The organism is Aeromonas sp. MTB, from assembly GCF_056632455.1.
In genome coordinates this window covers 3855001-3911215 of the sequence record NZ_CP147026.1, presented here as the reverse complement: position 1 = coordinate 3911215, position 56215 = coordinate 3855001, and the positions used below count along the sequence as shown (strand labels likewise).

Annotated in this window: 52 protein-coding genes and 1 tRNA gene (2 of these 53 running past the window's edge); 29 read left to right on the top strand and 24 right to left on the bottom strand. The window is 59.2% G+C overall.

The genetic code is table 11. From position 1 onward, the window contains the following. Positions 1-611, bottom strand: partial view of an Nramp family divalent metal transporter gene (locus WBR25_RS17825; protein ID WP_005340487.1) — the 5' end (the start) only. Its footprint begins 613 nt before the window's first position; only the first 611 of its 1224 coding nucleotides appear in the window; the start codon lies at positions 609-611; its stop codon lies beyond the left edge, outside the window. A gap of 237 nt (positions 612-848) precedes the next feature. Between WBR25_RS17825 and rpsF the strand changes: the two genes are divergently transcribed. The 4 genes from rpsF (at position 849) to WBR25_RS17805 (ending at position 2837) form a co-directional block, all read left to right on the top strand. Beyond that, on the top strand, positions 849-1235 hold the full coding sequence (rpsF, locus tag WBR25_RS17820) for a 30S ribosomal protein S6 (RefSeq protein WP_005308887.1): 387 nt from the start codon (positions 849-851) through the stop codon (positions 1233-1235). 30 nt (positions 1236-1265) lie between these two features. Then, positions 1266-1496 (top strand): 30S ribosomal protein S18, encoded by a 231-nt coding sequence (rpsR, locus tag WBR25_RS17815; RefSeq protein WP_005308890.1) that lies wholly within the window; start codon positions 1266-1268, stop codon positions 1494-1496. 52 nt (positions 1497-1548) lie between these two features. After that, complete coding sequence (gene rplI, locus WBR25_RS17810; RefSeq protein WP_005340490.1) at positions 1549-1995, top strand: 50S ribosomal protein L9; 447 nt, start codon at positions 1549-1551, stop codon at positions 1993-1995. 101 nt (positions 1996-2096) lie between these two features. Continuing rightward, the gene (locus tag WBR25_RS17805) at positions 2097-2837 is read left to right on the top strand and encodes a ferredoxin--NADP reductase (RefSeq protein WP_479748804.1); all 741 of its coding nucleotides are present in this window, start codon (positions 2097-2099) and stop codon (positions 2835-2837) included. A gap of 48 nt (positions 2838-2885) precedes the next feature. Here WBR25_RS17805 and WBR25_RS17800 read toward each other — a convergent pair whose 3' ends face one another. Next, positions 2886-3236 carry a hypothetical protein gene (locus WBR25_RS17800; RefSeq protein ID WP_042053367.1) on the bottom strand — a complete coding sequence of 117 codons (351 nt, stop codon included), beginning with the start codon at positions 3234-3236 and terminating at the stop codon, positions 2886-2888. A gap of 19 nt (positions 3237-3255) precedes the next feature. After that, on the bottom strand, positions 3256-3552 hold the full coding sequence (locus WBR25_RS17795; RefSeq protein WP_202003097.1) for a hypothetical protein: 297 nt from the start codon (positions 3550-3552) through the stop codon (positions 3256-3258). Positions 3553-3807: 255 nt separating this feature from the next. Here WBR25_RS17795 and WBR25_RS17790 point away from each other — a divergent pair, with 255 nt between their 5' ends. Continuing rightward, the gene (locus WBR25_RS17790) at positions 3808-4818 is read left to right on the top strand and encodes a Preprotein translocase subunit SecY (RefSeq protein WP_479748801.1); all 1011 of its coding nucleotides are present in this window, start codon (positions 3808-3810) and stop codon (positions 4816-4818) included. A gap of 54 nt (positions 4819-4872) precedes the next feature. Here the strand turns inward: WBR25_RS17790 and WBR25_RS17785 are convergent, their stop codons facing one another. Next, positions 4873-5040 (bottom strand): hypothetical protein, encoded by a 168-nt coding sequence (locus tag WBR25_RS17785; RefSeq protein WP_005308905.1) that lies wholly within the window; start codon positions 5038-5040, stop codon positions 4873-4875. 56 nt (positions 5041-5096) lie between these two features. Here WBR25_RS17785 and WBR25_RS17780 point away from each other — a divergent pair, with 56 nt between their 5' ends. From WBR25_RS17780 to gshA, 4 genes are all read left to right on the top strand, one after another. After that, positions 5097-6074 (top strand): NADP-dependent oxidoreductase, encoded by a 978-nt coding sequence (locus tag WBR25_RS17780; RefSeq protein WP_479748799.1) that lies wholly within the window; start codon positions 5097-5099, stop codon positions 6072-6074. Further along, complete coding sequence (locus WBR25_RS17775) at positions 6071-6508, top strand: YqaA family protein (protein ID WP_005340498.1); 438 nt, start codon at positions 6071-6073, stop codon at positions 6506-6508. Before WBR25_RS17780 ends, WBR25_RS17775 begins: the two co-directional genes overlap by 4 nt. A gap of 27 nt (positions 6509-6535) precedes the next feature. After that, positions 6536-9349 carry a M16 family metallopeptidase gene (locus WBR25_RS17770; protein WP_479748797.1) on the top strand — a complete coding sequence of 938 codons (2814 nt, stop codon included), beginning with the start codon at positions 6536-6538 and terminating at the stop codon, positions 9347-9349. A 61-nt stretch (positions 9350-9410) separates the two neighbouring features. Beyond that, positions 9411-11009, top strand: coding sequence for a glutamate--cysteine ligase (gshA, locus tag WBR25_RS17765; protein WP_479748795.1), 1599 nt, complete (start codon positions 9411-9413; stop codon positions 11007-11009). 81 nt (positions 11010-11090) lie between these two features. Here the strand turns inward: gshA and WBR25_RS17760 are convergent, their stop codons facing one another. Further along, positions 11091-12881, bottom strand: a complete 1791-nt coding sequence (locus WBR25_RS17760; RefSeq protein WP_040067503.1) for an AMP-dependent synthetase/ligase — start codon at positions 12879-12881, stop codon at positions 11091-11093. 227 nt (positions 12882-13108) lie between these two features. Here WBR25_RS17760 and WBR25_RS17755 point away from each other — a divergent pair, with 227 nt between their 5' ends. Further along, the gene (locus WBR25_RS17755) at positions 13109-13612 is read left to right on the top strand and encodes a hypothetical protein (protein WP_479749917.1); all 504 of its coding nucleotides are present in this window, start codon (positions 13109-13111) and stop codon (positions 13610-13612) included. A gap of 38 nt (positions 13613-13650) precedes the next feature. Here the strand turns inward: WBR25_RS17755 and rimI are convergent, their stop codons facing one another. After that, on the bottom strand, positions 13651-14100 hold the full coding sequence (gene rimI, locus WBR25_RS17750) for a ribosomal protein S18-alanine N-acetyltransferase (RefSeq protein ID WP_479748793.1): 450 nt from the start codon (positions 14098-14100) through the stop codon (positions 13651-13653). A 109-nt stretch (positions 14101-14209) separates the two neighbouring features. After that, positions 14210-14644: a DNA polymerase III subunit psi gene (locus WBR25_RS17745; protein ID WP_479748791.1), complete on the bottom strand. Its 435-nt coding sequence runs from the start codon at positions 14642-14644 to the stop codon at positions 14210-14212. Between the two features lie 314 nt (positions 14645-14958). Between WBR25_RS17745 and WBR25_RS17740 the strand changes: the two genes are divergently transcribed. The 3 genes from WBR25_RS17740 to WBR25_RS17730 all read left to right on the top strand — a co-directional run bounded on the left by WBR25_RS17740 (position 14959) and on the right by WBR25_RS17730 (position 20110). Then, positions 14959-16572: an ATPase RavA domain-containing protein gene (locus WBR25_RS17740; RefSeq protein ID WP_479748789.1), complete on the top strand. Its 1614-nt coding sequence runs from the start codon at positions 14959-14961 to the stop codon at positions 16570-16572. A 9-nt stretch (positions 16573-16581) separates the two neighbouring features. Then, the gene (gene viaA, locus WBR25_RS17735) at positions 16582-18036 is read left to right on the top strand and encodes an ATPase RavA stimulator ViaA (RefSeq protein ID WP_100646767.1); all 1455 of its coding nucleotides are present in this window, start codon (positions 16582-16584) and stop codon (positions 18034-18036) included. A 226-nt stretch (positions 18037-18262) separates the two neighbouring features. Next, on the top strand, positions 18263-20110 hold the full coding sequence (locus WBR25_RS17730; RefSeq protein WP_479748788.1) for a tetratricopeptide repeat-containing diguanylate cyclase: 1848 nt from the start codon (positions 18263-18265) through the stop codon (positions 20108-20110). Positions 20111-20251: 141 nt separating this feature from the next. Here WBR25_RS17730 and WBR25_RS17725 read toward each other — a convergent pair whose 3' ends face one another. Then, the gene (locus WBR25_RS17725) at positions 20252-20974 is read right to left on the bottom strand and encodes an SDR family oxidoreductase (RefSeq protein WP_064338778.1); all 723 of its coding nucleotides are present in this window, start codon (positions 20972-20974) and stop codon (positions 20252-20254) included. Positions 20975-21403: 429 nt separating this feature from the next. Here WBR25_RS17725 and prfC point away from each other — a divergent pair, with 429 nt between their 5' ends. Then, entirely contained in the window at positions 21404-22993 is a 1590-nt protein-coding gene (prfC, locus tag WBR25_RS17720) for a peptide chain release factor 3 (protein ID WP_085942998.1), read from the top strand. Positions 22994-23242: 249 nt separating this feature from the next. Here the strand turns inward: prfC and WBR25_RS17715 are convergent, their stop codons facing one another. Together WBR25_RS17715 and mdtH are read right to left on the bottom strand one after the other, a co-directional pair. Then, a complete protein-coding gene (locus WBR25_RS17715; protein ID WP_479748786.1) occupies positions 23243-24154 on the bottom strand; it encodes a bifunctional helix-turn-helix transcriptional regulator/GNAT family N-acetyltransferase in 912 nt (303 codons plus the stop codon). Between the two features lie 139 nt (positions 24155-24293). Then, complete coding sequence (gene mdtH / locus WBR25_RS17710; protein WP_005340523.1) at positions 24294-25490, bottom strand: multidrug efflux MFS transporter MdtH; 1197 nt, start codon at positions 25488-25490, stop codon at positions 24294-24296. A 92-nt stretch (positions 25491-25582) separates the two neighbouring features. On the opposite strand from mdtH, the gene WBR25_RS17705 reads away from it, so the two are divergent. Beyond that, the gene (locus WBR25_RS17705) at positions 25583-26476 is read left to right on the top strand and encodes a LysR family transcriptional regulator (protein WP_479748784.1); all 894 of its coding nucleotides are present in this window, start codon (positions 25583-25585) and stop codon (positions 26474-26476) included. A gap of 32 nt (positions 26477-26508) precedes the next feature. On the opposite strand, the gene WBR25_RS17700 is transcribed toward WBR25_RS17705, so the two are convergent. After that, a complete protein-coding gene (locus tag WBR25_RS17700) occupies positions 26509-28284 on the bottom strand; it encodes a M4 family metallopeptidase (RefSeq protein WP_479748782.1) in 1776 nt (591 codons plus the stop codon). A gap of 346 nt (positions 28285-28630) precedes the next feature. Between WBR25_RS17700 and WBR25_RS17695 the strand changes: the two genes are divergently transcribed. Both WBR25_RS17695 and rimJ read left to right on the top strand, forming a co-directional pair. Further along, a complete protein-coding gene (locus tag WBR25_RS17695) occupies positions 28631-29185 on the top strand; it encodes a GNAT family N-acetyltransferase (protein WP_479748780.1) in 555 nt (184 codons plus the stop codon). Then, positions 29185-29736 (top strand): ribosomal protein S5-alanine N-acetyltransferase, encoded by a 552-nt coding sequence (gene rimJ / locus WBR25_RS17690; RefSeq protein ID WP_479748778.1) that lies wholly within the window; start codon positions 29185-29187, stop codon positions 29734-29736. The genes WBR25_RS17695 and rimJ overlap by 1 nt, the downstream gene beginning before the upstream one ends. 62 nt (positions 29737-29798) lie before the next feature. On the opposite strand, the gene WBR25_RS17685 is transcribed toward rimJ, so the two are convergent. The 3 genes from WBR25_RS17685 to WBR25_RS17675 all read right to left on the bottom strand — a co-directional run bounded on the left by WBR25_RS17685 (position 29799) and on the right by WBR25_RS17675 (position 32705). Next, positions 29799-30047, bottom strand: a complete 249-nt coding sequence (locus WBR25_RS17685) for a hypothetical protein (RefSeq protein ID WP_005340533.1) — start codon at positions 30045-30047, stop codon at positions 29799-29801. A gap of 309 nt (positions 30048-30356) precedes the next feature. Further along, positions 30357-31406 carry an oxidoreductase gene (locus tag WBR25_RS17680; protein ID WP_479748776.1) on the bottom strand — a complete coding sequence of 350 codons (1050 nt, stop codon included), beginning with the start codon at positions 31404-31406 and terminating at the stop codon, positions 30357-30359. 135 nt (positions 31407-31541) lie between these two features. Further along, positions 31542-32705: a multidrug effflux MFS transporter gene (locus WBR25_RS17675; RefSeq protein WP_162506388.1), complete on the bottom strand. Its 1164-nt coding sequence runs from the start codon at positions 32703-32705 to the stop codon at positions 31542-31544. Between the two features lie 238 nt (positions 32706-32943). On the opposite strand from WBR25_RS17675, the gene rdgB reads away from it, so the two are divergent. Both rdgB and hemW read left to right on the top strand, forming a co-directional pair. Then, a complete protein-coding gene (rdgB, locus tag WBR25_RS17670; protein WP_005340539.1) occupies positions 32944-33540 on the top strand; it encodes an RdgB/HAM1 family non-canonical purine NTP pyrophosphatase in 597 nt (198 codons plus the stop codon). A gap of 90 nt (positions 33541-33630) precedes the next feature. Next, complete coding sequence (hemW, locus tag WBR25_RS17665; RefSeq protein WP_323926141.1) at positions 33631-34776, top strand: radical SAM family heme chaperone HemW; 1146 nt, start codon at positions 33631-33633, stop codon at positions 34774-34776. A gap of 116 nt (positions 34777-34892) precedes the next feature. On the opposite strand, the gene WBR25_RS17660 is transcribed toward hemW, so the two are convergent. After that, entirely contained in the window at positions 34893-35132 is a 240-nt protein-coding gene (locus WBR25_RS17660) for an alternative ribosome-rescue factor A (RefSeq protein WP_150390271.1), read from the bottom strand. A 214-nt stretch (positions 35133-35346) separates the two neighbouring features. Beyond that, the gene (zntR, locus tag WBR25_RS17655; RefSeq protein ID WP_043825867.1) at positions 35347-35802 is read right to left on the bottom strand and encodes a Zn(2+)-responsive transcriptional regulator; all 456 of its coding nucleotides are present in this window, start codon (positions 35800-35802) and stop codon (positions 35347-35349) included. A 415-nt stretch (positions 35803-36217) separates the two neighbouring features. Between zntR and purH the strand changes: the two genes are divergently transcribed. The 4 genes from purH (at position 36218) to WBR25_RS17635 (ending at position 40401) form a co-directional block, all read left to right on the top strand. Further along, positions 36218-37810, top strand: a complete 1593-nt coding sequence (gene purH, locus WBR25_RS17650; protein WP_479748773.1) for a bifunctional phosphoribosylaminoimidazolecarboxamide formyltransferase/IMP cyclohydrolase — start codon at positions 36218-36220, stop codon at positions 37808-37810. 114 nt (positions 37811-37924) lie between these two features. Beyond that, positions 37925-39211: a phosphoribosylamine--glycine ligase gene (gene purD / locus WBR25_RS17645; RefSeq protein ID WP_479748771.1), complete on the top strand. Its 1287-nt coding sequence runs from the start codon at positions 37925-37927 to the stop codon at positions 39209-39211. Between the two features lie 277 nt (positions 39212-39488). Continuing rightward, positions 39489-39863 (top strand): cytochrome b562, encoded by a 375-nt coding sequence (locus WBR25_RS17640; RefSeq protein WP_005349056.1) that lies wholly within the window; start codon positions 39489-39491, stop codon positions 39861-39863. Beyond that, positions 39844-40401, top strand: coding sequence for a cytochrome b/b6 domain-containing protein (locus WBR25_RS17635; RefSeq protein WP_479748769.1), 558 nt, complete (start codon positions 39844-39846; stop codon positions 40399-40401). Before WBR25_RS17640 ends, WBR25_RS17635 begins: the two co-directional genes overlap by 20 nt. A gap of 164 nt (positions 40402-40565) precedes the next feature. On the opposite strand, the gene WBR25_RS17630 is transcribed toward WBR25_RS17635, so the two are convergent. From WBR25_RS17630 to rpsU, 5 genes are all read right to left on the bottom strand, one after another. Beyond that, positions 40566-40642, bottom strand: a tRNA-Ile gene (locus WBR25_RS17630). A gap of 187 nt (positions 40643-40829) precedes the next feature. Then, entirely contained in the window at positions 40830-42725 is a 1896-nt protein-coding gene (gene rpoD / locus WBR25_RS17625; RefSeq protein WP_263718854.1) for an RNA polymerase sigma factor RpoD, read from the bottom strand. Positions 42726-42908: 183 nt separating this feature from the next. Then, entirely contained in the window at positions 42909-44696 is a 1788-nt protein-coding gene (gene dnaG, locus WBR25_RS17620; protein ID WP_479748768.1) for a DNA primase, read from the bottom strand. Between the two features lie 88 nt (positions 44697-44784). Continuing rightward, the gene (locus tag WBR25_RS17615) at positions 44785-45228 is read right to left on the bottom strand and encodes a GatB/YqeY domain-containing protein (protein WP_479748766.1); all 444 of its coding nucleotides are present in this window, start codon (positions 45226-45228) and stop codon (positions 44785-44787) included. 15 nt (positions 45229-45243) lie between these two features. Then, positions 45244-45459 carry a 30S ribosomal protein S21 gene (gene rpsU / locus WBR25_RS17610; protein WP_005309452.1) on the bottom strand — a complete coding sequence of 72 codons (216 nt, stop codon included), beginning with the start codon at positions 45457-45459 and terminating at the stop codon, positions 45244-45246. A 179-nt stretch (positions 45460-45638) separates the two neighbouring features. On the opposite strand from rpsU, the gene tsaD reads away from it, so the two are divergent. Beyond that, positions 45639-46652: a tRNA (adenosine(37)-N6)-threonylcarbamoyltransferase complex transferase subunit TsaD gene (gene tsaD, locus WBR25_RS17605; RefSeq protein ID WP_005349085.1), complete on the top strand. Its 1014-nt coding sequence runs from the start codon at positions 45639-45641 to the stop codon at positions 46650-46652. 247 nt (positions 46653-46899) lie between these two features. On the opposite strand, the gene WBR25_RS17600 is transcribed toward tsaD, so the two are convergent. Both WBR25_RS17600 and aspA read right to left on the bottom strand, forming a co-directional pair. Continuing rightward, positions 46900-48219, bottom strand: coding sequence for an anaerobic C4-dicarboxylate transporter (locus tag WBR25_RS17600; RefSeq protein WP_042052808.1), 1320 nt, complete (start codon positions 48217-48219; stop codon positions 46900-46902). A gap of 125 nt (positions 48220-48344) precedes the next feature. Further along, positions 48345-49787 (bottom strand): aspartate ammonia-lyase, encoded by a 1443-nt coding sequence (gene aspA, locus WBR25_RS17595; protein WP_005340569.1) that lies wholly within the window; start codon positions 49785-49787, stop codon positions 48345-48347. Between the two features lie 442 nt (positions 49788-50229). On the opposite strand from aspA, the gene WBR25_RS17590 reads away from it, so the two are divergent. After that, entirely contained in the window at positions 50230-50706 is a 477-nt protein-coding gene (locus tag WBR25_RS17590; RefSeq protein WP_005340570.1) for an FxsA family protein, read from the top strand. Positions 50707-50740: 34 nt separating this feature from the next. On the opposite strand, the gene WBR25_RS17585 is transcribed toward WBR25_RS17590, so the two are convergent. After that, on the bottom strand, positions 50741-52075 hold the full coding sequence (locus WBR25_RS17585; RefSeq protein WP_235655430.1) for an MATE family efflux transporter: 1335 nt from the start codon (positions 52073-52075) through the stop codon (positions 50741-50743). Between the two features lie 260 nt (positions 52076-52335). Between WBR25_RS17585 and WBR25_RS17580 the strand changes: the two genes are divergently transcribed. The 4 genes from WBR25_RS17580 to WBR25_RS17565 form a co-directional block, all read left to right on the top strand. Next, a complete protein-coding gene (locus tag WBR25_RS17580; protein ID WP_005340573.1) occupies positions 52336-52629 on the top strand; it encodes a co-chaperone GroES in 294 nt (97 codons plus the stop codon). A 42-nt stretch (positions 52630-52671) separates the two neighbouring features. Continuing rightward, complete coding sequence (gene groL / locus WBR25_RS17575) at positions 52672-54306, top strand: chaperonin GroEL (protein ID WP_005340575.1); 1635 nt, start codon at positions 52672-52674, stop codon at positions 54304-54306. 101 nt (positions 54307-54407) lie between these two features. Beyond that, entirely contained in the window at positions 54408-54908 is a 501-nt protein-coding gene (locus WBR25_RS17570) for a putative pterin-binding protein (protein ID WP_019444953.1), read from the top strand. 23 nt (positions 54909-54931) lie between these two features. Next, a protein-coding gene (locus WBR25_RS17565; protein WP_064337296.1) for a putative bifunctional diguanylate cyclase/phosphodiesterase crosses the window boundary here: on the top strand, positions 54932-56215 show its 5' portion. It continues 648 nt past the right edge of the window; 1284 of the gene's 1932 nt are visible here — the first part of the coding sequence; it begins with the start codon at positions 54932-54934; the stop codon falls past the right edge of the window.

Below are 56215 nucleotides of genomic sequence, written 5' to 3'. Positions count from 1 at the left end.
GTAGCACCGAGCACACCGGCGGCCAGATAGACGGCATCGCTGTTGGGCAGACCGGGGAAGAGGGCGCCCTCCAGCAGGCTGGGCAGATGGGGGCGGGAGAAGATCAGCTCGACGATGTAGGCCGCCGCGACAAACAGCAACAGGCCACCGACCACGAACTCCAGCGGTTTCTGGCCGCGGGATTGCAACATCAGGATCCCCCAGGTCACCACGGCGGTGATGCAGGCCCCTTCAAGCAAGGTCACGCCAAGCAGCAGCTTGAAGCCGACTGCGGCGCCGATAAATTCGGCGAGGTCGGTGGCCATGGCGATGATCTCTGCCTGCACCCAGTAGGCCCAGACCGCCGGTTTTGGCAGTCGGTCGCGGATGTGCTCCGCCAGATTCTTGCCGGTGACGATGCCGAGTTTGGCCGAGAGGGTCTGCACCAGCATGGCCATCAAGTTTGCCCATACCACTACCCAGAGCAGTTGGTAGCCAAAGGTAGAGCCCGCCTGAATATTGGTGGCGAAGTTGCCCGGGTCGATATAGCCGATGGCGGCGATAAAGGCAGGCCCGAGCAGGGTTAGCTTGAATTTGCGGGCTGGAATCGTAGTCGTCAGTGCGGGTTGCATGGCATCACCCTCCATAAGGATATGGAGAGAGAATAGATCTAAGTGATAATCATTATCAATTGTTGTTTCTGATGATTTCCATCGGGAAAAACATTTAAGGCGGTCAGTTGCAGTGAGGGATGTGATTTCGTACAATATGCCGCCCTAGAAAAGCAGCGACTAAACACCTTTATGTTCCTTGCCTCCGAGGTCTGGCTGCACCTGGGCGGAGGCTGAATTAATCCGTAAGGAGCTAAAATGCGTCATTACGAAATCGTCTTCATGGTTCATCCGGACCAGAGCGAGCAAGTTCCCGGCATGATCGAGCGTTACACCGGCGCCATCACCACCTCCGGTGGTACCATTCATCGCCTGGAAGATTGGGGCCGCCGTCAGCTGGCTTACCCGATCGACAAACTGCACAAAGCCCACTACGTTCTGATGAACGTAGAAGCAGAGCAAGCCGTTATCGATGAGCTGGAAACCAACTTCCGCTTCAACGATGCCGTTATCCGCAACATGATCATGCGCACCAAGCACGCCGTGACTGAAGTTTCTCCGATGGCCAAGGCCAAAGAAGAGCGCTTCACCCGTCGTGACGACGAGCGCCGCGAAGAAGCTACTGAAGCTGCTTCCGAAGAGTAATTCTGGATCACTGACTAGAGGATAAAGGCCATGGCACGTTATTTCCGTCGTCGTAAGTTCTGCCGCTTCACCGCCGAGAACGTTACCGAGATCGACTACAAAGATATCGTTACTCTGAAAAACTACATCACTGAATCTGGCAAGATCGTACCGAGCCGTATCACCGGTACCCGCGCCAAGTATCAGCGTCAGCTGGCACGCGCCATCAAGCGTGCTCGTTACCTGGCTCTGCTGCCGTACACCGATCTGCACAACAAGTAAGAATCGGCCCGGCACTTAAGCCTAACTCAACGAAATTTATAGAGGAAAGGTAATGCAAGTTATCCTGCTCGACAAAATCGCCAAACTGGGCGGTCTGGGTGACCAAGTTTCCGTGAAATCTGGTTATGCCCGTAACTACCTGATCCCGCAAGGCAAAGCTGTTATGGCCACCAAGGCCAACATCGAAGCTTTCGGTGCTCGTCGCGCTGAGCTGGAAGCCAAACTGGCTGCCAACAAAGCTGCTGCTGAAGAGCGTGCTGCCAAGCTGGCCGAACTGGCTACCGTGGTTATCGCTTCCAAGTCTGGCGACGAAGGCAAGCTGTTCGGTTCCATCGGTACCCGTGACGTGGCTGAAGCCATCACTGCTGCCGGCGTAGCCGTTGCCAAGAGCGAAGTCCGCATGGGCAACGTTCTGCGTAACACCGGTGACTACGAAGTTGCTGTTCAGCTGCACGCTGACGTTAAAGCAACCGTACAGATCCAGGTTGTTGCCCTGTAATAGCGATTCGCTGTTGCAGAGAAAACCCGCGCACTTGCGCGGGTTTTTTATTTTCCGGCCCGGGGGTAGAGTGAAGCTCTGTTCCACTGGAGGAGATCCCTATGGCTTGGGTCGAAGGTCGCGTCATCGAACGCATCGAATGGACACCCACCCTGTTCTCCCTGCGGGTAGCGGCCGAGCTGGCCCCCTACAAGGCAGGCCAATTCACCAAGCTGGCCCTCGAGCAGGGCGATCGCCGCATTCAGCGCGCCTACTCTTTCGTCAATCCCCCCTCTGCGCCATACCACGAGTTCTATCTGGTCGAGATCCCGAGCGGTGAGCTGACTCCCTCGCTCGGCTCGCTGCAAGCAGGCGATACCCTGCTGGTGCAATCCCAGGCGACCGGCTTTCTGACGCTGGATGAGGTGCCCGCCGGGCGCGATCTCTGGCTGCTCTCGACCGGCACAGCCATCGGCCCCTTCCTCTCCATGCTGGCCGAGGGTGAGGCGTTCAACCGTTTCGAGAATTTGGTGCTGGTGCATGGGGTACGTAAAGGCGAGGAGCTGAGCTATCAGGATTTGATCGCCAGCTTTGCCGAGCAATATGGCGAGCGCTTTCGCTATGTCCCCTTTGTCAGCCGCGAGCCCTGGCCCGATGCAATGGCAGGGCGGATCCCGGTAGCGATTGCCAGCGGCCAGTTGCAGCAGCGGGTAGGGTTGGAGTTCTTACCCGAGCTGAGTCAGGTGCTGATCTGTGGCAATCCGGAGATGGTGAAAGAGACCCAGCAGACCTTGCTGGCGCTGGGGTTGGCCAAGAATCTGAGGCGTGCGCCGGGCAATATCAGTGCGGAGAATTATTGGTAAACAATCAGCACAGGGGCGCCAAGCCCCTGTTGCATCAGGAGAGGGCGTTCAGTTCTTCTTGCCGTTACCCTTGTTTTTATCCTTCTGTTTGTCGTGACCTTGCCCGGGGTTATTGCCGCTGTGGATGCTGCGGTTGTAGTGATCCCGGTACTTGCCATCCATCTTGTCGCAGTTGAGTTTGATCCGGCTGTCGCCAATGCCAAGATCCAGACAGTTGTCCTGCCACCAGTCGTACTCTTTGTCATCCCAGTCGAGATTGATCTTGATGTCATCACCGGAGATCTTGATGCCATCGCTATTTTTGCTTGGCGGTGCCGCAACCGCGATGCCGTGCGCCATGAGCAGGGAAAGCAGCAGGGCGCCGCGCCGGATAACGGGGTTGTGTTTAGCTTGGGTCATCGCAAGGGTACTCCTGTTGTTACTGGTCGCTCTGCGAGTTGGCAGGGACCTGGTTGGTTTTCGGTGGCTGGTTGCGATTCTCTTCATCTTCCAGATTGAATTTGACCGCCTTGCAGTCGACGGAGGAGGTCTCCCCGATATCCAGAGTGAGGCAGTCGTTCTGGGTCCAGCCAAACTGCTTGTCATCCCAGTCCAGATTGAATTTAAGCTCATCGACGGAGAATTCGGAGCCACTGCTCTCTTGATATTGCTGTGTCGCTGCGGCGTTGCCGGTAACCAGAAGAAGGGAGAGTAGCAAAGTGGTCTTACTGTTCATGATGGCCTCGGATAATTGCAACGGTGGATGAGTGTACAGACCGGAGCTGAACCCGGGCGGAACTGTTCCCCATCTCACTACATGATCAAGTCAGGGAGGGATTGTATCGCTTTTCTGCTGCCGATTTGTCCGTTTTGGTCGCACTCTGGGCAGCTGGTTGCCAATCTGAAGGAATTCAGTCATTTGCCCTTCTCTGGGCGAGTCTGGCGACTATAATCGGCAGCCAACTTTTCCTGCACAGCACACCCCTTCATCATGACCACACAGGACTCCTCTACATTGCGCTACCCCAAGGGGTGGTTTGCTCTGACGACGGTATACAGTTTCACCGGGTTGGCCATTCTGGCTTCCATTATCTTCTCCCTGCTGCTGTTCCTCTCCATCGATGACAACCCGCTGATGAAGTGGCTGTTCGGCGGCTTGGCCATCATCTTCGAACTGGGCAAGTTTTACGTCTGGTACGAGTACGGCGAGCGCAAGGCGCGTCGGGATTTGAGTGGTGCTGTCTGGTCGCTGCTGTTTTACAGCGTGCTGGCGGCCATCTCCATCGGCGGCAGTATTGGTGGCATCAACAGCGCCACCAACACGGTACTGAGCCAGCAGGCGCGCCACGAACGGGAACTGGCCCGTTTCGACGAGCAGATCGCCAGCATCGAGCGGCAGATCCAGCTCAACGAGGAGGCTGCCCGCAAATATATCGAGCTGGAGCGCATCTCTAGCGGCGTCTCCTCGTTGCAGCACGCCAATACCAAGCTGCGCTTGCAGCAGGATGAGCTGCGTCAGCAGCGCGATGCCAAGCCGGTCAACGAACAATCCTCCATGTTGGGGCTGATGAGCAGTCTGGCGGACGGGGTGGGGATGAGCATCAGTCAGGTACAGTTTCTGCTGGTTTGCTTCCTCTCGGTGCTACTCGACGTGTTCGGTGCCTTTTTCGTCAGCCTGATCGGCGAGGAGAACCGCTTTCGCCGGATGTGGCGCTGGCAGCAGGAGCAAGCTCGCAGAGAGGCGCAGGAGGCGTTGGCGATGGCAGCCCAGCCCGAGCCCATGCTGCCGCCCGAGCCCGCCCCCGAGGTGCTGGCGCAGGTGCGCGGTGCGCTGGTGAGCGGTGAGCTCAAGTGCAGCAAACGCTCGGTGGCACAGGCTTTGTCACTCTCGCTGGAGGAGGTGGATCGGGTGTTCCACCATCTGCTGTCGCAAGGGGTGCTGGGGCAGGGGAGCAATCGCCACTACTACCTCAATCCGGCGCTGGAGCAGCAACCCGGATAGTGAGAAGGCCACCGAAACTCGGTGGCCTTTTTCGTTATCGAGTGGCTGTGGCACTCAGTGAGTCAGCACCATCATCAGGCTGAGGAAGGCGGCCAGTCCGCCACCGATGCCGATGATCCAGTAAAACCCCTTGGCCCCCTGTTTGAGCGGGATGCGGAAGTAGAGCAGAAATGCCCACCACCCCAGTGCCAGCAACAGAGGAATAAGAAACATTCGAGCCATGGTGTCCTCGCTGTTATTCTGTTGACCCTTGATCAATCAACAGGATGGATTGTGCAATGACGCAACTACAGATTACCGCATTCGGTGACCCCTCGGTACTCAAGCTCAACCCTTCCCTCGATAAGGTGCCAGCCGATGGCGAAGTGCGGGTACGCATCTGCTTTGCGGGGGTCAATCCCATCGATGCCAAAACCCGCGCCGGTCTTGGCTGGGCGGCGGCCCAGAACAAGGACAAGTTGCCCTGGACTCCGGGTTATGACATCTCCGGCGTGGTGGAGAAGGTAGGCCCCGGTGTGACCTCGCTGGTCGAGGGGGATCGAGTGTGCGGTATGGTTGGGTTTCCCCTCACTGCCGGTGGCTACGGGGAGTCTGTGGTGGCAAGCGAGAGCGAGCTGGTCAAGCTCGACGGGGTGAGCCTTCAGCAGGGGGCGGCGCTGCCGCTGGCCGGTCTCACCGCCTGGCAGGGGCTGCTTGAGCACGGCGGCCTCCAGAGCGGTCAGCGGGTCTTGATCCTCGCCGGGGCCGGTGGGGTCGGCCATCTTGCGGTGCAGTTTGCCAGCGCCTATGGCGCCGAGGTGGTGGCTACCGCCAGCCCCGACAACCATGGCTTCCTGCATGCTCTGGGGGCGCGCTGGATGGTGGATTACCACGACGCGAACTGGCCTGCACGGGTGGTGACAGAGGCCGGCCAGATCGATCTGGTTCTGGATCTGGTGGGCGGTGAGAGCGGCAAGGCGGCGTTGGCCTGTGTCAAGCCGGGTGGCCGTCTGGTGACGGTGCCCACCATTACCGCCCAGCAGATCAAGGATGCAGGGGCTGCGGCGGGTATCGAGGTGGTCGGCATGCTGGTTCACCCTGACCAGAAGCAGCTGGGTCAGATGTTGATGCTGCTGCGTCAGGGGGAGGTGAAGGTCACCCTCGCCGGTGAATTCCCCCTTGCCGAGGGGGCGCTGGCCCATCAGGCCATCGAAGGGGGCCATGTGCGCGGCAAGCTGCTGCTGCGGATGCCTGCGGCCGATGGCCTGCCCGGATGAATGGCATTACCGAGATGGGGCTGGGGTGGCTCTTTTTAAGCGCCTTCACCTCCGCCACCCTGCTGCCCGGCAGCTCCGAAGTGCTGCTGGGGGCCATGGCGGCCAAGGGGGAGTGGAGCATGGCGAGCCTGCTGCTGTGGGCGACGCTGGGCAATACCCTCGGCTCCATGACCACCTGGTGGCTCGGCTGGCTCGCCACCTTCAAGAAAAAACCGGAAGATTTTCAAGGCCGTGGGGAACAAAAAGCCTTAGGCTGGCTCAAACAACATGGTCACTGGTGTCTGCTGCTTGCCTGGACGCCGGTGGTCGGTGATGGTCTCTGTCTGTTGGCCGGTTGGCTGCGCCTCTCCTTCTGGCGCTCTCTCATTCTGATCGGGCTCGGCAAATTGTTCCGTTATGCCCTGGTTTTTCTGCTGGCCAGTCACATTTTCTAGCCTGTTTTTGTCACTCACGAGGTTACCGTGAACAAAGTCATACCTTTAACGATTCTGCTGGGCTTCACCCTGCCGGTGCTGGCGGCACCGACCCTGATTGCCGAACAGGGCAAGGAGGAGGGCAAGCTCGCCATCCCCTACCAGATGTACAAGCTGGACAACGGCCTGACCGTGATCCTGGCCCCCGACCGCTCAGATCCGCTGGTGCACCTCGATGTGACCTATCACGTCGGTTCATCCCGCGAGACGGTCGGCAAGTCCGGTTTTGCCCACTTCTTCGAGCACATGATGTTCCAGGGCTCGAAACACGTCGGTGATCAGGAGCATATGCGGATCATCAACGAGGCCGGTGGTGATATGAATGGCACCACCAACAAGGACCGCACCAACTACTACGAGACTGTGCCTGCCAACCAGCTGGAAAAAGTGCTCTGGCTGGAGGCGGATCGGATGGGCTTCCTGCTCGATGCGGTGAGCCAGAAGAAGTTCGAGATCCAGCGCGCCACCGTCAAGAACGAGCGGGCCCAGCGGGTCGATAACCAGCCGTACGGGCTGGTGAGCGAGAAGGTGGGGGAGACGCTCTATCCGCGCACTCACCCATACTCCTGGCAGCCTATCGGTTACGTGGAAGATCTCGACCGGGTCGATGTGAACGACCTCAAGCAGTTCTTCCTGCGCTGGTATGGCCCCAACAACGCCACCTTGACTCTGGGCGGCGACTTTGACAGCAAGCAGGCCCTCGAGTGGATCGAGAAGTACTTCGGCGCCATCCCGCGCGGCCCGGACGTGGCCGAGCCGACGCCAAAGCCGGTGACTCTGCCCGAGACCCGCTACGTGACGCTGCAGGACAAGGTGCACCTGCCGCTGCTCTATATCAGCTATCCCACTGTCTCCCTTGGCGATCCGCAGGAGCCTGCGCTCGACATGTTTGCCGACGTGCTGGGCGGCTCCGCCAGCTCCATGCTCTACCAGTCGCTGGTTAAAACCGGCAAGGCGATCGATGTGGGGGCGTCCCACTACTGCGAAGAGCTGGCCTGTACCCTGACCGTCTACGCCTATCCCAACCCGTCACAGGATGGCAGCCTCAAGACCCTCAAGGGGGCGGTGGACAAGGTGATCGGCGAGTTCGCCCAGCGCGGCCTCAAGCCGGAAGATCTGGAGAAGGCGATCGCCAAGTATCGCGCCTCTGCCATTTGGGGTCTGGATAGCGTCTCCGGCAAGGTGAGCCAGCTCGCCATGGGTCAGGTGTTTGCCCAGGATCCCAACTATGTGTTCAAGACTCTCGATGCCATCGGCAAGGTGACACCTGAGCAGGTGAAGGCCGCCTACGACAAGTTCATCGCAGGCAAGCCGGCGGTGGTGCTGAGCGTGGTGCCCAAGGGCAAGACCGAGTGGCAGGTTGCCACCCCGAACTTTACCCCCGCCAAGCGCGAGCTGCCGGATTACAGCAAGCATGACGAAGCGCTGGCCGAACGACCGGTAAAAGACAATTTCGATCGCAGCGTGCAGCCCAAGGCGAGCGAGGCGGTGAGCGTCAAGGTGCCTGCCATCTGGCACGGCAAGCTCGACAAGAACATCGAGATCATCGGTACCAAGAGTGACGAGATCCCGGCCGTCTCCATTATGATCGCCCTGCCAGGCGGCATTCGTGCCGAAGATAAGGGGCAGCTTGGACTGGCCAATCTGACCGCCGCCATGATGGGGCAGGGCACGGTGCGCCTGACCGAGGCTCAGCTGAGCGACGAGCTGCAAAAGCTGGGCTCAAGCATCGATGTCTCCAGCGCCCAGTACAACAACCTCATCACCGTCAGCTCGCTGGCGGACAAGCTGCCCCAGACGCTGGCGCTGGTGCGCGAGGTGCTGGAGCGCCCGGGCATGCGGGAGGCGGACTTCGAGCGGGTCAAGGCGCAACTGCTGCAAGGGATGCAACAGGCCCAGCAACAGCCCGAGTGGCTGGCCGGGCAGGCGTTCCGCGAGCTGGTCTACGGCAAGCAGAACCGCCTCGGTCAACCTACCGACGGGGTTGCGGCCGATGTGGCCAAGCTGACCCTGGCGGACGTGAAGCACTTCTATCAGGCCTACTACAACCCCACCAACGCCAAAGTGGTGGTGGTCGGTGATGTGGGCCAGAAGCAGATCGAGGAGCAACTTGGCTTCCTGACCGAGTGGAAGGGGGCCACGCCGACCCTGGGGGATCTCAAGCTCAAGGGTGAGCAGGCCAAGCCAGGTATCTATCTGGTCGACAAGCCGGGGGCGCCCCAGTCGGTGATCCGTATCGGTCGTCGCGCCATGCCGTTCGATACCACGGGGGATTACTTCACCGCCGGGCTGATGAACTTCAACCTGGGTGGCAACTTCAACAGCCGCATCAACCTCAACCTGCGGGAAGACAAGGGCTACACCTACGGCGCCAGCTCCGGTTTCTCCGCCAACCGCGAGGTAGGCACCTTCGCCACCGGCGCCAATGTGCGGGCCGATGCAACCGTCGATGCCATCCGCCAGTTCCTCAAGGAGATGGACAACTACCGCAAGAGCGGCCCGACCCCGGTCGAGCTGGCCTATATGCGCAGCGCCGTCTCCCAGCAGGATGCCCTCTCTTACGAGACCTTGGGCCAGAAGGCGGGCTTCCTGCTGCAGATGGTGATGTATGACCTGAAACCGGACTATGTGCAGGCCCAGAACAACCTGATCAAGACGGTGTCGCCCGAGGCGCTGAAAGCCAGTGCCGCCCGTTGGCTCAATCCGGCCGACATGGTGATCGTGGTGGTGGGAGACAAGCAAAAGCTTGAAAAACCCCTGAAGGAGCTTCATCTTCCCATCTATCCGCTGCAGTTGCCGTAACTGACGCTTTATAAAAATCAAGAGCCGCCCCGGATGGGGCGGCCTCACATGAGCCGTGAATATGACTACAACAAGCTTGTCGCTCACCGAGTTGCTGAATGCGTTGGGATCACCGGAGCGCCTCACCGCGCTCAAGGGGATCCGGCGCGGGATCGAACGTGAATGCCTGCGCATCACGCCGGATGGCCGACTCGCCCAGAGTGACCATCCCCGGGCGCTGGGCTCGGCCCTGACCCATCCCAATATCACTACCGACTACTCGGAGAGCCTGCTGGAGTTCATCACCCCGGCCACCGACTCCATCGACAGCCTGATGGAGCAGCTCGGCGACATCCATCACCATGTGATTCAGCATCTGGGTGACGAGCGGATTTGGCCGCTCTCCATGCCCTGCTTCGTCGGCGGGGAAGAGAGCATCCGGCTGGCCCAGTACGGCAGCTCCAATATCGGCAAGATGAAGACTCTCTACCGTCAGGGCTTGAAGAACCGCTACGGCAGCCTGATGCAGGTGATCGCCGGGGTGCACTTCAACTTCTCCATGCCCGACAGCTTCTGGAGCGAGTGGCAGGATCTGGTATGCGAAGGGTGCTGCAGCCAGCGCTTTATCTCCGACAAGTACATGGGGCTTATTCGCAACGTCTACCGCTTCGGCTGGCTGGTGCCCTATCTGTTCGGCGCCTCCCCGGCCATCTGCGAATCCTTCCTCAAAGGGCGCAAGAGCAACCTGCCGTTCGAGAAGACCGGCAAGGGCACCCTCTATCTGCCTTACGCCACCGCGCTGCGTCTCTCCGATCTCGGTTACACCAACAGCGCCCAGGCTGGGCTCAAGATCAGCCACGACAATCTGCCGGCCTATGTCAGCAGCCTGCGCCGCGCCATCAACACCCACAATCCCGACTTTGCCAAGATCGGGGTCAAGGTGGATGGGGAGTATCGTCAGCTTAACGACAACGTGTTGCAGCTGGAGAATGAGCTCTACGCCCCGATCCGCCCCAAGCGCACCCCGCGCAGTGGCGAGAAGCCCTCGGATGCGCTGGATCAGCGCGGCATCGAATACATCGAGCTGCGCACCGTGGACGTCAACCCCTTCACCCCGCTCGGCATCGACGCAGATCAGATCCGCTTCTTCGACCTGTTCCTGGTCTGGTGCCTGCTGTGCCCCTCTCCGGTGCTGAGTGACGAGGAGATTGCCCGCAACCGCCGCAACCAGAACAAGGTGGTGCTGGAAGGGCGTCGTCCCGGCCTGACGCTGGAAGATGAGCAGGGCAATGCCATTGGCCTAAAAGAGTACGGCCTCAAACTGTTCGACGAGCTGGCTCAGGTTGCCGATCTGCTGGATCGCTGCTGCGGCCGCAACCGCTATCGCGAGACGCTGGCGATGCATCGGGAGAAGCTGCTCAATCCCGAGCTCACCTACTCCGCCCGCATGCTCAAGGAACTGCTGGAGAGTGGCAAGGACAACGGCTGCTACGGCGACAAGCTGGCGACCCGCTATCGCGAGGAGCTGCTGGCAGGGGAGCTGCAGTACTGGGATGAGGCCTACTTTGCCGGTGAGGCGAAGGATTCGCTGGCCAAGCAGCGCGAACGCGAGCGCAGTGACAGCCTGTCGTTCGATGACTTCCTGGCCGACTACTTCGGAACCAGTACCACCACGGCCTGAAGGCGGCTTCGTACCAACCAAAGTGCCAACAAAAAGCCGCTCGAGTGAGCGGCTTTTTTATTCCTCTGAACCTGAGCGATATCAGACGTGGTTGTACATGGCCTCGATTTCGCTCTGGTATTTTGCCTCGATGATCTTGCGGCGCAGCTTCATGGTGGGGGTCAGTTCACCCAGCTCCATGGAGAAGGCGCTCGGCAGCAGGGTGAACTTCTTCACCTGCTCGAACTTGGCCAGCTCTTTTTGCAAGTCGGCGATGCGTGCTTCGAAGAACTCCATCACCCGGGAGTGGCGCAGCAGCTCGGTCTTGCACTGGTACTGCAGGTTGATGGAGCGGGCGTACTCCTCCAGCGACTCGAAGCAGGGGACGATCAGCGCAGAGACGAAGTGGCGGGCATCGGCGACGATGGCGATCTGCTCGATAAAGCGATCCTTGCCGATGGTCCCTTCCACCAGCTGCGGTGCCACGTACTTGCCGTTGGAGGTCTTCATCAGCTCCTTGAGGCGCTCGGTGAAGTAGATATTGCCCTGGCTGTCGAGCTCACCGGCATCGCCGGTACGCAGGAAGCCATCTTCGGTCATCACTTCGGCAGTCGCGTCCGGCTTGTTGTAGTAGCCGCGCATCACTGTGGGGGAGCGCACCAGCAGTTCGTTGTTCTCACCCAGCTTCACCTCGATGCCGTTGAGTGCCGTGCCGATGGAGCCGAGCTTGAACTGGCTGTCTTCGTAGCAGCAGACGGTGGCGGTGGTTTCGGTCATGCCGTAGCCGTACTTGAGATTGAGCCCCATCGCCTGGAAGAAGAGGTTCACATCGTCGGCCAAGCGGGCGCCCGCCACTGGCAGGAAGCGGGTACGACCGCCGAAGCGGGCGCGCAGCTTGCGAAACACCAGTCGCTCGGCGAGCCAGAGCTGGCCGTAGAGCAGCAGGGAAGCGGACTTGCCCGCCTGACGGGTGGCAACCATCTGTTTTCCGACCTTGGTCGCCCAGCCAAACAGGGCGCGACGCAGAGCCGGAGCCTGAGCAACTTTGGCCTGGATCATGGCATAGGCCTTCTCGTAGAGGCGCGGCACGGCGCACATCACGGTCGGCTGCACCTCGCCAATCACATCCATCACCTTCTGCGGATCGCGGATATAGACGTTCTCGGCACCACAGTAGAGCACGTAGTAGCTCCAGGCCCGCTCGAACACGTGGCTGAGCGGCAGCATGCAGAGCGAAACATCCTGCTGATTGAGGTCGAGGCGGCTGTTGTGCATCTCGAAACAGGCGGCGATGTTGCTGAAGTCGAGCATCACCCCCTTGGGCTCGCCTGTGGTGCCGGAGGTGTAGATCAGGGTCAGCAGATCATCCATCCGGTACTGGGTTTCCCGTACTCGCAGCTCTTGCTCGCTGGGCTGATGGTTGCCGGAGACCAGAAATGTCTGGAAGTGGCTCGCCTGCTCGCAGCCGCGCAGGTTGACGCTGCCGTCGAGGGCGATGAGCTGGCGGATCTCGCCGCTTTCAATCAGTTGCAGCGCCTGATCGAACTGAGGTTGTTCGCCAACGAACAGTACCTTGATGCCGGCATCTTTGACGATGTAGCGCAGCTGATCGAGCGTGCTGGTGGGGTAGATAGGGACGCTGACACCGCGGGCGGCAAGGATGCCGAGATCGGCCTGGGTCCACTCCGGCATATTGCGGGCATAGATGCCGACCATTTCGGTTGGCTGGTGGCCGGCACGGATCAGCGCCTGTGCGCAGTAGTCCATGGCTTGGCCCAGAGTACGCCAGCCGATGGCGCGCCACTGGCCATCTTGCTGAACCCGCAGGGCAGCCTTGTTGCCAAGCTGGGCAATACGTTCACGCATCAGTCGAACCAGATGAAGCTTCGGCATCAGTTAAACATCCTTTAATTACAGTTGTACGCCCGCGAGGGCACTAAAAATCGGGCTAGAGTTTAAACTCCAACATTACGGCTTACAAGTGTTCGCCGTTTGTCTTGGATCACAAAGAGCGCAAATAGCTCTCCCTTTGCGCAAACTGGCCGATACTGCTAGGAGGCAGAGAGAGGGTTAACGATATGAATCTGTGGGTGAAAGGGGCGTTGGCCGCGGTCGGGCTGATGGTGGTGGGGGGGGCTGCGTTTTGGTTCTTTGCCGGAACGTCATCACAGGGGCCCGCCAATCCCTGGTATCAGGGGGCCGAGGGGTATCAGCAGGCGCAGCAACAGGCGCTGGCGTTGGGCTATCCGCTGCTCTATGTGCTGGAGACCCCCAAGTGCCGCCGCTGCGGCGATCTGGAGAAGAAATTCTGGCAGAGCAAGGAGATGGCTGGCCCGCTTGCCCGGCTGGTGAAGGTGCGGCTCAACCCGGGCAAGGGGGATGGCAGCGAGCAGATCCTGCGCCGCTTTCCCAAAGTCGCCACACCGCCCGGCATCTATATCCAGCAGCCGGGCCAGCCCCTCAGACCCATCAAGATAGTGGTGGATATCGACCAGATCTGGATGCCGGGGAAAACCTGGCAGCGGGGCTTCTATATGCCGCTCTCCGGTGCCGGATTCGAGGCGGTGGTGCATACCACCCTGGCCTTGCAGGATCCCGCGCTGGGCAACGCCCCCCTCGATTGAGGGGGGACAAAAGGCTTGGGCGCGACGAACAGGCTGGATCAGCCGAAATCGAACAGTCGCGACATCAGCACCGCATCTTCCCTGTCGTTGCCGGTGCCGTAGTAGTCGGCGCGGCGGCAATACTCGGCAAAACCGGCGCTCTCGTAGAGGTTGATGGCGGTCTGGTTACCGGCCCGCACCTCGAGAAACCAGGCCTCAGCCCCGGCTTGCTTGCTGCGCGCCAGATAGGCTTGCAACAGCGCCCGTCCCAACCCCTTGCCCTGAAACGCCGGATGCACGCAGATATTCATCAGCGAGCTGTCACCGGCCACCAGATCCGAGATATAGAAGCCCGCCGGGCGACCATCGACCAGCATCAAGCCGTTGAGATAGCGAGGACCGAAGCAGGAGAGCAGGTTGGCCTCACTCCACGGCTCCTTGTGGGCGGCTTGCTCGATGGGGTAGACAAGGTCGAAATCGCTCTTGAGCAGGGGACGAAACTCAGGCATGGGGGCTCCGGATGGCAAGATGTTGGGCACTGGGGTTGGCAGAGGCGGCATTTGTAAAATCAGGTAAAAAGAGCGGCATCACAGTGGGACTTGGCGGCATGATGCAGGATCACGCCGCGTTGGCCGCAAGGTGTTGGCGCAGTTGTTGCCACAGGGCGCGCTTTTGCGCGGCGCTGGGGGTGAGCGGGCAGATCAGCGCATTTGGCTGCGCGGGGTTGGCCTCCGTCAGCCAGAGCAGAGGGGAGGCGCCCGCCGTTTGCAGATCGGCAGGCGGCAGCTCGCTGAGCAGTGAGACCTCGTCGGGGGTCATGCCGAGCAACTGGCAGATATCCGCCAGCAGCGTGGTGGCAGGCAGCTGAGGCGCCAGCAGCCAGAGTTTGCCGCTGGGTAGCGGAGCGCGGGTGGCCGGTGCTGTCTGGTCGGGCTGCACGGCATCTTGCGCAAGCTCGGGAGCGGGAGCTGCGCCCAGCAATGCCGGACGACGCAGTTGCCAGCTTTGAATGCCCATGCGGGCCAACATGCTCTGACGAACGGGATCTTGCATTTGAGGCGACTCACTCTTGATCTGCATTGGGGAAAATTGTGTTGCGCAGGGTACACTCGAACCGCTTTTGCTGCACCCTTTGCAACGCATCATCTGGCGCATGCGGGCATGGTACTCATCACGACACTGGCTATGGATGGGCGCAGCACGCTGCCGATACGGTATCGCACTGCCCTTGCGTTTTTCCCTGCCAGAGGCGGGTATTGTGCGGCAAGAGATACCAGAATAAACATCATAACAAGACAAAACCCAAGGTCGAGCAAATGGATATCGCACCTTGGGGCTAACATCATCCCAGCTTCGGAACACTCTCTATGTCGTCTTTAGCTCAAGCCCAGAACCCTGCGCGTCTTATTCCCATCCAGGAGCGCTTGCCCCGGCTGCTGGCCGCCCTCGGTGAGGGACTCTACGAACGGCAGGATGCCTTGCGCCTCGGTCTGCTGGCTGCCCTCAGCGGTGAGAGTGTCTTCTTGCTGGGGCCACCCGGTATTGCCAAGAGCCTGATTGCCCGCCGCCTCAAGCTGGCCTTTCACGACGCCCGCCACTTTGAATACCTGATGACCCGTTTCAGTACGCCGGAGGAGGTGTTTGGCCCCCTCTCCATTCAGGCGCTGAAAGAGGATGGCAAATATCTGCGTCTCACCACAGGTTATCTGCCTGAGGCCGAAGTGGTGTTCCTCGACGAGATCTGGAAGGCAGGTCCCGCCATCCTCAACACCCTGCTCACCGCCATCAACGAGCGGCAGTTTCGCAACGGAGACAGCCAGCACCCCATCCCGATGCGCTTGCTGGTGACTGCCTCCAACGAGCTGCCGGCACCGGACAGCGGGCTGGAAGCGCTCTACGACCGGATGCTGGTGCGGATCTGGATGGACCGGGTGCAGGAGAAAGCCAACTTTCAATCCATGCTGGCCAGCGATGGCCACGCCCACCAGAACTTGCCGGAATCCCTGCAGATCCGGGGGGATGAGTACGAGCTGTGGCAGAGCCAGATTGAGCAGGTGCGCCTGCCGGATGCCTGTTTCGAGCTCATCTATCAGCTGCGCCAGCAGCTCGACAGCCAGCTGGCCCATCGCTGCTATGTGTCGGATCGTCGCTGGAAGAAGGCGGTACGGCTTATCAAGGCGAGCGCTTTCTTCAATGGCCGCGATGAGGTCGCACCGGTAGATCTGCTGCTGTTCAAGGATTGTCTCTGGCATGACGAGGAGTCCCGCACCGCCCTGCTGGAGATGATGACCGAGTTTTCCCGCCTTTACGGCTATCAGCAACTGGCGATGACCCGTCAGCTGCTGGCGTTGCGGGATCAGTTCAAACAGCTCAAACAGAGCGTGGCTCAGCGCCTTTGCACAAAGGCCCGGCAACGCAAGCAGTGGTTTGGTCGGCGGGCTCGGGGCATCGAGATCCCGCTCGCCAATGCCAGACCCTTTGGCAAGCAGGTGCACTTCCATCTGCTCACCCCGGCGCCGCTGGATGGCAGCGATCCCGAACGCCTCACCCGCACCCTGGTGTTCGATCGCACCTTGCTCTCCCACTGGCATCCGACCGGTGAGGCGCTGGTGGGTTATGAGTTCGGCAACCCGAAAGAGGGGCATTACGAGCTGGTGCTGGACGATGAGCTGCGGCTGCAGGTGCTCGATATCCAGCGCCAGCAGATCCCGTTGGTGCTGATGGAGCGCAACGCCATCCCCGAGGTGGTGCTGGCGCCCTGGTTGCAGTCGCTCGACGAGCAGCTGGTTCAGGTCGGCAAGGTGATGCAGGAGCTCAAACAGCAGCGCAGCCTGTTCGAACGTCACCAGCAACACCTCTTTATCGCCCAGCGCTGGCTGCAGCAGGTGGAAGACAGCTTCTTTGTGCTGAACCGGGATCTCGAACTGCTGCGCAGCGAGCTGACCCAGTGGCGCGAGCGGTTGCCAAGGCTGGACGAGTAAGGAGCGCTCATGCTTGAGATCGGCATGCTGGATCTGGGGCTCCTGATTGGCGAAGGGGAGCTTGCGGGTGAGGTGGCGCTCCTGTTGGCGGCCTCACCCAAGATTTCCGAATTTATCAAACGCTCCCCGCTACAGGGCAAGCTGCTGAAAAAGCGCCTGCAGAGTTGGGGCGAGCAGCTTGGTGAGGAGATCCGTCACAAGCCGGTGCCGGTGGCGCTGGAGCAGGAGTACCTGCTCTATCAGGCGCATCGGCAACTGCCGATGACCGAGCTGATTGGTCGCCTGCCCGGCTTGCTGGAATCGCTGGAGCAGTACAGCCCCTTCGCCGGTGAGGCCCGCTCCTTGGTGCGTCAGCTGACGGCCCACCCCACCGAGGGGCTGCGCCAGCTCTTTATCGACAAGTGGCGCGCCAGTCTGGTGGGGAGCCTGCTGCAACTGCAGCAGCAGATCGCCGAAGCGGAGCGGGAGAAGCAGCGTCAGGAGATTGAAGATCAGCTGCTGGCGAGCCGCACCCTGGCCGATGCCCTTGATCCCAACCAGATCTCCGCCGGTGGTTTGTGGGATCTGGCTCAGGGGCACTGGCACAAGCGCAGTCTGGTGCTGGTCAAGCAATACGCCCGCATGTTGCAGCGCGAGCCTTTGCTGGCGGAGATTGCCGGTCTGCTAGGGCGCAGCGAGCGGGATCGGCGGGCGCAGGAGCAACCTGTGCCGCCGGTTCAGGTGCTGGAGTTGGAGCCAGCACCCAGCGACGATGTGCCGGACGATCTGGTGGGGATCCATCAGGCGAACGATCTGATGCGGCTGCTGCCAAGCGAGGCGGTGATGCTGGGGCTACCGGAGCTGGAGCTGGAGTTCTATCGCCGCTATCTGGAGCGGCGTCTGCTCAGCTACCAGTCACGTGGCACCTTGCCGCGTCAACGCATCATGCTGCGCACCCCGGAGCAGGGGGGGCAGCAGTTGCAGCAACGGGGGCCCTTTATCGTCTGCGTCGATACTTCGGGCTCTATGGGGGGATATCCCGAGGAGTGTGCCAAGGCGCTGTTTCTGGCGTTGCTCAAGGTGGCGATGGATGAGAAGCGCGGCTGCTACCTGATGCTCTTCTCCACCGAGGTGGCGACCCTCGAGATCACCGCAGATACCGGGCTGGACAAGGCGGAGCGCTTCCTCTCCATGAGTTTTCACGGCGGTACCGATCTGGTGCCCTGCTTGGAAAAAGCGCTGGCCAAGCTCGATGATCCCGCCTTTGCCAAGGCGGATGTGCTGGTCATCTCCGACTTTATCGCCCAGAGCCTGCCTCATCCCCTGCTCGATCAGATGAACCGCTATCGCCAGCGCCAGACCCGTTTTCACGCCGTCGCCATGTCCCGCCACGCCAAGCAGGCGCTGTTGCGGGTATTTGACAACAGCTGGCTGCTCGATTGCGGCCTGCGCGGCCGACTGCTGCGGCGCTGGCAGCATCACTAGTGACCGGGAGGGGGCAACCCCTCTTGGGTTGTTATCCCGCTCCTCTTTTTCGCTGTGCGTCCCCGCTTTCATTCCAACGCGATGATATCGCAGTAAAATGTGACTAGCCTGCCATTTGGGCTCTCTGTCCGGATGATAGCCTTTACAACCATTGTTACAGGGGAAAAGATGATGATTTTCCGGCATCGGCTTGCCCGATGATCTTTCCCATTGATCCGGAGTGTGTATGAGCCGACTTGCCTTGCTGCTGTTGCTGGCAGTGTTCGGGCTGGCAGCCAAACCCTTGTCCCCCGAGCAGTTGGAAAATGAACTGGGAGGGATGGAGCGGGTCTATCAGCCGATCGAGTTGTTGCGGGAGCGCCTTGCCCGTTTGCAGCGGGACGGCAACGCCTATCCGCCGTCGCAGCAGATGCGGATCAGTCGTCTGGCTTGCTGGGCCCAATCGGCCGATGACATGCAGGAGTCCCGTACCGCCATCGCCAATGCGGAGCGGATGCTGGCCATTGCGCGCGAGCAGGGTGATGACGCCGCCGTGGCGGAGCTGACGATTTGCCGCGGCTGGTTCAATCAGCTGCTCGGCGAGGTAGCGAAGGCTCGTCACGATTACGATGAGGGGCTGCGGCTGGCAAGAGAGGCCGCCTTGCCGAAGCTGGAGGCGCTGGCGCTGGCCCGCCGAGGGGCCATGCTGTCGTTTCAGGGGGTCTCAGGCCAGGGGCTGATGGATCTCACCAAGGCGCACAATATCTATGAGCAGCTGGGGTTGCCCACCTGGTATCACCAGGCGCAGCTCGAGATTGCAGCCACATTTCGTCGTATGGGCCTCTATGCCGAAGCGCTCGCCACCCTCAACCGGCTGAGCGAACACTTTGCCAGGAGCCACGATGGATTTGGCTCGGCAAGGCTAAGTGATCAACTGGCGATGGTCTATCTGCAGACCGGGCGTTATCAGGATGCGCTGGGCGAGCTTGAACGCAGTGCGGCCTTTTATAATCAGCCTCAATATCTGATTGAGCATGCCGAACGCATGGTGATGCAGGCCGAGGCTCTGCTCGGGCTGGATCGCCCCGCTGATGCCGGACGCTTGCTGGCACAAGCGGCGAAGGTGCTCTCTCCCGACGTTGACCCCATCCTCCATGCGCATCTCGAGCTGGTGCGCGCGAGGTTGAGAGTCGAACAGCAGAAACCGGCGCCAGCCTTGCGTGCGCTTGAGAAGATTGAGCCGATTTTGAAGGTGGAAGGGCACGTACGCTTTTTGCTCGAGCTCTACTGGGTACGCAGTCGGGCGCTTGAGTTGCAAGGCGACTATCCGGCGGCACTGGCCGCATTGCGGGAGCATCTGGTGCAGGAGCAGCGGCTCGATCAGCTGTTACGGGAACAGAGCACGGCCTGGGTTCGCGGCGAGTTCGAGCTGGCCCGTCAGGAGGGGGAGAACGAGCGACTGCGAGTCGAGCAGCAGTTGCAGCAGCAGGAGCTGGAGCAGGTCAAGGAGCGTCGTTTCTGGCTGCTGGTGGTGATGGTGCTTTGCGGGGTACTGGCGCTGCTGACGATGGGGTGGCTGCTTGATCGCAACCGTCGGATGCGTCGTCTGGCCTTTACCGATGAGCTGACCGGCATCAACAACCGCCGTCGCGTGCTACGGCAGGGCAGCGATATGTTGGCGCTGGCTCGCAGGCAGGGCACGCCATTTTGTCTGCTGGTGTTCGATATCGATCACTTCAAGCGGATCAACGATACCCTAGGACATCATCAAGGAGACAGGGTGCTGCAATGGGTCTCTCGGGCGGCAGATCGACAGCTGCGACACCAGGATCAGTTGGGGCGTACCGGCGGAGAGGAGTTCTTGATCCTGCTGCCGGATACCAGCCTTGAAGAGGCGTGCCGGGTGGCTGAGCGGATCCGTCACTCGGTCGCCAACCGGGCGCTGCCCGGCATGTCGTACCCGGTAACCATCAGTATCGGATGTGCCTCTCTGCGAGACGATGATCAGGATCTGGCGGCCTTGATCCAGCGTGCCGACAATGCGCTGTATCGTGCGAAAGAGGCGGGGCGCAACCGGGTGGAAACAGACGAGTGACGGGCTGGGTATTGTCACTCAGCAGGATGTCATCGCCATTTGGGAGCACTCTGATACGGCGATGGGACTCGTCCCCTGCGCTCGTTCTTGCCTGCGATGACAGATTGGCAATCACGAGCGCAGAAGACCGTCAGAAGGGCGTTATGCCCAGGCAGTGCCGCCATTGAGGTGAAGCACTTCACCATTCATGTTGTTATTGCTCATCAGGAATAGCGCGGCCTGCGCATAATCCTCTCCCTCTCCCAAGCGTTTCAACGGCAGGCTTTGCGCCACGGCAGCCACTTTTTGTGGGTCATTGCCCAGCGCTTTAAGCAGCATGGGAGTGCGCATGGGGCCCGGGTTGATGACGTTGATCCGACGGGGGGTCAGCTCGGTAACCAGACTGTGAGCCAGCGTTTCAACCGCGCCAGCTGCAACGGCAGGGAGTGCTTTACCTAGTTGCGGGCGGCGCGTCACCATCCCGGACGTGAGCACGATGGAGCCGCGTTCGGACAGTTTGGGTGCTGCGGCGCGGATCGCATGAACACTTCCCCAGAAGCGGCTGTCCATGTTGATTTTCAAATCCTCGATGGCAGCGGTGAGAAAGCTGCCTGGTCGCATGACGGCGGCGGTAATGACGAGATGATCCAGCGAATCCAGCTGGCTGAAAAAGTGATTGACGGAGTCGACGTCGAGAATATCCAGTTGATGGCCACTGGCACTTGGGCCCAGTTCAGCCAGTGCTGTGGCAAGCTGCTCACGGCTGGAACCGCCGATAATGACCTTGGCGCCTTGCTCGATCGCTTGTTGGGCGGTGGCTAGGCCAAGACCCGAGGTACCACCGATAATGACGATCTGTTGATTGTGCAGGGTGGAATGTTTCATGTAATGACCTCTCCATTATGTAGATACGATTTACATATTTGTAGCTGGATAGGGAAAGTCCAAGTATGAAAATTTATCAAGAGTGGTTGTTGCTGGCATGGGGAGGGGGCCAAGTCCACGTGATCCGGATGCTGCCATCCGATTCGGAGTGTTTGATTTTCTGTTCAGTTGGAACCTGTGGAACGGATGTGCGGCCAAATTATCATCTCTTGTCAGGCTGGGTATTTTTCACTCGCGCGGGTATAATGTCGCGCAATTTTGCTTTGACTCAGGCGAGAAGACCCATGTAACGCAACCCTCCTCCCTCTCTCCACCAGGTTGGCAACACGCCAGCTGGCGTGGCTTTCGTTGCGTATACATGTGCCGTGAGCGGCATTCCGGATTTATTCCCACGGTGGCTGATGCCACCGCTCAATAGAAGAACGTTGAATTATGTCAGCTGAATTTCTGAGTGAAGTCTCCAAGAGACGCACTTTTGCGATCATTTCGCACCCGGATGCGGGTAAAACCACCATCACCGAGAAAGTCCTGTTGTTCGGACAGGCCATTCAGCGCGCCGGTACCGTCAAGGGCCGTGGCTCGGGCCAGCACGCCAAATCCGACTGGATGGAGATGGAGAAGCAGCGTGGTATCTCCATCACCACCTCGGTGATGCAGTTCCCCTATGCCGATTGTCTGGTCAACCTGCTCGACACCCCGGGTCACGAGGACTTCTCTGAAGATACCTACCGTACCCTGACCGCGGTCGACTGCTGCCTGATGGTCATCGATGCCGCCAAGGGTGTTGAAGACCGGACCCGCAAGCTGATGGAAGTCACCCGTCTGCGTGATACACCCATCCTCACCTTCATGAACAAGCTGGACCGCGAAGTGCGCGATCCGATGGAAGTGATGGACGAGGTGGAGCGCGAGCTGAAGATCATGTGTGCCCCCATCACCTGGCCTATCGGCTGTGGCAAATCCTTCAAGGGTGTCTATCACCTCTACAAGGATGAGACCTATCTCTATCAGAGCGGTCAGGGCCACACCATCCAGGAGAAGCGGGTGGTCAAGGGGCTGAACAACCCGGATCTGGATGCCGCCGTCGGCGAAGATCTGGCTCAGCAACTGCGTGACGAGCTGGAGCTGGTGCAGGGCGCCTCTCCCGAGTTCGATCACGATGCCTTTATCGCTGGCGAGATGACCCCGGTCTTCTTCGGTACTGCACTGGGTAACTTCGGTGTTGACCACATGCTGGATGGTCTGACTGACTGGGCGCCGTCTCCCATGCCGCGCAAGGCCGAGAGCCGCGAAGTGGTAGCGACCGAGGAGAAGTTCTCCGGTTTCGTGTTCAAGATCCAGGCAAACATGGATCCGAAGCACCGCGACCGTATCGCCTTTATGCGTATCGTGTCAGGTACTTACAGCAAGGGCATGAAGATGCGCCATGTGCGTATCGGCAAGGATGTGAACATCTCCGATGCCGTGACCTTTATGGCCGGTGACCGTGAGCAGGCGGAAGACGCCTTCGCCGGTGACATTATCGGTCTGCACAACCACGGTACCATCCAGATCGGCGACACCTTCACCCAGGGTGAAGATCTCAAGTTCACCGGTATCCCGAACTTTGCACCGGAACTGTTCCGCCGCATCCGCCTGCGCGACCCGCTCAAGCAGAAGCAGCTGCTCAAGGGGCTGGTGCAGCTCTCCGAAGAGGGCGCAGTGCAGGTGTTCCGTCCGCTGATCAGCAACGACCTCATCGTTGGTGCGGTCGGTGTGCTGCAGTTTGACGTGGTGGTTTCTCGTCTGAAGAGCGAGTACAACGTCGAGGCCATCTACGAGGCGGTCAACGTCTCCACCGCCCGCTGGGTGGAAGGCACCGACGTCAAGAAGTTCGAAGAGTTCAAGCGCAAGAACGAGGTCAACCTAGCCCTCGATGGCGGTGACAACCTCACCTATATCGCGCCGACCATGGTCAACCTGCGCCTGGCTCAGGAGCGTCACCCCGACGTGGAGTTCCGCCAGACTCGCGAGCACTGATAACGGTTTGTTTGCCTGTTGGCAGATAATCAAAGAGACCCAGCTTCGGCTGGGTCTCTTGTTTTGTGCCGTTTTGCCTGTTTAAGGAGGGATGCAGGGGGGAATTTTTCAGCATATACCAGTCGCAAGCAACCCTCACCCTAGCCCTCTCCCAGAGGGAGAGGGAACCATCAGAGGTCTGCCTGAAAGATCGCGGAAGTGTTTTTGCCCCCTTCTCCCCTTGCGGGAGAAGGGTTGGGGATGAGGGGGCTACCCCAGTGTCAGCACCATGCAGATCTCGCAATCCCCGTGGCCGGTGCAGCCAAGGGGGCCGGGCAGGTGTTCAAAGCCCAGTGATTCGTAGAGGCTGGTGGCTTCGCGCAGTACCTCAGTGGTCTCCAGATAGCAGCGGCGATAGCCCAAACCACGAGCGGCATCCAGTGCCTGCAACACCAGCCGTTTGCCAAGGCCCAGTCCGCGCAGGGCGGGCATAAAGTACATCTTCTGCAGCTCGCAGACTCCCTCTTCCCCTGCCAATGGCGCGATACCACCACCGCCGAGGATGGAACCGTCCAGCCCTTCGATGACCCAGTAGCGACTCTTCTCCCCCTGATAGCTCTGGGAGAGGGTGTCTAGATTGGGATCGGATACCCCATAGCCCTTGTCTGCGGTGAGGCCATATTCGGCTGATACGGCGCGGATCACCAAGGCGATCTGGGCATTGTCCGCCGCCGTGATGGGGCGGATCTGGTAACCCCGCTGGCGACGGGCGCGGGAGAGGGCGCTGCGATAGAGCCGCAGCCCTTGCCACAGCTGCTCTCGCTCGGGCAGGCTCAACTGCGCCAGCATCTCTTCCATCGCCCCGTCCATCTCCCGGTGCAACTCCAGCAGCATCCCCTGACCGTTGACGGTGAGGCGGGCCTCCTTGCTGCGCCCATCGGAGGGATGCGGGTGCCAGCTGATAAGCTCCCGCTCGGCGAGGCGCGCCAGCGGACGGCTGGCGTTGGATTTGTCGATGTGCAGCTTTTCTGCCAGCTGCTGGTTGGTGGCCGGGGCGTTTTCCAGCTCGATCAGCAGGTGAGCCTCGATGGGGGTGAGGGCCAGATTGCCGCATTGCTGGGAGAGCATGCCGAGTTCGCGAACCAGATCGCGCGACAGGGCGCGCAGGGGACGGGGATCCATATCGTGGTTTCCTTTTTAGTTGTGCATGACAACTAAAATAGCGTAAAAGTTGTAATTCGCAACCTTTTGCTGTGATGACTTGCAGAATATGGGGTGAGCGGCAGCCCCGTTGATTGGGCTGCCGCAGGTGGGGCGGTCGTCAGGCGGCGGCTCTGATAGCGAGCTCCGGGCGGCGGGAGAAGCAGCGGGCCAACAGCAACATGGTGGCGACGCCTATGGTGCCCAGCACCAGCCAGGGGAGGGCCGGTTGTCCCTGTTGCAGCGAGAAGTCATAGAGGGAGCCGCCGCCCACATAGCCGGTCATGCCCCCCAACGCCAGTCCGAGGCGGCTGAAGCCCATGTAGCTGCCGCGGGCTGTGGGGTTGGCCAGCCGGGTCATCAGGGTCTCCCGGGCCGGTTCGCAGATGATGATCCCCAGATAGAAGCAGGCCAGCAGCACGAAGATGCCGGAGAGGGTGCTGACAAAGGCGACCAGCCCTATCCCCACCGTCATCAGCAGGATGCCTGCCATCAGTCGGCTCTCCAGCCGATAGCGCCGCTCGCTGAAACGGGCGATAGGGTAGAGCAGTGCCAGCGACAGCGCCGTTTCCAGGCTGTACATCCAGCCCACTGCCGTGGTGGTGCCGGAGAGCTGCTTGACCAGAATGGGGAAAATCAGCATCACCTGTACCCACAGCATGTAGTAGCCGCTCAGGATCAGCACCAGTCGGCAGAAGGCGCGATCTGCCAGCACCTGTCCCAACCCTTCCCGCATCGGAGTCGGTTTGACCGAGAGGCGGTAGGCGGGCAGCAGGGTCCAGTTGCAGAGAGCCGCCAGGGTGAAGAGTCCGGCGCCCAGCAGGCAGACGTAGGTGAAGTCAAAGCGCAGCAGCCAGCTGCCGAGCAGGGCTCCGGTGACGGCGCCTGCGCTCTCCAGCATCATCAGCAGGGAGATAAAGCGGCCCCGCTCATGGGGACGGGTAAATTTGATCACCAGTGCGGCCCGTGGCGGGTCGAACAGGCAACCGCCCAGTCCGGAGAGGAAGCAGGAAAAGATCAGCATGGCGCCGCTGTCGGCCCAGGCCAGGGTGGCGAAGCCCACCGCCCGCAGCAGCATGCCGGTGACGATGAGCGGGCGGGCGCCGAAGCGGTCGGCAAGCGAGCCGCCGAAGATCCCCAGTCCCTGCTGGGTCAGCTGGCGCAGGCCGAGGGCCAGCCCCACCAGACCGGCGGCCCAGCCGAGTTGATCGACGAAGCGCAGGCTGATCATCGGCATCACCACAAAGAAACCCAGGATCACCAGTGTGGTATCCAGCGCCAGAAACCAGCGTCCCCAAAACCTCGCCCTATCGACCATAACGCCCTCTCATTCACAGATACCTTCATTCTGGAGAGGGTTTAGATATAGTGGTAGACGACAACTACCTATATTTCATATCAGGATTATTTATGTCTATGGATCTGGACGATCTGCAACTGCTGCTGGATGTGGCCGAGCTGGGCAGCTTCAGTCAGGCGGCGGCCATTCGTGGCTGGTCACAGCCGCTGGTGAGCCAGCGGATTGCCCAGCTGGAGGAGAGCCTCGGGGCACCGCTGTTTCAGCGTCATCGGCGCGGGGTGACGCCGACCCGTGCCTGCCAGGAGTTTCTCCCTGCCGCCCGCTCGGCGCTGGCCACTCTGAGTGAAGGACGGTTGGCACTGCAGGGGGCGCCTGCGCTGCCTTGTCTCCGTCTCTCCAGCCTGCCATCCCTCACTTCGGTGGTGTTTGGCTCGCTATTGATGGAGCTGGTGGACGAGCCGTTTGAGATCCGCTGCACCACGGATCACTCCGGCGAGATCATGCAGTCGCTGCTGACCGGCGAGGCCGATATCGGCTTTGTGCTCAAGCGCCCGCCGGTTGCGGGCCTGCAGATGGAGCTGCTCTGCTGCTCCCCCATTATCGCTATCGCCTCGCCATTGCATCCGCTGGCCGGTTGTCACGGCCTCACGCTGGAGGATATTGCCGACCAGCGGCTGGCACCTCAGGTGTGGGGGCCGGGGTGTGACGTCTTTATCCAGCAGTTGCGGCGGCTGCGGCGGGCGGCCAGCCCCCTGCATGCGGTGCAACCCGCCAGTGCAGCGCGGGATCTGGCGCTGGAACACGGGTTTATCACCCTGATGCCGGAGCTGGCCATCAAGCGGGATCTGGAGGTGGGGCGGCTGGTCAGGCTCGATGTGCGCAATCTGCCGCAAGAGCATTGGGATGTGATGATGGCGTGGCGCGGTGGCAAGCGGCCCAACCCGGCCCGGGAAACCGTGTTGGCCACCGCCCGCACGCTGGCGAAACGGTGGCGCAATGAGTAGAGCGATGCGGGACAAGGCCCGCATCGGGTGGATCAGTAGCTGGCCTTGAGGGTTACGCCACTGAACGCGGAAAACCCTGACAGCTGCACATGCCAGGTGCCCGCCTTGGGATTGGTGAACGAGCAGCTTTCGTTATTGCCCCCCTTGTAGGGACGGCAGTCGTAACTGCTGCTGGTGGGGGCGCTGCCAAAGCGGACGTAGAGGTCGGCATCTCCGGTGCCGCCACTGCTGCTGATCTGCAGCGACCTGGTGCCCGCCGGTACGTTCAGGGTGTAGTTGAGCTTGCCACCCTTGCTGGCGGCGAGGTTGCTCACTGGCACGCCGTTTTGCAGCACATTGTCGCTCGGTGGCGGCGTGGTGCCGCAGCTGGCATCAACCCCGACGGTCTGGAAGGCCCGTGCTACATCCGCCTGACTGTAACCCAGATCAGCGGTCGCCCGGCTGACGCCGCAGGCCCCTTGCTGGTAGTTGGTGTTGGCGCCCCAGTAGAGGCGGTTGGCCAGCAAGAACACTTCAAATGCCTTGCGGGTGTTCCAGCCGCTGCTGGTGGCGAGCAGGTAGAAGGCACGGTTGTAGACCCCGGAGCTGTGGTGTACATCCATCCCCTCCTGATAATCCGCCGCATGGCCGATGGATCTGCCATCCCGGGTCGGATCCTCGAAGTAACGCAGGGAGCCGTTACCCTTGAAGATCTGGGCACCGACCAGCCAGTCGTTGCTCCCCTTCATGTAGAACTCGGCCGCTTCACCCGCCATATCGGAGAAGGCCTCGTTGATGCCGCCGGATTGTCCTGAATAGATCAGCCCGGAGTTCTGTTCGGTGAAGCCGTGGCTCACCTCGTGGGCCGCCACATCGAGGCTCACCAGCGGGTGGAAGGTGGTGGCGCCGTCACCGAAGGTCATCTGGCTGCCATCCCAGAAGGCGTTCTCGTAATTCTTGCTGTAGTGAACCCGCATCTTCAGTTTGAAGGTGAGGGGCGCCGTGTTGTACCAGTTGCGGTACATGTCGAACACCACGTTGCCGAAGTAGTGGGCGTCGTTGAGGGGCGAGTAGGCGCCGTTGATCTCCTTGACCCGGTTCTCCGGACAGGTGAACTGGTGGATGGCGCCGCCTGAGGTGGCGTGGTTGAGGTTGATGGTATCGACGTTGGGGCTGGTCATCCGGCAGTTGTCATCCACGATGAGCGGACCAAAGTCGGTGCCGTAGACGTATTTGCCGGTCTTGATGTTGCCCCCGGGGCCAGTGGCATCCTTGTGGTTGATCCCCTCCCAGCGTTTGAGCTCCTCACCGCTCTGGGCATCAAGAATGACGAAGGGGCGACTTGGCTTGTCACCTTCGGCGATGAAGGAGACCTGATAAACCAGCCGGGCCAGCCCGTTCTCATCCTGCATCACGTAGAGTTTGACCTGCTCGTTGCTCCCCTTGCTGCCCGCCTTGGCCTTGCTGGCGGCATCCTGTGGCGAGAGGGTGGCGGCCGGGCTTGCCACATCCTGATCGATCTGGCGCAGCATGCGTCCACTGGCCTGTTGCAGCTGGCCGTTCAGGCTCTTGTCAACCACCACCACCTGACCCATTACCGGGATGCCGTTCCAGACCTGCTCGTAGCGGATCCGCTGCTGGCCGTTGGGCAGCTTGACCACCCGCACCTGACGAAACTCGCCATCTTCCAGCTGCAAGGTACCACTCGCGGCACTGAGGCCTGTCATGGCCCGGATGCCGTTTGCTGTTACGTTGATCTCTACCTCTTGCGCCGCCAGTGCGGCGCTTCCCCAGCAGGCCAGCGCAACGGCCAGATAAATTTTATTCATCTCTTCTTTCCTTAAATCGATGAGGTTGATAAACCGACCGAAGGTCGGGCGTTTTGAAGCTAGTGCCGGTGGGGGAAAGTGCCCCCTGTCAAAAGTGACAGCGCAGCACAAAGGGGTAGCAGGATCTGCCAAAGTGCCGTTTGGGGGCATTCTTCGGCGCCATGTGGAGAGCATTATCCGGTTTCAGACACCCACCCTCCTCTTTTGAGGGAGGATAGATCGTGCGCTGTCACCCTCTGCGAAGCCTGCCGGAGGAGGGCCGTAAAAGTGGCTGGCGCGGCCAGTGGCGATTGGCTACATTGGGTGCTGGTTCGCGATTTGATCACTGATTTGAAAGGAGAATCCCATGTTTTCATGGCAGTTGGACGACGAGCTTGCGCTGCTCTTCTTGCAGCCCGATATGGCGAGCGAACTGTTTGCCCTCTGCAATGACAACCGGGAGTACCTCTCCCAGTGGCTACCCTGGCCGCCACTGATCCAGCGCCCCGTCGACAGCACCCTCTTCATTTGCAGTGCCATCGAGAAGTTCGCCCGCGGCGAGGGGCTCACCACCGCCATCGAGTATCAGGGGGAGGTGGTCGGCGTAATCGGTTACAACAGCATCGATCATGACCTTGGCAAGGTGGTCATCGGTTACTGGCTGGCGGAGCGCTGGCAGGGCAACGGCATCATCACCCGGGCCTGTCAGGCCCTGATCCATCACGCCTTCGAGGAGATGGGGATGGAGACGGTGGAGATCAGCGCTGCCACCGATAACGAGCCCAGCAGAGCCGTCTGTGAACGGCTCGGGATGCAGCAGGAGGGGGTGACCCGTCGCGCAGAGCGGCTGGGCAACCGGATTGTGGACCATGCCCACTACAGCTTGCTGCGTGACGAGTGGCTAAGACAGAGGGAGTCCTGATGGCGCTGCCACATATCAAGACGGCCCGCACCCACCTGACCATACTGTCGCCGGATCAGGCCCCCATGATGCTCGACTTCTACCGGCGCAACCGCGCCCATCTCGCCCCCTGGGAGCCGCTTCGGGACGAGCAGTTTTACACCCTCTCGTACTGGCATGCCCGGCTGCAGGACAGCTACAGCCAGTTCTTCAACGGCACCGGTGTCAATCTGGTGGCCCTCGATCCGGCTGGCGAGCGGGTGATCGCCACCTGCAATTTCAGCAATATCCTGATGGGAGTCTTCAAGGCGTGTCATCTGGGCTATGCCATCGACCAGCAGCATCAGGGGCAGGGGGTGATGAGAGAGGTGCTGTCAGCCGCCATCGACTACCTGTTTCAGGAGCACGATCTGCATCGCATCATGGCTTGCTATATGCCTGCCAATCAGCGTAGCGGTGCCTTGCTGGAGCGGCTCGGCTTCGAGCGGGAAGGATTCGCGCGGGCGTATCTGATGATCAATGGTTGCTGGGAGGATCACATCCTCACCTCGCTGATTAATCCGGCGCCCTGAGCGATAGATAAAAAAACGGGCCCGAAGTTGCCTTCGGACCCGTCTTCGAATGAGGTGCAGGCTTAGTTGGCCTTGGCATCGCTCACTGCAGCTTCAACCTTGGTAGCGGCTTCGGTAGCAGCTTTTTCTACGGTTGCAGTCGCTTCAGAGGTGGCCTTCTCTACGGTAGAGGTGGCTTCGCTAGCGGCTTTTTCTACAGTGGCAGCAACTTCGGCGGCCGGAGCAGCAGCAGGAGCGGCAGCTTTTTCTTCTTTCTGACCGCAAGCAGTCAACATCAGACCCAGGATACCGGCTACCAGTACTTTGTTCATGTGCATTCCCTCAAATAAATATGGAGAGATGGTCTGTGCAACCATCACAGCGCCCACCGTTGCCCGGTATTGAAACAAGAAGCCGGGAGGCAGCAGGCGGCCGCAATATAGCCCCATTAGTTACCGATGAAAACGGATATCACAATGACATTTTTTCGTGCCGTGGATAAAAAGCTCCACTGCAACGACTGATATCAATACAAGATGCCGCTAAATGGTGCTGATTGCACAATAAAACACCACATTGCTGCCATCTTGTGGCGGTTTAACAAGGTCAAGGTTGGTCAATAGCGGCCGATGACCCGCACCTTAGTCAGACAGCTTCTGACAGGGCAGCCGTTTTCCCTCAAGGTGGCTCTGACGGGCCAGATCCAGCAGCGCCATCACCGCCAGCGCTTCACTTGCTGGCACCGGGTTGCTTCCCTCGCCCTTGATGGCGGCGCAGACACCGCGATAGTAGGCGCCATAATCCCCCGCCTCACCCACCAAGCTCTGCTGCTGTAACTGACCATCGACAATGCGGCTGAGCTGACCGGGTTCACTATCAATGCCCCAATCCGCCGCCGGTGGCCGCTTGCCCAGCTTGAGCTGATCTTCCTGCACATCCATACCGAATTTCACGAATGAGCCCTGGTTGCCGTGAATGACAAAGCGCGGCATGGTGGCTGAAACCAGACAGCTGCCATGCAGAATAACCCGCAGAGCACCGTAACCCAGTACCACATGGAAGTAGTCGTCCGCCAGTGCGCCAGTGCGCTGCTCGGCCAGATCGGCCTGCAGCCAGTCCGGTTGGCCGAACAGCTGCAGTGCCTGATCCAGCACGTGGGGGCCGAGATCGAACCAGAGGCCAGAACCCGGGCCACCCGCTTCGCGCCAGCGCTGGCGCACTTCGGGGCGATAGCGATCGAAGTGGGATTCGAACTGGGCGATCTGCCCCAGCGTCCCTTCGGCAATCAAACGGCGCACGGTAAGGAAATCCCCGTCCCAACGACGGTTGTGGAAGATACTGAGCAGCCGCTGCTGCTTTTCGGCCAGCTCGACCAGCGCTTGCGCCTCGGCCAGATCCAGTGCAAAGGGCTTGTCGATCACCACATGTTTGCCTGCCAGCAGCGCCTGGCGGGCGAGGGGGGCATGGGTGTCGTTGGGGGTGGCAATCACCACCAGATCGACGGTCTCATCGCTCAGTACCTCCTCCAGTGAGCCGACCCGGCAGCCGGGCAGATCGGCCTGCACCTTGGCGGCATCGCGGCTCACTACCCAACTCAGGGACAAGCCCGGCGTGGTGGAGAGGAAGGGGGCGTGGAAGGTCTTGCCTGCAAAGCCATAGCCCACTAGGGCTGCGTTGAGAGTGTGGCTCATCGGGAGTTCTCCGCTGACATCGAGTGAGTGGGGTTGCCATCGCAGGCAATCTGCCGGATGGCCATATGCTGTAAAGGCGATACAAACGAGAAGGGGGCCGATGGCCCCCTGAGTGTGCCCATCAGAGCACAGGATTTATTGCAAACACAAGCGGCGACCGCGTCGGGTCATCAGCATCACCAGAGGCGGCAGCAGCAGCCACATATGCAGTGCCAGCTGGCTGAGCGGGTCGTGCATCAGGGCACCGGTCAGGCCAACCAACGCGCCGGAGCCGCTCATCTGGAACAGGCCGAGCAGGGCCGCTGCGGTACCGGCGCAGTGGCCGAACGGTGCCAGCGCCATCCCGGCGGCCGAGCCCAGAATCATGGCAAAGCCGATGCTGGAGAGGAATACCGGCCCCATCATCGCCAGCGGATGCTCGATATGCATGGCCAAAGTCAGGATGATAGCCGAGAGCATCAACACCAGCAGGCCGATGCGCAGGGTGCGTCTTGGCCCCACCTTGGCGATAAAGCGCGGCGCCATGAAGCAGGCCAGAATGTTGAGCGCGGCGTTGGCGGTAAACCAGTAGCTAAAGCCGCTCATATCCAGCCCCAGTTTCACCATCAGCTGCACCGGTGCGGCGGTGACATAAGCGAGGATCACCGCCATCGCCAGCATGCACAGCGCCGCATTGAACAGGAAGCTGGGGGAGCGCAGCACCGGGCTGTAGCGAGACCAGCTGATGAGGGCCCCTTCGCTGCGGGTCTCCTCCGGGCGGGTCTCCGGCATCCGCCACATCAGCCAGCTGCCGACGATGAGCGCATAACCGGCCATAAACCAGAAGTTGGCAGACCAGCCCGCTTTGGCGGTGAGCCAGCCACCGAGCAGGGGGGCCAGCGCAGGAATAAAACAGATGGCGCCATTGAGATAGGAGATCATCTGGCCGCTCTTTTTCGGGCCGTAGCTGTCACGCACCACCGAGAAGGCGGCGACCGAAGTGGCGCAGGCGCCGAAGCCCTGCAGCACTCGGGCCAGCATCAATTCACCGAGGCTGGCGGCAAAACCGGCCCCCAGCGCGCTCAGGCCATAGAGCAGCACGCCGCCCAGCGCGATGGGCTTGCGACCGTAGCGATCGGCCAGCGGGCCAACAAGCAGTTGCCCCAGTCCCATGCTGAACAGGAACCAGGTGATGGTGCCCTGCATCAGAGTTACTTCGGCGCCCAGTTGCTCGGCCATCTGCGGAATGGCGGGCAGGTAGATGTCGATAGCCAGCGGACTGAACAGCACCAGTAGTACGAGTAAAAGTATCAATGGCATCTGTCACCTCTTTAGTCAGCCAGGTTAATGAATTGGGGCGCGAGTCTACTGACTCACAGTAATGAATAGAAATGGTATTTAATCACTTTGGTTATTCCATTATGGAAACATGTATTAAAAAGCTGGTTATTCGATGGCGGCAAATCCCCCGTAACCCCATCACAGCGGGTGTAATTGGCGCTTTTACTAAACGCTTGCGCCGCATAGAATGCGCAGATTATTTTTGCGGAGGTGCTCGATGAACAAGCTTGTCCTGGCAACAGGTAACCAGAAAAAGGTGAAGGAATTGGCCGCCATGCTGGCCGATATGAAGATCCAGGTGATCCCACAGAGCGAGTTTGCGGTCTCCGATGCCGATGAGACCGGCACCACCTTCGTCGAGAATGCCATCATCAAGGCCCGCCACGCCGCCCGCATTACCGGTCTGCCCGCCGTGGCCGATGACTCCGGTCTGGAAGTCGACCTGCTGCAAGGGCGCCCCGGCGTCTACTCCGCCCGTTTTGCCGGTGTGGGTGCTGGCGACAAGGCCAACATCGAGAAGCTGCTCGGTGAGCTGCAAGGTGCCCCCGAGTATCTGAAGAGCGCCCGCTTCTGGTGTGTGCTGGTCTATATGCGCCACGCCGACGATCCCACTCCCATCATCTGTCAGGCGAGCTGGGAAGGGATGATCATCGACGAGCCGCGCGGTCAACATGGCTTTGGCTATGACCCCGTCTTCTTCGTGCCGGATCACGACTGCACCGCCGCCCAGATGCCAGCCGAGCTGAAAAACCAGCTGAGCCATCGCGGTCAGGCGCTGGCCAAGCTCAAAGCGGCGCTGGCTGCGGCGCACTGAGTCACTTCGCCACCTTGTTGGTTACACACGGTCAATCACACATAGTCATCTACAATGGGGGCCTTGAGCCCCCGTTTTATTGGAAGCCCCATGCTGCAACTGCCGCCGCTCTCTCTCTATATTCATGTGCCCTGGTGCGTCCAGAAGTGCCCTTACTGTGACTTCAACTCCCATGCCCAGAAGGGGGAGTTGCCTCACCTCGAATATGTCGCCGCCCTGCTGGAGGATCTGGATCAGGATCTGAAGTGGGCGCAGGGACGGCCGCTCTCCTCGATCTTTATCGGCGGTGGCACTCCCAGCCTGTTGACGGTGGAGGCGATGCAAACCTTGCTGGACGGGGTGCGGGCCCGCATTCCGCTCACCGCGGATTGCGAGATCACCATGGAAGCGAATCCGGGCACGGTGGAGGCGGACAAGTTCGCCGGTTTCCAGCGCGCCGGCATCAACCGTATCTCCATCGGGGTGCAGAGCTTCCAGCAGGAGAAGCTGACCCGCCTCGGCCGCATTCACGGCCCGGAAGAGGCGCGCAAGGCCGCCGCACTGGCCCACACCATCAAGTTGCCTACCTTCAATCTGGATCTGATGCACGGTCTGCCGGATCAGAGTCTGGATGATGCCCTTTATGACCTGCAGCAGGCGATCGACTGCGCCCCGCCGCACCTCTCCTGGTATCAGCTCACCATAGAGCCGAACACAGCATTTGCCTCCAAACCGCCCAAACTGCCGGAAGATGACACCCTGTGGGACATCTACGAGCAGGGCCACGCCATGCTCACAGCCAGCGGTTATCGCCAGTACGAGATCTCGGCTTACGCCAAAGAGGGCTACCAGTGCCATCACAACCTCAACTACTGGCGCTTTGGTGACTATCTGGGGATCGGCTGTGGTGCTCACGGCAAGGTGACTGATCTCGCGAACCAACAGATCCTGCGCACTGCCAAGGTGAAGCATCCGAAAGGGTATCTGGATAAGAGTCGCCCCTATCTGGACGAGCAGTGGCAGGTGACGGCAGACGATCTGCCGCTCGAATACTTTATGAACCGCTTCCGCCTGTTTGAACCGGCCCCCAAGGCGGAGTTCGAGGCCTATACCGGCTTGCCGTTGGAGCGGGTCGAGACGGTGCTCGCCATCGCCCAAAGCAAGGAGCTGATCGAGGATCTGGGAGAGAGCTGGCAGCTCACTTCTCTCGGCCATCGCTATCTCAACGTGCTGCTCGAACTGTTTATGGATGAGTGAGCGGCCTGTTGAGGCGCAACTTTGAGGTGGTGAGTTGGCGTTGCCATATCGCTTCTTCTGTCAAAACAATCAGGGCGCCAATGGCGCCCTGATTGTTTTGGTCGGTAGAAACCCGCTCAGCAGCAGACGCGGATCATCTGCTGTTGGCCGGGCTCCCACCGCTTGCCGAATTTGGCCTTGCGCTGGTAACTCCCCTTGCCCTTCTTGTTGCGCTCGACCCGGCTGCGAAACAGGGGATCGGAGAGCAGGGCGTGCAGATGGTTATCCTTTATCTCGCCGCGCTGATGGGCATAGCGGCCCCCTTGCGCATCTTCCTCACGGGGGAGGACGGGTTGGTCGACCCGGATCTTGGCCATGATGGCTCCTCTTCTTTTCTCTTGGTGTGTTGATTCTTGTGTCTGGATGGTGGTTTTCGCTGCGGGCGCCTGTTCAGCTGAGCGCCCGGTAACCGGATGCACTGGCACCGGTTAAAAACGCGGCGATTTTGTCACCAAATCGCCGCCCGAGCAATGCGTCGGCGGCGCCGAGTCAGTCACACTGAGCCAGGCACGCTCAGTCAGGCATACCATGTCAGCCGTGAACCGGGTCATGCTGGTCGTGGTTGTGATGCTCGTGATGGGCCGGGGCACCAGATTCCAGCGTCTCGAGGATGGCGCAGTGCTCCGCCGAGCGGGGGCCGCCGCAGCAGATATTGGAGAGCTCTCTCAGGTTGTCGCGAAAGCGGGTCAGTTCGATGATCTTCTGCTCCACCTGGGCCAGCTTGGTGTCGGCCACTGCTTTCACCTCCTGACAGGTGACTTTGGCCTTGTTGGTATCGAGGTCGAGCAGCTCGCCGATATCGGCCAGCGAGAATCCCACCGACTTGGCGCGAATGATGAACTCCAGCCGCCGCTTGTCCTGTTCACTGTAGAGGCGGTAGCCGGATTCGTTGCGGATCCCCGGTGAGATAAGCCCGTTCTTCTCGTAAAAACGCAGGGTATCTGCCTTGACCCCGCACGCCTTGGCCAGTTCACCGATCCGATACATGCTCTCTCTCCCCTTGAATGTATGCCGCCACAAAAACCGGAATCCACTATCACCCCTTTGCCCATGGATTGCCAGCCAAGGGCATAAAAGGGGCAGATAAACATCTCCTGGCGACCCTTTTTCCCATAAAACACTGAAAGTGAAAACGTTTCGAGAAAATCAAGTGGAAAACGTTTAACGCCGCGCCAAATAAGGCTTTGCTGTTTCAAAAAATCCACCACAGGTCACATTTTTTGTGTAGAATACGCGCCCATAACAGAGCGCCGCACCAAGCGGGCATTTCCTAAAACGCTTTTGCCGGATGTCGGGGCGAGAGTGGTTTGCGAAATCCCCCACTTCCATTTATTTGGGGACTCTCTGTGTTGAGCCTCGCCTCCCATGGAACGGTCCCCGTTATGTTGAGGACGATAGTGTGATGGAACAAGCTCGACCCATTCGCCGTGCACTGCTGAGTGTGTCTGACAAAACTGGCATTCTGGAATTTGCCAAGGCACTCAACGAGCGTGGTGTTGCCCTGCTCTCCACGGGCGGTACCGCCAAGCTGCTTGGCGAGGCGGGTCTGCCGGTGACCGAGGTCTCCGACTACACGGGTTTCCCTGAAATGATGGATGGCCGGGTCAAGACCCTGCATCCCAAGGTTCATGGCGGCATCCTCGGCCGTCGGGATCAGGATGACGCCATCATGGCCCAGCACGCTATCTCCCCCATCGATATGGTTGTCGTCAACCTCTACCCCTTTGCTGCCACCGTGGCCAAAGCGGGCTGCACTCTGGCTGATGCGGTCGAGAACATCGACATCGGCGGCCCGACCATGGTGCGTTCTGCCGCCAAAAACCATAAAGATGTCGCTATCGTCGTCAAAGCTGCCGACTATGATCGGGTTATTCGCGAGATGGATGCCAACGGCAACAGCCTGAAACTGGCGACCCGTTTCGATCTGGCCATCGCAGCCTTCGAGCACACCGCTGCCTACGACGGCATGATCGCCAACTACTTCGGCACCATGGTTCCTTCCTACGGTGCAAACAAGGAGGGTGACGAGGAGTCCCGCTTCCCGCGCACCTTCAACAGCCAGTTCATCAAGAAGCAGGACATGCGTTACGGCGAAAACAGCCATCAGGCTGCCGCCTTCTACGCCGAAGAGCATGCCGCTCCGGGTTCTGTCTCCAGCGCTATCCAGCTGCAGGGCAAGGCGCTCTCCTACAACAACATCGCCGATACCGATGCGGCGCTGGAGTGTGTTAAGGAGTTCGACGAGCCAGCCTGCGTCATCGTCAAGCATGCTAACCCCTGCGGTGTGGCCATCGGTAACGACCTGCTGAGTGCCTACGATCGCGCTTACCAGACCGACCCCACCTCTGCCTTCGGCGGCATCATCGCCTTCAACCGTGAGCTGGATGGTGCCACTGCGGCAGCCATCGTGGCCCGCCAGTTTGTCGAAGTGATCATCGCCCCGACCGTCAGCCAGGAGGCCCGCGATGCGGTCGCCGCCAAGCATAACGTGCGTCTGCTCGAATGCGGGCAGTGGACTGCTCCGGCGCAAGGGTTTGACCTCAAACGCGTCAACGGCGGCCTGCTGGTGCAGGAGCGGGATCTCGGCATGGTGACGCTGGGCGACCTGACCGTGGTCAGCAAGCGTCAGCCGACCGAGGCCGAGCTGCAGGATCTGCTGTTCTGCTGGAAAGTGACCAAGTTCGTCAAATCCAACGCCATCGTCTACGCCAAAGATGGCCAGACCATCGGCGTCGGCGCAGGCCAGATGAGCCGTGTTTATTCGGCCAAAATCGCCGGTATCAAGGCGGCGGATGAAGGACTGACCGTGGCGGGCTCCGTGATGGCCTCCGATGCCTTCTTCCCGTTCCGCGACGGTATTGATGCTGCCGCGCAGGCCGGTATCTCCTGCGTGATCCAGCCGGGTGGCTCGATGCGCGATCAGGAGGTGATCGATGCCGCCGACGAGCACGGCATGTGCATGGTGTTCACCAACATGCGCCATTTCCGTCATTGATGGGTCAGGGGCTGCCGATGGCGGCCCTTTTGTTGTCTCTTTTCAACTGACTATTTCCACTGGCTGACGGCCCGAGTGGCCGTCCAGTGACCACAAATAGAAGCGAGCGATACGATGAAAGTACTGATCATTGGCAACGGTGGCCGCGAACACGCCCTAGCCTGGAAGGCCAAACACTCCCCGCTGGTACGCCACGTTTTTGTGGCGCCGGGCAATGCGGGCACCCAGCTTGAGCCGGGTGTCGAGAACGTCGCCATCGACGCGACCGATATCGAAGGGCTGCTGGCCTTTGCCAAAGAGAAGCAGGTCGGCCTTACCATCGTCGGGCCGGAAGCGCCGCTGGTGAAAGGGGTGGTGGATGCCTTCCGCGCCGCCGGTCAGCCCATCTTTGGCCCGACCGCTGCAGCTGCCCAGCTGGAGGGCTCCAAGGCTTTTACCAAGGATTTCCTGGCCCGTCACGTCATCCCGACCGCCGAGTACCAGAACTTCACCGAAGTGGAGCCTGCACTCGCCTACTTGCGCGAGAAGGGCGCCCCCATCGTCATCAAGGCCGATGGTCTGGCGGCGGGCAAGGGGGTGATTGTCGCCATGACTTTGCAGGAAGCGGAAGACGCGGTGCGTGACATGCTCTCCGGTAATGCCTTTGGCGAAGCGGGCTCCCGGGTGGTGATTGAGGAGTTTCTGGAGGGTGAAGAGGCGAGCTTCATCGTCATGGTCGATGGCGAGCACGTGCTGCCGATGGCCACCAGTCAGGATCACAAGCGGGTTGGCGACGGTGATACCGGCCTCAACACCGGCGGTATGGGGGCTTATTCCCCGGCGCCTGTAGTGACTGCCGAGGTACATCGACGCGTGATGGAGCAGGTGATCATGCCGACCGTGCGCGGCATGGCGGCCGAGGGCAACGTCTACACCGGTTTCCTCTACGCCGGTCTGATGATCGACGGTGCAGGCAATCCCAAGGTGATCGAGTTCAACTGCCGCTTTGGTGATCCCGAGACCCAGCCCATCATGCTGCGGATGCAATCCGATCTGGTGGAGCTCTGCCTGGCGGCTTGCGCTGGCAAGCTGGATCAGAAAGAGGCCATCTATGATCCCCGCGCCGCTATCGGCGTGGTGTTGGCGGCGGGAGGCTATCCCGGTGATTACAGCACCAATCACCCCATCAGCGGCTTGCCGGTGGATGAAGTGGCGGGTGAGAAGGTGTTCCATGCTGGTACCCGTCTGGAGGGCGATACCAGCCTGACCGCTGGCGGCCGCGTGTTGTGCGCCACGGCGCTGGGCCACACTGTGGCAGAAGCCCAGCAGCGTGCCTATCAGCTCGCTGGCCGCATCAAGTGGGATGGCGTCTTCTACCGCAAGGATATCGGCTGGCGCGCCATTGCTCGCGAACAGGAGTAACTGACGCACGCAAATGGCCAGCTGATTCAGACCCCGCTACGGCGGGGTTTTTTGTCCCTGTTTACCGCTTTCAACCATCCTCATGCTGCGTGTCACCCGCGTTCAATCAGTTACCAAGCGCAAACAAGCGCGGCATATCTGTCACTATTTGCCACAAAAAACAGCATTTTTCACAAACGTTTCACCATGAGTCATGGCATCATGCTGGTGATGAATTCTTGTTTGGATTCATAAGTACCCCTAACAATTCGAGCATGTCGTTATATAAGGAAATCCCATGTTGAAAACCGTCCGCCCCCTGCTGCTGCCCCTGATGTTTGGCCTGATGACCCTGCCTGCCGTGGCGGGTGATCTGGAACAGCCGATGAAGAAGATTGGCTTCAACTACAAGCAGGCCGTCAAGGCTGATGATGCAGCCACCATGGAGAAGCACATCAACGAGATGAAGGCCCAGCTGGATGTGGCCAAGCAGAAGAACATGCCGGCCGCCAAGAAAGAGAAATTCCTTGAAGGAATGAACGAGGTACAGACCGAGCTGGACGCCAGCCTGGCCGCACTCAAGGCGGGTGATGAGGCCAAGGCGCGCGAACATCTGGCCAAGGTCAACGACCTGAAGAAGGAGTACCACAAATATGCTAAGCAAAAAGGGTGAGCCCTTTCGCTGGGATCCGCTGGTTCGCCTGACCCACTGGGGCTTGGCGGCGGTCTGCATCGGCAACCTCTGGGTTAACGAAGCGGGGGAGGAGTGGCACGAGTGGCTGGGTTACGGCGCCATTGGGCTGATCTCCTTGCGTCTGCTCTGGGGGCTCACTTTCGCCCGTGGCTACGCTCGCCTTGGTGCCCTCATCCCCAGCGGTGAGGATTTTCGCCAGCAAGCGCGCGAGATGCGTGAGCGGCAGCCTCCGGCTCCGGGTCATCACGGTAGCGGCAAGCTGGCCGTGTGGGCGCTCTGGCTGGTTGTGCTGGCCACTGCTGGCAGCGGCTGGTTTCAAAATACCGAGACGGGATTTGAACTGGGGGCTGACGAGTGGCATGAGTGGTGCGTGGTGGCGCTGCAGGGACTGATTGGTCTGCATCTGCTGGCCATCGTCTTCACCTCCTGGCGCCAGCGCAGCAATCTGGTTACCCGGATGCTGCCTGCCATCGGGCGTCGCTCATCCATCCAGAGCGGCAGCAACGAGGAAACCTGAGGCTCAGCATTAGGCTCCTTGTCTCTGAGTGAGGCGCCTGATCCGGACCCTGCCCAGACCCGCCCATGGCGGGTCTTTTCTATGACCTCATCGAGCTTATCACTGGACATTGCCCGATCCGCAGATGCAAAAAGGCCGCTCATCATGAGCGGCCTTTTTCAATTTGGTGGCCCCTGGGGGACTTGAACCCACGACCAATCGATTATGAGTCGACTGCTCTGACCAACTGAGCTAAGGGGCCAAATTGTGCGTTTAGCGGCGTGGATTATAGGGGAAGAGGAAAGGGCAGTCTATAGGCATATCAACCACTTGGCGACTAATTGTCCAGCTTGATTGAGGGCGCAAAGAGGGTCGCAAGGGTAAATGCCAGACAAAACAAAGCCCCGCATGGCGGGGCTTTGGCAGAGCAATTTGACACAGGGTCAGGACTATTCGTCCAGGAAGCTGCGCAGCACTTCCGAGCGGCTCGGGTGGCGCAGTTTGCGCAGTGCCTTGGCTTCGATCTGACGAATACGCTCACGGGTAACGTCGAACTGCTTGCCCACTTCCTCGAGGGTGTGGTCAGTGTTCATGTCGATACCGAAACGCATCCGCAGTACCTTGGCTTCGCGGGCGGTCAGGCCAGCAAGCACTTCGCGGGTGGCGTTGCGCAGGCTTTCGCTGGTCGCCGCATCCGCTGGCAGAGCCAGGGTGGTATCTTCGATGAAGTCGCCCAAGTGGGAATCTTCATCATCACCGATGGGCGTCTCCATGGAGATAGGCTCTTTGGCGATCTTCAGTACCTTGCGGATCTTGTCTTCCGGCATGCCCATGCGCATGGCCAGCTCTTCCGGGTTCGGTTCGCGCCCCATCTCCTGCAGCATCTGACGGGAGATACGGTTGAGCTTGTTGATGGTCTCGATCATGTGTACCGGGATACGGATGGTACGGGCCTGATCCGCGATGGAGCGGGTAATGGCCTGACGGATCCACCAGGTAGCATAGGTCGAGAACTTGTAGCCACGACGGTATTCAAACTTGTCTACCGCCTTCATCAGACCGATGTTGCCCTCCTGGATCAGATCCAGGAACTGCAGACCGCGGTTGGTGTACTTCTTGGCGATAGAGATAACCAGACGCAAGTTGGCCTCAACCATCTCTTTCTTCGCACGGCGGGCTTTGGCCTCACCGATGCTCATGCGACGGTTGATATCCTTGATCTGGGCAATCGACAGACCGGTCTCTTCTTCAATCTGCTGCAGCTTGCCGATGGCGCGCTGGATATCCTCGTCCATTTCAACCAGACGAGGAGACCAGGCTTTGCCAGCCTGCTTCTGGTATTCGAACCAGGCAGTTTCACACTCGTTGTTGGTGAAGGCCGCGACGAAGGTTTTCTTCGGCATCTTGGCCTGCTCAACGCAGAGCTTCATGATGATGCGTTCCTGCACGCGGACGCGCTCCATCATTTCACGCATGTTGTTGACCAGGCGATCGAACTGCTTGGGCATCAGGCGGAATTGACGGAATACATCGGCCAGCTGGGCGATGGCGGCCTGGGTATCTTCGTGCGCGCGACCATTCTTCTGAATGGAGAGGCGGGTCACTTCATACTGGGCACGCAGTTCACCGAACTTCTCGCGAGCGACTTCCGGATCCGGACCACCGTCACCGTCGTCGTCAGAGCTGTCGCCATCTTCGTCTTCGTCTTCTTCGTCTTCTTCATCTTCGTCGGCCAGATCGTCTTCGCCGAGTTCGGAACCGATATGCGTGGCGGTAGGCGCCATGTCTTCGGTTTCGTTCGGGTCAATAAAGCCAGAGATAATGTCAGAGAGACGCAGCTGCTCGGCTTCGTACTTGTCGTACTGTTCGAGCAGGTAAGTAATTGCTTCAGGGTACTCGGCTACGGAGCTTTGTACCTGGTTGATACCGTCTTCGATCCGCTTGGCGATGTCGATTTCGCCTTCACGGGTCAGCAGTTCGACGGTACCCATTTCCCGCATGTACATGCGGACGGGATCGGTCGTGCGACCAATCTCAGATTCAACAGATGCCAGAGCCTGGGCCGCTGCTTCGGCAGCGTCCTCATCGGCGGTACCACCTTCAGCCATGATAAGGTCATCGGCATCCGGAGCGTTTTCAACCACTTGAATGCCCATATCGTTGATCATCTGAATGATGTCTTCGATCTGGTCTGAATCGACAATGTCTTGCGGGAGGTGATCGTTCACCTCGGCATAGGTCAGGTAGCCCTGTTCTTTACCTTTGGCAACGAGGAGTTTAAGCTGAGACTGCGGGGTTTGCTCCATAGAACTCATCCGGTTGGTGTTGCTAGGTTGCGCGTACAGTGCGCTGCTGCGCAAATAGCCAATTCTAATAGAAAACCGCCAGACATGCTATGTCTGGTTGCGGCGTCGGTCATGAGAAACCCCTGCCCGCAGTATTGTCGGGGCCAGGCGGTTATAAAAATTTTGCTTTTCATCCCGTCGATTCGGGCAACGCTATCCATATTGGGACTAATCACTTAAATATCAAGCCCCACTCTCATTTCTTTTCTCAATTTGCACCTCTCTTATCAGCATCATCAGCTCTTGGGTTTCTTCGGAGCTTAGTCCTTCCTGAGCCACTTTGGCCTGCAATTCTTCGATCCGCTGTTTCAGAAACTGGTTGATGAAGCCGACGAAGGTGTCCTGCAATTCTCCCAGAATATCCGGCTCCTGATCGAGTTTGATTTCCTCGAACAGGTCGTGCATGGCCAGCTGAGCAAGGATCTCTCCCTCCTTGGTACCACGCCAGTGTTCCAGCAGGATACCGGTTGTGATACCAGGCTGTGCCAGGATTTGCTGGTGCAGTTGCAGCAGGAACTTGATGCCCTGTACGCGTAGTCCGGCCAATTCCGGCATGGGGGGAAGCTCAGCCGTTACTGCCGGATATTGCACCATCAGTGCCAGCGCACGCCGCAGTGGCGTCAGCTTGGCTGCCTTGGGTTTGTTGACCTCGGCCTTGGGCTGACTGTTGCGGGCAAAGAGCTCGGCGATGCGCTGCTTGTTCTCGCCCCAGCGCATCATGCTGGAGAGACGAGTGATCAGCCCTTCGCGGGTAAACCCTTCTGGTACGCGGCGAATAAGTTCGGCGGCCTTGTTGGCCACTTCAAACTTACCTGCCTCACCGGAGAGGGCTGCATCCCGCCCGAGACGCTCGAACATGAAGTCGGCGAACGGTTGGGCTTCATCGAGCAGGGCTTCAAAACCCTCCTTGCCGATCTGGCGTACCAGAGAGTCGGGATCCTCGCCATCGGGCAGGAACACGAACTTCAGCTCGCGGCCATCCTGCAGATGAGGGAGGGCATTATCCAGCGCGCGCCAGGCGGCTTCACGACCGGCGTTGTCACCGTCGTAGCAGCAGACTACCTCGGCGGTGGTGCGAAACAGGGTGTGGATATGGTCGCTGGTCGTTGCAGTACCCAGCGCCGCCACCGCATAGTCGATGTCGAACTGACCGAGTGCCACCACATCCATGTAGCCTTCCACCACCAGGATCCGGCGTGGCTCCTTGTGTGCCTGCTTCACCTCGTAGAGACCGAACAGCTCCCGCCCTTTATGGAAGATGGGGGTCTCAGGCGAGTTCAGGTATTTGGGGGTGCCATCACCCAGCACCCGGCCACCGAAACCGATGACCCGGCCACGCTTGTCACGGATCGGGAACATGATGCGATCGCGGAAACGATCATAACTCCCCGGGCCATTGTCACGGGTGATCAGCATACCGCCTGAGATAAGCAACTGCTCGTGATCCCGGCTGGTACCAAAGCGGCGGCGCACCTGATCCCAATCGCTGGGTGCATAGCCAATGTTGAATCGTTTGACCACTTCACCGGTCAGGCCGCGGCCTTTGAGGTACTCCACCGCATGGGGAGCGCTCTTGAGATTGCTCTCGTAGAAGCGGGCGATCTGGTTCATCAGCTCGAACAGATCCTTGCTGACTGCGGGCTGGCTATTGGCCGAGCCGCCGATGCTCTGCTCGCGAGGCACCTGCATGCCCTGCATGCTGGCGAGCTCTTCGATGGCATCGGGAAATTCGAGACCGTCGTACTCCATGACAAAGCCGATGGCGTTGCCGTGGGCACCACAACCGAAACAGTGGTAGAACTGCTTCTCCTGGCTGACGGTAAAAGAGGGGCTTTTTTCGTTATGAAAAGGGCAGCAAGCCTGGTAGTTCTTACCGGCTTTTTTCAGCCGCACTCGCGAGTCGATCAGCTCGACTATGTCTGTGCGTACGAGCAGATCGTCGATAAAGGATTGGGGGATCCTGCCTGCCATAACCGTCCTGTTTCATTGCGGAGAAAATAAAAAAGCCGCGCATTCCAAGGGAAGCACGGCTTCTTCGACCAAACAAGAGAGTTGCCTGTTACGCCAAGCGGGTTTTCACCTGAGCACTGACGGCGCCGACATCGGCACGCCCCTGAATTTTCGGCTTCAAGACAGCCATGACCTTGCCCATATCAGCCATGACGGCAGCACCACTTTCAATGATGGCTTGCTCGATCAGGGCAGCAATTTCATCTGCGGTCAGCTGTTGTGGCAGGAATTCCTGCAACACAACGATCTCGGCGGACTCTTTGTCGGCGAGATCCTGGCGACCGGCAGCTTCAAATTGGCTGATGGAATCGCGGCGCTGTTTGACCATTTTGGTCACGACAGCGAGGATATCCTCATCATTCAGCTCGATACGGGTATCGACTTCACGTTGCTTGATTTCTGCCATCAACAAGCGGATCGCTCCCAGACGTGCCTTATCTTTGGCAAGCATGGCGAGCTTTTGCTGATCCTTGAGTTGATCCTTCAGAGACACGGCAATATCTCCCGATTAGTACAGGCGGATACGACGTGCGTTTTCGCGAGACAGCTTCTTGGCGTGACGCTTGACAGCAGACGCTTTGGCGCGCTTACGAATGGTAGTCGGCTTCTCGTAGAACTCACGGCTACGAACTTCGGACAGGATACCGGCTTTTTCGCAAGAACGCTTGAAACGACGCAGAGCAACGTCAAACGGCTCATTTTCACGGACTTTGATTACTGGCATGTGCCTTTCACCTCAGTGATAAATTGTTAGCTGACCTTCAATCGATCAGCATGTCTTAAAATGGTGCGAAATTATACTCTGGACAGGGAATGAAAGTAAACCCGCAGAGATCGCTCTGGTTTAAAAAACCCGCGAAGGTTACCATAGCCGTCTCATTTTAGCAGTGAAATTTTTTAGCAATGCGTGTATTGGGCATAGAGACATCCTGTGACGAAACCGGGATCGCGATCTTCGACGATCAAAAAGGGATCCTTTCCCATCAGTTATACAGCCAGGTCAAGCTGCATGCGGACTACGGTGGCGTTGTCCCCGAGCTCGCCAGCCGGGATCATGTTCGCAAGACGATCCCGTTGATCCAGGCCGCATTGCAAGAGGCGGGACTGGGCAAAGATGACATCGACGGCATCGCGTATACCGCGGGTCCGGGTCTGGTTGGCGCCATTCTGGTAGGCGCCACTATTGGTCGTTCGCTGGCGATGGCATGGAACAAGCCTGCTATCGCTGTCCACCATATGGAAGGGCACCTGCTGGCTCCCATGCTGGAGGAGAAAGCTCCCGAGTTCCCCTTCGTGGCGCTGCTGGTCTCCGGTGGTCACTCCATGCTGGTACGGGTTGATGGCATCGGCAGTTATCAGCTGTTGGGGGAATCCATTGATGATGCCGCTGGCGAAGCGTTCGACAAGACCGCCAAGCTGATGGGGCTGGACTATCCGGGTGGTCCGCTGCTCTCCCGTCTGGCCGAGAAGGGCACCACTGGGCGCTTCCACTTCCCCCGTCCCATGACTGACCGTCCCGGGCTCGACATGAGCTTCTCCGGCCTCAAGACCTTCACCGCCAACACCATCGCCGCCAATGGTGATGATGAGCAGACCCGTGCCGATATCGCTCGGGCGTTTGAAGATGCGGTGGTCGATACCCTGGCCATCAAGTGCCGTCGTGCCTTGAAAGAGACCGGTCTTAAGCGTCTGGTGGTTGCCGGTGGCGTCAGTGCCAACCGTCATCTGCGTGCCCAGCTGGCCGAGCTGATGGAGAGCCTCAAGGGCGAGGTGTTCTATCCACGCACTGAATATTGCACCGATAACGGCGCCATGATTGCCTATGCCGGTATGCAGCGCCTGAAAGCGGGCGTGTTCGAACCGCTGGCGGTCAAAGCCGTGCCGCGCTGGCCGCTGGATACCCTGGATCCGGTCTGATCCGACGGATCCCGCCTTCTGGCGTGGTTGTGAGTACCATGGTGGCCTACAGCTCCTGCAATCAGGCAGCGGTGGTTATACCGCCGCTGGCACGCTGTTGTGGTGTCTGCTGTCGCCGTGGTTGAGCCATCCGGATAATACGTCAGGTCTCTCGCTGCCAGACAGCCAAGCCAAGTACAGAGTAAAGAGATAAAAAATCCCCGCCAACTGGCGGGGATTTTTGTTTGGTAATCGGCAGACGATAGGATTACAGCAGGATGCCGCCGAAGAAGAAGCCCAGCGCCACGGCGATGGCGATGGTGGCGGTGCCCGGTACGAAGAAGGGGTGGTTGAAGACCGCCTTACCGATACGGGTGGAGCCGGTGTCGTCCATCTCTACCGCGGCCAGCAGGGTCGGGTAGGTCGGCAGTACAAACAGGGCGCTTACGGCTGCGAAAGAGGCAATCGCAGTCAGCGGGCTGACACCCAGTGCCAGTGCGGCAGGCATCAGTGCTTTGGTGGTGGCACCTTGTGAATAGAGCAGCATGGCGGCGAAGAACAGCACCACGGCAAGCAGCCAGGAGTACTGGTTCAGCAGGTCGCCAGCGATCAGCTGGATGGTGTCCATGTTGCCTTTCACGAAGACGTTACCCAGCCAGGCGACACCCAGTACGCAGATACAGGCGGACATACCGGACTTGAAGGTCGGCATGTTGGTGACCTGGGTGGCGTCCAGTTTGCACACCAGAGTCATGATGGTGGCTGCTGCCAGCATGATGCCCATGATGGCACCGTCACGGGGGATCGGCGGGTTGGTGATCAGGCCCACTTTACCGGAGATGGCAGTGGCATAAGCCATGACAGCAACGATGGCGGCGATGAAGATCCAGACCGACAGTTTGGCGTACGGCTTGATCTCGAGCTTGGTAGTACCACGCAGTTTGATCAGACCCTTGGCTTTACGCTCCAGATAGACTTCGTCCTGATCCAGCGGTTTGCCCATCATGTTGGCAATGAAGGCGCCCAGGATACAGGCCAAGAAGGTAGAGGGGATGCAGATGGCCAGCAGGGTCAGGTAGTCAACACCAAACGGCTCGAGCATGCCGGAGAAGGCAACCACAGCAGCAGAGATCGGGGACGCTGTGATGGCGATCTGGGAGGCGACAACCGCGATGGAGAGCGGACGGGATGGGCGGATCCCTTGCTCTTTGGCCACTTCAGCGATCACCGGCAGGGTGGAGAAGGCGGTATGACCGGTACCGGCCAGCATGGTCATCAGGTAGGTGACCACCGGGGCAGCGAAGGTGATGTATTTGGGGTTCTTGCGCAGCGCTTTTTCTGCCAGGAAGACCAGATAGTCCATCCCGCCAGCCAGTTGCATACAGGCTATGGCACAGATGACGGACGCAATGATCATGATCACATCCCAAGGGATGTAGCTGACCAGTTGATCGCTCGGGATGGGCATGCCCAGACCCCACGTCAATACCAGTACCCCCAGACCACCGGCAAAGCCGATGCCGATGCTGCCTATCCGGGCCCCCAGATAGATAGCGGCGAGCACGACAAGTAACTCGATTCCAATCATAGCGATAACTCCATTTTTTAGTTTTTGGTTTTTATTTGGCAAAAAGCCAATTCCCGATCGGGCTGGGGATAAAGACCAATCGGGAACTGACTTTATGGGCCGGGAAGATCCCGGCCCACACTCGCTTATACGGCAGCTTCGCGGGTGAAACGCTTGGCTTTGTATTGCGGGTTCATCAGGTTCTCGATGGAGAGAATTTCGTCCAGCTGCTCGGCGCTCAGCAGACCGCGCTCAAGAACGACTTCACGGACGTTCTTGCCGGTCTGGGCACAGATCTTGCCGACGATATCCCCTTCGTGGTGGCCGATGAAGGGGTTCAGGTAGGTCACGATACCGATGGAGTTCAGCACGTGATTCATGCAGATTTCCGGGTTGGCGGTGATACCTTCCACGCACTTCTCGCGCAGGGAAATACAGGCTTTTTCCATCAGGCTCAGGGATTCGAACATCGCCTGACCAATCACCGGCTCCATGACGTTCAGCTGCAGCTGACCGGCTTCGGCGGCGAAGGTGATGGTGATGTCGTTACCGAATACCTTGAAGCAGGATTGGTTGACCACTTCCGGGATAACCGGGTTGACCTTGGCCGGCATGATGGAGGAACCCGCCTGCATTTCCGGCAGGTTGATCTCTTTCAGTGCAGTGCGCGGGCCGGAGGAGAGCAGACGCAGGTCATTACAGATCTTGGACAGCTTCATGGCCAGACGCTTGATGGCGCCGTGCAGCATGACGTAGGCGCCACAGTCGGAGGTCGCTTCGATCAGGTCTTCTGCCGGCACATAGGCACGACCGGTGATCTCGGCCAGACGCTTGATAGCCAGTGCAGAGTACTCGGGTGGAGTGTTCAGACCGGTACCGATGGCGGTCGCGCCCAGGTTCACTTCCAGCAGCAGCTCCTGGCAGCGCTTGATGGACTTGATCTCTTCACGCAGGGTCACGGCGAATGCGTGGAACTCCTGACCCAGGGTCATCGGAACCGCATCTTGCAGCTGGGTACGGCCCATCTTCAGGATGTTTTTGAACTCTTTCGCTTTGGCATCGAATGCCGCGATCAGGTGCTCCAGCGCGTGCAGAGTCACGTCAGTGCTGTTGACCACAGCAACGCGGAAACCGGTCGGGTAGGCATCGTTGGTGGATTGGCACTTGTTGACGTGGTCGTTCGGGTTGATGACGTCGTAACGGCCTTTCTCCAGACCCATGATTTCTAGGGCGATGTTGGCCAGTACTTCGTTGGTGTTCATGTTGACGGAGGTGCCGGCACCACCCTGGTAAACGTCGACCGGGAACTGGTCGAAGCATTTGCCGGTGTTCAGCATCAGGTCGCAGGCTTCTACGATCTTGTCAGCAATTTCAGGACGGATGGTACCCAATTCACCGTTTGCCAGCGCAGCGGCCTTCTTGGTCAGCACCATACCGCGGACGAATTCCGGAACGTCAGAAATCTTCTGAGAGCTGATCTTGAAGTTCTCGACAGCGCGCAGGGTGTGCACACCGTAGTAGAGATCATTGGAAACTTCTTTGGTGCCCAGCAGGTCTTCTTCAATGCGGACGTTCTTGATGTCGCTCATTGTAATGCCTCAGAAATCAGATAAATGGAAAAATCCTCACCGAGTGGTCGCGAGTTCCTTGCGCACAGCTCATCCTGAAGCACCACACATCGAGTGGGGCGGTTGGGAGAATGACCTCCCGAAAAACTAATCAATATACTACTCCAATTGAGGTATCGGTTATTAGAGGTGGATCACTAAATTTGCGACATTTTCAAATTACTTTGAGGAAAGTACACATATGTTATGAAGTTTTTATCATGATGATTTTTATAAGTTTTTGTGAATTTTTGCTGATTTTTTAGATTGCTGATGACGTAGGAGTCAGTTGACCAACTTGAAAAGAGGGGGGCAGCCCCCATTTATTCAGGGCAGAAAGTGGTGATGATGGGGCGGCAAAATCGCCTCTGACCATCGTTGGATGGGCGCCACTTTTTCTCAATTTACTGGTGCTGGAGTGGATATGGGCAAGTTGTTTTTGTTGTTGGTGGGTCTGGTTGTACTGGAACTCACCGTGATGATCGAGGTCGGCTCGGTAATCGGGGCGCTGCCGACTGTCGGCTTGCTCATCCTGACCGCGGTACTGGGCTCCTCGCTGGTGCGCAGTGAAGGGATCAAGACCCTGTTCAGCGCCCAGCAAAAGATGCAGATGGGCGAGATGCCGGGTCGCGAGGTGATGGGGGGCATGATGCTGGCATTGGCCGGTTTGCTGCTGATTATCCCGGGTTTCGTGACCGACATTTTCGGTGTGCTGTTGCTGCAACCCTGGCTGCGTAACAAACTGGCTGACAAGCTGATCGGCAGCAGCCAGTTCCGGATGCAGATGGGCGGTTTCCAGCGTACTCAATCGCCGTTTGGCAACGCACCGTCCGATGATCATCTGGGGAACGCCAAGCAGGGCGGCACCACTATCGAAGGCGAATTTGAGCGTAAAGAGTAATCGACGAGACGAAAACCCGAGGCGAGTGACTGAATCAGGGTTTGCCCTGATGGCACAAGGCCTCGAAGCGGTGTCGGGCATACCACCATGCGAGGGTGCCCGCCGCCAGATTGGCCAGCAGTATTCCCAGATATATCCCCTGTTCTCCCCCTAGCTTTGCCCCCAGCCAGGCTCCTGGCAACAGAAAACCAAACAGTCGCAATCCGTTGAACAAGAACGAAATACTGGATGCTCGCACGCCATTTAGCGCCGAGGCCAGCAGCATCACCATGCCCTGAAAGCCATAACCGATCGGCACCAGATGCAGATAGAGAATGATGAGGCGAATGACCTGCGGATGATCGCTGAACAGGTTGGCGATGAGTGGCGCCAGTAGCCAGGTCAGGCCATAGATGGCGAGTTGGAACAGCAACGCAAACCTCATGCAGCTCTGCAGTGCAGCTTTGGCCCGGGCCGGATTGCCAGCGCCGCAGTTTTGCGAGATGAAAGGGGCCAGTACGGAGGCGAGGGCCATCATCACGATCAGCAGCAGCGCCTCAACCCGCGATGCGGCGCCGTAAGCGGCTACCACCTCGGTACCCAGTCCTGCAAAGATCGTCATCAGCACCGCATTGGCCAAGGGGTTGAGCATATTGGTAAAAGAGGCGGGGACGGCGACATGGAGCAAGGCCCGCCAGTGGGTCAGCAACCGAGCCCGCGGCGAGAGGCGCCACAGCAGCAAGCCCTCCCGATGACGCAGGATATAGAGGCTGACCAGCATCGCCATCAACCAGGAGAGAGAAGTCGCGATGGCGGCCCCGCGGATCCCCCACTCGGGAAAGGGGCCGATGCCGAAGATCAACAGAGGATCCAGTACTCCGTTGACCAACCCGGCTACGGCCATCACCAGACTGGGGGTTTTGGTATCGCCGGTCGCCCGGATGGCGGCATTGCCCACCATGGGCAGCACCAGCATGGGGACTGTGAGATACCAGATCAGCATGTAGTCATGGATGAGGGAGATAAGCTCGGCACTGGCCCCCAGCAGAGTAAACAGGGGTTTGATGGTGAGAGCGCCCCCCGCGGAGAGCAGGGCCACCATGATCACCGCCAGAAACAGGCTGTCGGTGGCGAGATGGGCCGCCTCATCGTGTTTGCCCTGCCCCAGGGTATGACCGATCACCGCTGACAATCCGGCGCCCAATCCCATCGCCAGCGAGGTAACCACAAAAGTGACGGGAAAGGTAAAACTGATGGCGGCCAGAGCTTCGGTTCCCAGCATACCGATAAAAAAGGTATCGACCAGATTGAAGGCCAGAATGGCGATGATGCCGAAGATCATGGGGCCCGTCATCTGGCGCAGTACGACCGGAATAGGGGCTGTCAGCATGGGGTTGGTGCGGGTCAAGGGCTCGTCTCTACAGCTGGCTTTGAAGGTTCTGGCATGGAAACCGGGCGGCTTGAACCGACCTTGCTCCAGAGTGCGGACATGGCTGAACCATCGAAGATGTTTATAGTACGTGAAAAAATTTTTTTTGTATTTGCCCTTGAAGGGTTAGCAACTCTGCCCCACATCAGGGACATATCTAATTTGGCCTGGAACGGCCATTCCTCAAAGCAACAATGAGACTCATTTTGGGAGAGTTATCGATGAAAATTCGTCCACTGCACGACCGCGTCATCATCAAGCGCATCGAAGCTGAAGCCAAATCTGCCGGCGGTATCGTCTTGACTGGTACTGCGGCCCAGAAGTCCACCCGTGGTGAAGTGCTTGCCGTGGGGACTGGTCGCATCCTGGATAATGGCGAAGTCAAAGCGCTGGCCGTGAAGGTTGGTGACAAGGTTATCTTCAACGAAGGCTACGGTGTTAAGACCGAGAAGCTGGATGGTCAGGACGTCCTGATCCTCTCCGAAACCGACATCCTGGCGATTGTCGAAGAGTAATCCATCCTCCTTTTCCCCGAATTGATTTAAGGATTGAAGAAAATGGCAGCTAAAGACGTTAAGTTTGGTAACGAAGCCCGCATCAAGATGCTGGAAGGCGTAAACATCCTGGCTGATGCCGTCAAGGTGACTCTGGGCCCGAAAGGCCGCAACGTGGTGCTGGACAAGTCCTTCGGCGCCCCGACCATCACTAAAGATGGTGTGTCTGTTGCGCGCGAAATCGAGCTGGAAGACAAGTTCCAGAACATGGGCGCCCAGATGGTCAAGGAAGTGGCTTCCAAGGCGAACGATGCCGCCGGTGACGGTACCACTACTGCAACCGTTCTGGCTCAGGCTATCGTCAACGAAGGTCTGAAAGCCGTGGCCGCCGGTATGAACCCGATGGATCTGAAGCGCGGTATCGACAAGGCCGTTGTGGCTGCTGTTGCTGAACTGCAAGCACTGTCCCAGCCGTGCGCCGACAGCAATGCCATCGCTCAGGTGGGCACCATCTCTGCCAACTCCGACGAGAAAGTGGGCAAGCTGATTGCTGAGGCCATGGACAAAGTGGGTCGCGATGGCGTCATCACCGTTGAAGATGGTCAGGGTCTGGAAGATGAGCTGGCAGTTGTTGAAGGTATGCAGTTCGACCGCGGCTACCTGTCCCCCTACTTCATCAACAAGCAAGAGACCGGTTCTGTTGAACTGGACGACCCGTTTATCCTGCTGGTTGACAAGAAAGTCTCCAACATCCGCGAAATGCTGCCGGTGCTGGAAGGCGTTGCCAAAGCTGGCAAGCCGCTGCTGATTGTTGCTGAAGACGTAGAAGGCGAAGCCCTGGCGACTCTGGTGGTTAACACCATGCGCGGTATCGTGAAAGTGGCTGCCGTCAAGGCGCCTGGCTTCGGTGACCGTCGCAAGGCCATGCTGCAGGATATCGCCGTACTGACTGGCGGTACTGTCATCTCCGAAGAAGTGGGCATGGAGCTGGAAAAAGCGACTCTGGAAGATCTGGGTCGTGCCAAGCGTATCGTCATCACCAAAGAGAACACCACCATCATCGATGGCGTGGGTGATGCCGGTGTGATCGAAGGCCGTGTTGCCCAGATCCGTCAGCAGATCGAAGAGACCTCTTCCGACTACGATCGTGAGAAGCTGCAAGAGCGCGTAGCCAAGCTGGCTGGCGGTGTTGCCGTTATCAAGGTTGGCGCAGCCACCGAAGTCGAGATGAAAGAGAAGAAAGCACGCGTTGAAGATGCCCTGCACGCTACCCGCGCCGCGGTTGAAGAAGGCGTGGTTGCCGGTGGTGGTGTTGCGCTGGTTCGCGTTGCTGCCAAACTGGCGGGTCTGCGCGGTGACAACGAAGACCAGAACGTCGGTATCAAGGTTGCCCTGCGCGCCATGGAAGCCCCGCTGCGTCAAATCGTCATCAACGCCGGTGAGGAAGCCTCCGTCATTGCCAACGCAGTGAAGAACGGCGAAGGCAACTTCGGTTACAACGCTTACAGCGAACAGTATGGCGACATGCTGGCCATGGGCATCCTGGATCCGACCAAGGTAACCCGTTCCGCCCTGCAGTTTGCCTCTTCCATCGCCGGTCTGATGATCACCACCGAGTGCATGGTCACCGAACTGCCGAAGAAAGATACCCCTGCAATGCCTGACATGGGCGGCATGGGTGGCATGGGCATGATGTAATCATCCCCCTTGCTCTGTTTGACAAACGGCTCGCTCAAGGCGAGCCGTTTTTTTATATCTGGCTAAACTGAGTCTGTTGAGACAGCAAATCTGGGGGAGATATGAAAATGTTTGGTTGGCTGACACTACTGTGTTCATTGGTCATCATGCCGGTGATGGCTGCTGAGGCGCTGACGGGGCCGGTGATCCTGAAAGTCGGTGGTAACATCAGGTCGGCAGACGAAGTTGATGGCAAGGTGTTGTTTGATCTGGCCAAACTGCAGGCTCTGCCGCAACATGAGATAGTGACCGGCAACCCGTGGGTGGATAAGCCACACACCTACAGAGGCCCAAAACTGGCAGATGTGTTGGCTGCAGTCGGTGCGGATGGCAAGACCATTACGTTGACGGCGCTGAACAGTTTCCAGGTCCGCATTGAATGGGACAAGGTTGCCAAATACGAGCCCATCCTTGCATGGGAAGACAACGGCGCTGTCATGCGGGTGCGTGACAAGGGGCCGGTCTGGTTTATGCTGCCTCTTGATCAATATCCGGAATTGAAGCGATCCGAATATACCGACATGATGATCTGGCAGCTGGATTTGATAGACATTCAGCACTGATAAAAACAGCACGGGAGCATGGGGTGAAAGGAAAGACCAGGGCGTGGCCACTGCTCGTCATTCTATATGTATCCATCCTGTCGTTTACCGGGAGCACCCTCTATTGCCTGATGCAAATCCAGAATGCGACCAGAGCGATGGAGAAATACACCTATGATGTCTCCTGGGCGCTGATGCAGTTGCAGCTGGAGCTCGGTCGTTTCCTCAATGCGGTAGAGGTCTATCACTATGGCGGGATTGATCATGACACCTTGATGTTGCGTTATGACATTCTCTGGAGCAGAACGCCCATCCTGTTGAGCGGCCAGCTGCGCAAGAGCATGCAGGACAAGCAGAAAACCTTGCGTCTGGTGCAGCTGATTGAAACCAATATTCGCCAAATAGAGCCCGACATCACCAAGTTGCAAAGCGGGGCATCTGACTATCAGCAGATCATGATGCGCCTTGCCCCGCTGCAAGAGCCGCTCTCCTACTCCCTCGCTTCTGTGATGCAGAAGAACATTAACGTCTATTCCGAGAACGATCGCCATTTTGGCCAATTGCGCAATGCCTTGTTGCTGATGGTCTCCGGTCTGGTCATGTCAGTGTTGCTGCTCAGCATGCTGCTTATATATGAAGGGCGTCGTCATTTCAGAGCGGCCAGACGGGATCCGCTGACCGGGTTGTCCAATCGGGTTGCCCTACTGGAACGGATGGAGCTGTACGCCACACAGGAAGTGCCGTTTGGACTGGTGCTGGTCGACATCAACGACTTCAGAGATATCAACAGTAAGTTTGGCTATGACACCGGTGATTATCTGCTTTGTGAGTTTGCCACCCGGATCAGAGTGCTCTGTGAAGAGGGCGAGTGGAGCGGACGTCTGGGGGGGGATCAATTTGCCATTATCCAGCGTGGCAGCAGCGATCTGCGTCAGGTCAGGGAGCTGGTAGCGCGATTGCTGCATGCGCTGAAGCAAGATATCGTCTATGACAACTATCCCTTCCGGCTCGAAGTCGGGATCGGGATTGCCTTCTATCCGATGGACAGCGACAAGACTCAGGAGTTGCTGAGTCGTGCGGAGCAGGCCCTGTTCCATAGTCGCAAGACCCATGTCCCCTATGTGATTTACGATAACTCCCTGCTCAACGAGACGGCGCGGCGCAAGCATCTGGCGTCGGACATGATCATGGCGCTGGAACACAATGCGTTGGAACTCTATTACCAACCCATTGTCAATCTCGAAAGTGGCCGCTGCGAAGCTGTCGAGGCTCTGCTGCGCTGGCGGCATCCTGAGCTCGGTTTCATTCCGCCAAACGAAGTGATCATG

Excerpts from the sequence above, each read along its gene's own strand:
- rpsF (WP_005308887.1), top strand. The coding sequence starts at position 849 with ATGCGTCATTACGAAATCGTCTTCATGGTTCATCCGGACCAGAGCGAG.
- rpsR (WP_005308890.1), top strand. The coding sequence starts at position 1,266 with ATGGCACGTTATTTCCGTCGTCGTAAGTTCTGCCGCTTCACCGCCGAG.
- rplI (WP_005340490.1), top strand. The coding sequence starts at position 1,549 with ATGCAAGTTATCCTGCTCGACAAAATCGCCAAACTGGGCGGTCTGGGT.
- WBR25_RS17805 (WP_479748804.1), top strand. The coding sequence starts at position 2,097 with ATGGCTTGGGTCGAAGGTCGCGTCATCGAACGCATCGAATGGACACCC.
- WBR25_RS17800 (WP_042053367.1), bottom strand. The coding sequence starts at position 3,236 with ATGACCCAAGCTAAACACAACCCCGTTATCCGGCGCGGCGCCCTGCTG.
- WBR25_RS17795 (WP_202003097.1), bottom strand. The coding sequence starts at position 3,552 with ATGAACAGTAAGACCACTTTGCTACTCTCCCTTCTTCTGGTTACCGGC.
- WBR25_RS17790 (WP_479748801.1), top strand. The coding sequence starts at position 3,808 with ATGACCACACAGGACTCCTCTACATTGCGCTACCCCAAGGGGTGGTTT.
- WBR25_RS17785 (WP_005308905.1), bottom strand. The coding sequence starts at position 5,040 with ATGGCTCGAATGTTTCTTATTCCTCTGTTGCTGGCACTGGGGTGGTGG.
- WBR25_RS17780 (WP_479748799.1), top strand. The coding sequence starts at position 5,097 with ATGACGCAACTACAGATTACCGCATTCGGTGACCCCTCGGTACTCAAG.
- WBR25_RS17775 (WP_005340498.1), top strand. The coding sequence starts at position 6,071 with ATGAATGGCATTACCGAGATGGGGCTGGGGTGGCTCTTTTTAAGCGCC.
- gshA (WP_479748795.1), top strand. The coding sequence starts at position 9,411 with ATGACTACAACAAGCTTGTCGCTCACCGAGTTGCTGAATGCGTTGGGA.
- WBR25_RS17760 (WP_040067503.1), bottom strand. The coding sequence starts at position 12,881 with ATGCCGAAGCTTCATCTGGTTCGACTGATGCGTGAACGTATTGCCCAG.
- WBR25_RS17755 (WP_479749917.1), top strand. The coding sequence starts at position 13,109 with ATGGTGGTGGGGGGGGCTGCGTTTTGGTTCTTTGCCGGAACGTCATCA.
- rimI (WP_479748793.1), bottom strand. The coding sequence starts at position 14,100 with ATGCCTGAGTTTCGTCCCCTGCTCAAGAGCGATTTCGACCTTGTCTAC.
- WBR25_RS17745 (WP_479748791.1), bottom strand. The coding sequence starts at position 14,644 with ATGCAAGATCCCGTTCGTCAGAGCATGTTGGCCCGCATGGGCATTCAA.
- WBR25_RS17740 (WP_479748789.1), top strand. The coding sequence starts at position 14,959 with ATGTCGTCTTTAGCTCAAGCCCAGAACCCTGCGCGTCTTATTCCCATC.
- viaA (WP_100646767.1), top strand. The coding sequence starts at position 16,582 with ATGCTTGAGATCGGCATGCTGGATCTGGGGCTCCTGATTGGCGAAGGG.
- WBR25_RS17730 (WP_479748788.1), top strand. The coding sequence starts at position 18,263 with ATGAGCCGACTTGCCTTGCTGCTGTTGCTGGCAGTGTTCGGGCTGGCA.
- WBR25_RS17725 (WP_064338778.1), bottom strand. The coding sequence starts at position 20,974 with ATGAAACATTCCACCCTGCACAATCAACAGATCGTCATTATCGGTGGT.
- WBR25_RS17715 (WP_479748786.1), bottom strand. The coding sequence starts at position 24,154 with ATGGATCCCCGTCCCCTGCGCGCCCTGTCGCGCGATCTGGTTCGCGAA.
- mdtH (WP_005340523.1), bottom strand. The coding sequence starts at position 25,490 with ATGGTCGATAGGGCGAGGTTTTGGGGACGCTGGTTTCTGGCGCTGGAT.
- WBR25_RS17705 (WP_479748784.1), top strand. The coding sequence starts at position 25,583 with ATGTCTATGGATCTGGACGATCTGCAACTGCTGCTGGATGTGGCCGAG.
- WBR25_RS17700 (WP_479748782.1), bottom strand. The coding sequence starts at position 28,284 with ATGAATAAAATTTATCTGGCCGTTGCGCTGGCCTGCTGGGGAAGCGCC.
- WBR25_RS17695 (WP_479748780.1), top strand. The coding sequence starts at position 28,631 with ATGTTTTCATGGCAGTTGGACGACGAGCTTGCGCTGCTCTTCTTGCAG.
- rimJ (WP_479748778.1), top strand. The coding sequence starts at position 29,185 with ATGGCGCTGCCACATATCAAGACGGCCCGCACCCACCTGACCATACTG.
- WBR25_RS17685 (WP_005340533.1), bottom strand. The coding sequence starts at position 30,047 with ATGAACAAAGTACTGGTAGCCGGTATCCTGGGTCTGATGTTGACTGCT.
- WBR25_RS17680 (WP_479748776.1), bottom strand. The coding sequence starts at position 31,406 with ATGAGCCACACTCTCAACGCAGCCCTAGTGGGCTATGGCTTTGCAGGC.
- WBR25_RS17675 (WP_162506388.1), bottom strand. The coding sequence starts at position 32,705 with ATGCCATTGATACTTTTACTCGTACTACTGGTGCTGTTCAGTCCGCTG.
- rdgB (WP_005340539.1), top strand. The coding sequence starts at position 32,944 with ATGAACAAGCTTGTCCTGGCAACAGGTAACCAGAAAAAGGTGAAGGAA.
- hemW (WP_323926141.1), top strand. The coding sequence starts at position 33,631 with ATGCTGCAACTGCCGCCGCTCTCTCTCTATATTCATGTGCCCTGGTGC.
- WBR25_RS17660 (WP_150390271.1), bottom strand. The coding sequence starts at position 35,132 with ATGGCCAAGATCCGGGTCGACCAACCCGTCCTCCCCCGTGAGGAAGAT.
- zntR (WP_043825867.1), bottom strand. The coding sequence starts at position 35,802 with ATGTATCGGATCGGTGAACTGGCCAAGGCGTGCGGGGTCAAGGCAGAT.
- purH (WP_479748773.1), top strand. The coding sequence starts at position 36,218 with ATGGAACAAGCTCGACCCATTCGCCGTGCACTGCTGAGTGTGTCTGAC.
- purD (WP_479748771.1), top strand. The coding sequence starts at position 37,925 with ATGAAAGTACTGATCATTGGCAACGGTGGCCGCGAACACGCCCTAGCC.
- WBR25_RS17640 (WP_005349056.1), top strand. The coding sequence starts at position 39,489 with ATGTTGAAAACCGTCCGCCCCCTGCTGCTGCCCCTGATGTTTGGCCTG.
- WBR25_RS17635 (WP_479748769.1), top strand. The coding sequence starts at position 39,844 with ATGCTAAGCAAAAAGGGTGAGCCCTTTCGCTGGGATCCGCTGGTTCGC.
- dnaG (WP_479748768.1), bottom strand. The coding sequence starts at position 44,696 with ATGGCAGGCAGGATCCCCCAATCCTTTATCGACGATCTGCTCGTACGC.
- rpsU (WP_005309452.1), bottom strand. The coding sequence starts at position 45,459 with ATGCCAGTAATCAAAGTCCGTGAAAATGAGCCGTTTGACGTTGCTCTG.
- tsaD (WP_005349085.1), top strand. The coding sequence starts at position 45,639 with ATGCGTGTATTGGGCATAGAGACATCCTGTGACGAAACCGGGATCGCG.
- WBR25_RS17600 (WP_042052808.1), bottom strand. The coding sequence starts at position 48,219 with ATGATTGGAATCGAGTTACTTGTCGTGCTCGCCGCTATCTATCTGGGG.
- aspA (WP_005340569.1), bottom strand. The coding sequence starts at position 49,787 with ATGAGCGACATCAAGAACGTCCGCATTGAAGAAGACCTGCTGGGCACC.
- WBR25_RS17590 (WP_005340570.1), top strand. The coding sequence starts at position 50,230 with ATGGGCAAGTTGTTTTTGTTGTTGGTGGGTCTGGTTGTACTGGAACTC.
- WBR25_RS17585 (WP_235655430.1), bottom strand. The coding sequence starts at position 52,075 with ATGCTGACAGCCCCTATTCCGGTCGTACTGCGCCAGATGACGGGCCCC.
- WBR25_RS17580 (WP_005340573.1), top strand. The coding sequence starts at position 52,336 with ATGAAAATTCGTCCACTGCACGACCGCGTCATCATCAAGCGCATCGAA.
- groL (WP_005340575.1), top strand. The coding sequence starts at position 52,672 with ATGGCAGCTAAAGACGTTAAGTTTGGTAACGAAGCCCGCATCAAGATG.
- WBR25_RS17570 (WP_019444953.1), top strand. The coding sequence starts at position 54,408 with ATGAAAATGTTTGGTTGGCTGACACTACTGTGTTCATTGGTCATCATG.